Genomic DNA, 55,514 nt, shown 5'->3' on the forward strand with positions numbered 1-55,514 from the left:
CCCAGTGAGATGGCGGGGAGCTTCAGCCCGCTGCGGCCGACGCGGCGGTACGGCATGGAGTCATAACGGGTTTCTGCTGCAACATACGTCATCAGTTCTGTCCTGTCCTATTTCGAGATGATGGCGGCACTGTGTCCGGGCAGGTCGAGCTGGCCGTCTGAGAGGCACGCGGCGTCGTCGGTGGCCAGTGCGATCGAGGATCCGGCGACGGCGAGCCGCCGCGGTTCCACGAAGAAGTTCATGGCGACCTCCACGCTGCCGCGGCGCAGGCGAAGCCAGCCGTCGGTCTCGCTGAAGGCAACCGCGGTGTCCTCGAAGCCGAGGCCGGCGAGTTCCGGCGTCGAGCGCCGGAGCGCGATCAGGTTCCGGTACAACGTCAGCAGGCGGGCGTGGTCGCCGTCGGCGGCTTCAGCCCAGTTGAGCTTGGAGCGGGTGAACGTCTCCGGGTCCTGCGGGTCGGGCACGACGGCCGGGTCCCAGCCCATCCGCTCGAACTCCTTGATCCGGCCCTCCGCGGTGGCCTTGCCGAGTTCCGGTTCCGGGTGCGAGGTAAAGAACTGCCAGGGCGTGGTGGCACCGTATTCTTCCCCCATGAACAGCATGGGGGTGAAGGGTGAGCTCAGGGTCGCGACGGCGGCCAGCGCCAGCTGCCCGTAGCCCAGTGTCTGGGACAACCGGTCGCCGGTGGCCCGGTTGCCGATCTGGTCGTGGTTCTGGTTGCAGACCACCAGCGCTGCCGGGTGGACCACGCCGGTGTTGATGGGCCGGCCGTGGTGCCGGCCGCGGAAGCTGGAATAGCTGCCGTCGTGGAAGAACCCGTCCACCAGGACCTTGGCCAAAGCCTCCAGGGATTCGAAGTCGGCGTAGTAGCCCTCGGCCTCGCCGCTGACGTTGACGTGGACCGCGTGGTGGAAGTCATCGCTCCACTGCCCGGCCAGGCCGTAGCCGTTGACGTCCCGCGGGTACAGCAGCCGCGGATCGTTAAGATCCGACTCGGCGATCATGGTGGCGGGCCGTCCGGTTTCTGCCGCGACAGTGTCCGCGAGGGCACCGAATTCCTCCAGCAGGTGGACCGCCCGTTCGTCCTTGAAGGCGTGCACGGCGTCGAGCCGAAGCCCGTCCACGTGGTAGTCCCGCAGCCACATGGCGGCGTTCTCAAGGACGTAGGCACGCACGACGTCGGATCCGGCGCCGTCGAGGTTCACCGAGTCACCCCAGGTGTTGCCCTCCCCCGACTTCAGGTACGGACCGAAGCGCGGAAGATAGTTGCCGCTGGGCCCCAGGTGGTTGTAAACCACGTCCTGGATGACGCCCAGCCCGGCAGCATGGGCGGCATCCACGAAGCGCTGGTAGGCGGCCGGGCCGCCGTAGCCCTCGTGCACGGCGTACCAGAGGACACCGTCGTAGCCCCAGTTATGGGTGCCGTTGAAACCGTTGACCGGCAGCAGCTCCACGAAGTCGACGCCGAGGTCCACCAGGTAGTCGAGTTTCCCGGCCGCAGCATCCAGCGTGCCTTCAGGGGTGAAGGTGCCGATGTGCAGCTCGTAGATCACGGCGCCCTGCAGCGCCCGGCCCTGCCAGGCCCCGTCCGCCCACTCGTGGCTGCCGGCGTCGAAGGTCCGGGAGAGCGAATGGACGCCGTCGGGCTGCCGCCGTGACCGGGGATCCGGCAGCGGTGTGGTGTCCCCGTCCAGCAGGTAGCCATAATCCACCTCGCCCGCGGCCGGGGCATCCAACGCCGTCCACCAGCCGCTCCCCTCTGAGCCGCCGACGGCACCGCTGACTGCCCGCGGCGTCATCGGGTACTGCTGGCCGCCGGCGAGCAGTGTCACGGCGCCGGCCTCCGGCGCCCAGAGGTCGAAGCGTGCATTTGGATTGGCAGGCAAGGTCATTGACAACTTTCCGTTCGCGTTCGGTGGTTCAATCAGCGCTTTGCCGGGACGAGCAAGGCAACCGGGTAGCTGCCAAAAACCTCGGCGAGCAGCACGGGACCCGGCCCGAAGGTGGCGCCTGTCAGTTCATCGGTCATGGCATCGGCCAGGTCGATGGCGGCATCCCGCCAGCCGCCCTGCTGCTCCAGACCGCGGGGCAGCCGGGTAGCCAGCGTCACAGCGCCGGCCCCTGCTGCGCTGCCCCGGTCGAAGCCGACCAGGTGTCCGGCCGCCGCCCCGGTGGCCGTGAGGGCGCGGTAGCCCGTGAACAGCTCGGGCCGGTCCCGCCGCAGACGCAGGGCCCGCGAAGTGACGAGGAGTTTTGCCGTCTCATCCCGGTACGACGCCGGACGCTCACCGGCGTCGAGCGCTGCCAGGGCCGCGCGCCGCGCACCGTAGTCGAACGGGCGCCGGTTGTCCGGATCGGTCAGCGAGCGGTCCCAGAATTCGGTGCCCTGGTACACGTCCGGCACCCCGGGCATGGTGAGCTGCACCAGCTTGGCGCTGAGGGAGTTAACCGCCCCGTACGGGGATAAGAGCTCCGCCAGGGATTCCAGTTCCGCCCTGACCTCAGGGTTGTCGAAGGCCGCGTCAACTGCGGCCGCCACCTTCTCCTCAAAGGCGGCGTCCGGGTCCAGCCAGTCGGTGGAGTTGCCGGCCTCACGGGCAGCCTTCTGCGCGTACGACTGCAGCCGTTCCCGGCCGGCAGGCCAGGCGCCGGCGATGGCCTGCCACAGCAGGTTGGCCAGCGGCCCGTCGGGCAGCGGCGCGAGTTCCTGCAGCCGGGCCAGCGCGGCCTGCCATTCCGGCGCCAGCTCCGCGAGCACAGAAATCCGGGCCCGGGTGTCCTCGCTGCGTTTGGTGTCGTGCGTGCTCAGCGTGGTCATGGACAGCGGGATGGTTGCCTGGCGGCGCGTCATCCGGCGGTGGAATTCCTCCGTCGACACCGAGAACTCGGTCGGGTCGGCCCCGACCTCCGTCAGGGTGCCGAGCCGGGTGTAGCGGAAGAAGGCGGTGTCCTCGACGCCCTTGGCCATCACCATGCCGGAGGTCTGCTGGAAGCGGCGTCCCAGTTCGGCACCGGCGTCCAGGAGCAGGGGCTGCAGGAGCCCGACGGCGTCCGCCAATTCGGGACGCCGGCGGACTGCGAGTCCGCAGGCCTCCTGCAGAACCTCCGCGCCCTCGGGGAGGTAGCTGCGGTAAACCGGGAACGCGGCGATGATCTCCGAAAGGGCATCGGCGGCACGTTCTGCGCCGAGACCCGTCCCGGCGGGCACCAGGCGGGCCAGCCGCTGCATCTCCGAATGCAGGATGCCGTCAGTGATCCGGCGCTTGGTGCCGCGGATCATGTCATCGTAATCCGCGACGACTCCGCCGCGCAGCTCCGTGTCGAGCGCATCGAGCGGTTCCTGCCCGGCGGGATCGACGAAGAGCCGGTCCACGTCCGCGAGGGCGTCATAACCGGTGGTTCCCTCGCAGTCGAAGCTGGACGGAAGCTCCTCCCCCGGCTCGAGGATCTTCTCGATCAGCAGGTAGCTGCCGCCGGTGACCTCGCGGAGCCGGTGCAGGTAGCCTTCCGGGTCGGCAAGGCCGTCCGGGTGGTCGATGCGGAGTCCGTCGACGAGGCCCTCGCTGAACCAGCGCACGATTTCGGCGTGGGCTTCGTCGAAGACCTCCGGGAGTTCGACCCGGATGCCGGCCAGGCTGTTGACGGCGAAGAACCGGCGGTAGTTCAGGTCGTTGTCGGCCCGGCGCCAGCCGACCAGCTCGTAGTGCTGCCGGTCGTGGACCTCGCGCGGATCATCACCTGCGGTATAGGTGCCCGCGGCCAGCGGGAAACGGTGGTCGTAGTACCGCAGCTCCCCGTCCTTGATTTCCAGGGCGGCGACGTCGGAGTCCTCCCCCAGGACAGGGATCCGGACCCTGCCGGCACCGAAGTCCCAGTCGACGTCGAACGCGGCAGCGTAGCGGGACTGCTGTCCCTCTTCGAGCAGGGACCACCACCACGGGTTCTGTACCGGCGTCGCCACGCCGACGTGGTTGGGCACGATGTCAACGAGCACACCCATGCCGGCGTCGTGGGCCGCCTTCGCGGCGGCGGCGAGGCCCTCCGCGCCGCCCCGGTCGGGGTCGATCGCGGAGGGGTCGGTGACGTCATAGCCGTGGTCCGATCCCTTTTCCGCGGTAAGGATCGGCGAGAGGTAGATCCAGTCCACGCCGAGTGATTTCAAGTACGGCACCGTCTCGGCAGCGTCCTGGAGGGTGAAGCCGGGCCGGATCTGCAGCCGGTAGGTGGAGACAGGCGTCCTCATTCGGCGGCTTCTTTCGCGGCGACGGTTGCGGCGGCCTCCTCCTGGGATTCCGCCATCTCCTCAAAGGCTTCCTCGTGCTCGGCCATGGAGGCCAGCGAAGCGGCAGCGGAGTAGTCAACCTCGATCTCGGGGCCGGAGTGGGCCCGCAGTACCACCATCGACTTGGCGGCCAGCTTGACCACCGAACCCGCCTTCAGCGGATTCTCGGTGTCAGCCTGGTCCGCGGTGTCCACCAGCACGTCCCAGAACCGGGAGTACTCGTCGGCCGGCAGGGCAAAGTCCACGTCGTCGTCGTGGGCGTTGAAGCACAGCAGGAAGCTGTCGTCGGTGATCCGGCGTCCGCGGGAGTCCTGCTCCTGGATGCCGTCTCCGTTGTAGAACACGCCGATGGTCCGGCCGAAGCCGCTGTCCCAGTCCTCCGGGAGCATTTCGGCGCCGTCCGTCTTGAGCCAGACGATGTCCGGCAGCTTCTCGCCCTCACCACGGCGCACGGGGCGGCCGTCGAAGAAGCGGCTGCGCCGGAACGTCGGGTGGTCGTGGCGGATCTTGGTGACCACGGCGGTGAATTCAACCAGCGGCTGATCCATCGCTTCCCAGTGGATCCAGCTCAGTTCCGAATCCTGGCAGTAGGTGTTGTTGTTGCCCTGCTGGGTGCGGCCCAGCTCGTCGCCGTGCAGCAGCATCGGCACGCCCTGCGAGAGCAGCAAAGTGGCGATGAAGTTGCGCTGCTGGCGGGCGCGGAGGGTCAGGACCTCGTCGTTGTCCGTGTCCCCCTCTTCGCCGCAGTTCCAGGAGCGGTTGTGGGATTCGCCGTCGTTGTTGCCTTCGCCGTTGGCGTCGTTGTGCTTCTCGTTGTAGGAAACGAGGTCGCGCATGGTGAAGCCGTCGTGGGCGGTGACGAAGTTGATCGAGGCCACCGGGCGCCGGGCGGAGCTTTCGTACAGGTCAGCCGAGCCGGTCAGGCGGGACGCGAATTCGCCCAGGGTGGAGGCCTCGCCGCGCCAGAAATCACGGACGGTGTCGCGGTACTTGCCGTTCCATTCGGTCCACTGCGGCGGGAAGTTGCCCACCTGGTAGCCGCCCGGGCCGATGTCCCATGGCTCGGCGATGAGCTTGACCTGGGAAACAATCGGGTCCTGCTGGATGAGTTCGAAGAACGTGGACAACTTGTCGACGTCGTAAAACTCGCGGGCGAGGGTGGAGGCGAGGTCGAAGCGGAAACCGTCGACGTGCATTTCCGTCACCCAGTAGCGCAGGGAATCCATCAGCAGCTGGAGGGAGTGCGGGTGCCGGACGTTGAGCGAGTTTCCGGTTCCGGTGTAATCCATGTAGTGCTTCTGGTCGTCGTCCACCAGCCGGTAGTACGCCTGGTTGTCGATACCCTTGAAGGACAGCGTGGGGCCGAGGTGGTTGCCCTCCGCGGTGTGGTTGTAGACCACGTCCAGGATCACCTCGATGCCGGCCCGGTGCAGGTCGCGGACCATGGCCTTGAATTCCTGGACCTGGTGCCCGACGTCGCCGGAGGAGCTGTAGGTGTTCTGCGGCGCGAAGAAGCCAATGGTGTTGTAGCCCCAGTAGTTGTTGAGGCCCTTCTCCTCGAGCGTGCCGTCGTTGACGAACTGGTGCACCGGCATGAGTTCGATCGCGGTGACGCCGAGCTTCTTCAGGTGATCAATGACTGCCGGGTACGCGACGCCGGCGTAGGTGCCGCGCTGCTCCTCGGGGATCTCGGGGTGGAGCTCGGTCAGGCCCTTGACGTGCGCCTCGTAGATGACCGACTGGTGGTACGGGATGCGCAGCTGGCGGTCGCCGTCCCACTCGAAGAAGGGGTTGATGACCACGCCGTGCATGGTGTGCGGCGCCGAATCGGCGTCGTTACGGGAGTCGGGGTCGCCGAATTCGTAGGTGAAAAGCGCGGGATCCCAGTCAATCTGCCCCTGTACTGCCTTGGCGTAGGGGTCCATGAGGAGCTTGTTCGGGTTGAAGCGATTGCCGTTTTCGGGTTCGTACGGGCCATGGACACGGTAGCCGTACTTTTGCCCGGGCTGGACGTGCGGCAGGTAGCAGTGCCACACATAACCGTCCACTTCGGTCAGCTCGATCCGGGTTTCCGTCAGGTCGTCGGCGAGGATGCACAGCTCCACCCGCTCGGCGCGTTCGCTGAACAGCGCAAAATTGGTGCCGGTGCCGTCAAAGGTGGCTCCCAGCGGGTAAGCCGTTCCGGGCCAGACTTCCATGTGTACTCCTCGTGCGTGGCGATATTTCTCTAGACAGACTACTGGTAAGTAGGATTACTACTTACCTCGGCGCACTGGGGTGCGGCATTGTTACAGCGTTTTCATGACCTCCCCAACGGATGCGGCGACATCCGACGCCGTCACCGGGCCGCCGCCGGAAGCGTGGCTTCCAGCGCGGCCGTGGACGCTGGCGGCCAGGGCGGCGATGCCGGCCCACCGCTCGGCCGCAGGGATGCCCAGGGCGGCGAATGCGCCGGAGCTGCCGGCCAGTTGTGCCAGCAGGGACCCAAGCACACCCGCAAGGACGTCGCCGCTGCCCGCCGTGGCCAGCCAAGGGGTCGCCTCGGCCTGGCTGAAGACGGAGCCGGACGGCGCAGCGACCAGGGTGGCGGCACCTTTGAGCAGCACGGTCGCGCCGGTCAGGGCGCTGGCTTGCCGGGCGGCCGGGAGGGTGGCGTCCTCCACCTCGGCGCGGCCGGGTCCGGCGCCGTACCGGGCCAGCACGGCGGCAAGTTCGCCTGCGTGCGGGGTGAGTACGAAGTGCGGTGCCAGGTCCAGGGGCAGGGCCGGCAGCGCCCCGGCGTCGGCGACCACGGGCAGGCCGGTGGCGGCCGCCTCGCGGACCCGCTCCAGCTGGTCGCCGGCCTGGTCGTCCAGGCCCGGTCCCAGCAGCCAGGCCTGCACATGCGCATCAGCGACGCTGCCGGAACTGCACACCACTTCCGGGCAGGACTGCCGGACCAGGTCCGCCACCGCCGGCGGCCCGAAGTACCGGACCATGCCTGCCCCGGACGCCAGCGCACCACGGCAAGCCAGGACCGCGGCGCCGGGATAGCGCTGGGAACCGGCCACGACGCCCAGGACGCCGCGGGAGTACTTGTGCGCGCGCCTCTCGGGATGGGGCAGCAACGCCGCCAGGTCTCCGGCCTCCAGCCGGCGCACCGCCGGCACCGGCAACGCGGTCTCGATGCCGATGGGAACGACGTGGACACGGCCGGCGAAGTCGGCCCCGGGATCGGCCAGCAGGCCGGCCTTGGCGGCCCCGAACGTGACAGTCAGCTCTGCGCGGAGCACGGGGGCGTGGGCTGCTCCGGTATCGGCGTCCACGCCGCTGGGGACGTCGCAGGCTACCACCAGCCCGGACCGGGACTGCGCCAGCGCCTCGATCAGCGCCGCGGCAGGGCCCCGGAGTCCGCCCTGCGCGCCGGTGCCCAGCACGGCGTCCAGGACAACGCCGGACCTCGCGGCGTCAGCCGCCGCGGCAGCGGCGTTCTCCGCCCTCAGGCGTATCACCCGGCCTCCCGCCGCGGTGAAGGCTGCAAGTCCTTCCGGGTGGGCATCCCCGGCAGTGAGGACCGCCGTCGTCCGCATGCCGCGGCGGGCCAGCATCGCGGCGGCGAAAAGCCCGTCCCCGCCGTTGTTGCCTTTGCCTGCGAGCACGGTGACGCTGCCGCCGTTAAGGCGCCTGCCGCGGGCCCGGAGTTCGCGGACCACCGCGTTGGCCAGCCCGTAGGCGGCCCGCTGCATGAGAGCAGCGCCCAACCCGTCGTCCAGAAAGCGCTGCTCAGCCGCTCGTATCTGGGTTCCGGTGTAGGCGCTGATCATCGTTTCAATCCATTCGCGGTGCTGTCGCTGCGGAAAGTGAAGCTCTGGGCAGGGTCGCTGTCAGCCCTCGGCAATGACTGTCGCTGTAGCGATGCCGCCGTCGTGGCTCATCGACAGGTGCCAGCGTTTGACGCCTTTCGACGCCGCCACGGCCAGCACCGTGCCTTTGACCTGAACGGTGGGACCGTTTTGGTCCAGTCCGATCCAGCAGTCCTGCCAGTTCATGCCCGCCGGCGCGCCCAGGACTTTTGCCACGGCCTCCTTGGCCGCGAACCGGGCAGCCAGGGACCGGGTGTTCAATTCGCGCTCTGCGGGGACGAACAACCTGTCCCGCAGCCCGGGGGTGCGCTCCAGCTGCCGGCCGAACCGTTCAATGTCTACGACGTCTACTCCAATGCCAACAATCATGGCGCTATTCTACGGTCACGCTCTTGGCGAGGTTGCGCGGCTGGTCCACGTCATAACCCTTCGCGGAGGCCAGGGCCAGCGCGAAGATCTGCAGCGGAACCGTGCTGAGCAGCGGCGCAAGCAGGGTGGGGGTCTCCGGGATGTAGAAGACGTACTCGGCGTAGGCCTTGACCGCCTCGTCGCCTTCCTCCGCGATCACAATCGTCTTGGCGCCGCGCGCCCGGACTTCCTGGATGTTGGAGACGACCTTGGCGTGCAGCGAGTCGCGGCCGCGGGGCGAGGGAACCACCACAAACACCGGCTGGCCTTCCTCGATCAGCGCAATGGGGCCGTGCTTGAGTTCACCGGCAGCGAATCCCTCTGCGTGGATGTAGGCGAGCTCTTTGAGTTTGAGCGCCCCCTCCATGGCCACCGGGAAGCCGACGTGGCGGCCCAGGAACAACACGGACTTGGCCTGGGCCATGGACTGGCCGAGCTCCTTGATCTGCGCCTCGTTGTCCAGGATCTGCTGGATCTTGGCGGGGATCTTGTGCAGGTCCGCGAGGATGTCCTTAATCTCGCCCTGGAACTTGTTGCCGCGCAGCTGGGCCAGGTAGAGGCCCAGGAGGTAGGCGGCGGTGATCTGCGCCAGGAAAGCCTTGGTGGAGGCGACGGCGATTTCCGGCCCGGCGTGGGTGTACAGCACGGCGTCGGATTCGCGCGGGATGGTCGATCCGTTGGTGTTGCAGATGGACACTGTCTTGGCCCCCTGCTCCTTGGCGTAGCGGACTGCCATCAGGGTGTCCATGGTCTCGCCGGACTGGGAGATGGAAACGATGAGGGTGTTTTCGTCCACGATCGGGTCGCGGTAACGGAACTCATGGGAGAGCTCCACCTCGGTGGGAATCCGGCACCAGTGCTCAAGGGCGTACTTGGCCACCTGTCCGGCGTAAGCGGAGGTTCCGCAGGCCAGGACGATGATCTTATTGACGCTCTTCAGCAGCTCCGGATCAATCCTCAGCTCGTCCAGGGTCAGCTTGCCGTCAATGTCCGAGCGGCCCAGCAAGGTCTGCAGCACTGCGTCGGGCTGGTCATGGATTTCCTTCTCCATAAAGGAGGGGAAGCCGCCCTTTTCCGCGGCGGCCGGATCCCAGTTGACGTGGTATTCCTTGCCTTCGGCCGGGGCACCGTAGAAATCAGTGATTTCCACGGTGTCGGCGGTGATGGTGACGATCTGGTCCTGGCCGAGTTCGACGGCGCGGCGCGTGTAGTCGATGAAGCCGGAGACATCGGAGCCGAGGAAGTTCTCGCCGTCGCCGAGGCCCACAACGAGCGGGGAGTTGCGGCGGGCCGCCACGACAACGTCCGGCTGGTCTGCGTGCACGGCGAGGAGCGTGAAGGCGCCTTCGAGTCGCTGGCAGGCCAGCTGCATGGCTTTGGTGAGGCCGCCCTTGGCCGGGTCGCCTTGGAGCTGGTTCCGGTAGATGTCGCCCAGTAGCGCGGCGGCGACTTCGGTGTCAGTCTCGGAGAGGAATGTGACGCCCTTGCGCACCAGCTCCAGTTTGAGCTCGGCGAAGTTTTCAATGATGCCGTTGTGGATCAGAGCCAGCGCGCCTTCGTCGGCCAGGTGCGGGTGGGCGTTATGGTCCGTCGGTCCGCCGTGGGTGGCCCAGCGGGTGTGACCAATGCCGGTGAAGGACTCGGGCAGCGGGTTGGCTTCGAGTTCGGCAATCAGGTTGTTCAGTTTGCCCGACTTCTTACGGGACGAGATGGTGCCGTCGGCGACGACGGCGATACCGGCGGAGTCGTAGCCCCGGTACTCCAACCGCCGCAGCCCTTCAAGGACGACGTCCAAGGCATTGTGTCCAGCATTTACCCGGCCAGCGGAGTGGCCTACATATCCAACGATTCCACACATGGCCCCAAGCCTAGCGGGTTTCCTACACAGCCGACGGAGGATGAGCGTGCGCCACGCGCCTGCCCAGCCCGTGCCGGGCGGGTGTCGGGGCCCTCATTTCGCTCTCGGCCCGCCGGAGGGCAGAATCTCTATGGTGACTTTGCAACGCAATGAAGCGAACGGCGACGGTGCCTCCCCGTTCGTGGAGCTGGACCGGCAGACCTGGTCCCGGCTCGCTGCCCAGATGGAGCAGCCCCTTAACCAGGAGGATGTGCTGCGTCTCCGCGGCCTCGGCGATCCGTTGGACATGAAGGAAATCCGCGAGGTCTACCTTCCGCTGTCACGGCTGCTGCACCTGTACGTCGAGGCTGCCGGCCAGCTTCACGCGGCCACCACCACCTTCCTGGGCGAGCAGACCCAGCGCACGCCGTTCGTGATTGGCGTCGCCGGCTCGGTGGCTGTGGGCAAGTCCACCATCGCCCGCGTGCTCCGCGAGATGCTCCGCCGCTGGCCGGGCACCCCCAATGTTGAGCTCATCACCACAGACGGCTTCCTCTACCCGCTGGCGGAACTGAAGCGGCGTCAGTTGCTGGAACGCAAGGGATTCCCCGAATCCTATGACCGCCGGGCGCTGCTCCGCTTTGTGAGCGAGATCAAAGGCGGCGCCGAGGAAGTCCGGGCGCCATGGTACTCCCATGTGACGTACGACATTGTCCCCGGCAAGGAAGTGGTGGTGCGCCGCCCCGATGTGCTGATCGTCGAGGGACTGAACGTCCTGGCCCCGGCCCGGCCTCGGCAGGACGGACGGCAGGGCCTGGCTTTGAGTGACTTCTTCGATTTTTCGATCTATGTTGATGCCAAAACGTCTTACATAGAGGAGTGGTACGTGGACCGCTTCCGCAAGCTCCGGACCACCGCGTTTGCGCAGCCCGAGTCGTATTTCCACCGGTATGCCACGCTCTCGGACGCGGAGGCGGAGCAGACGGCCCGCGAGATTTGGAAACGCATCAACGAACCGAACCTGGAGGAGAACGTACTGCCAACCCGCGGCCGTGCGCAGCTGGTCTTGACCAAGGATGGCGACCATTCCATCCGCCGCATGCTGTTGCGCAAGGTGTAGCACGCGTGTGCCAGAACGACTCCGGGGGGCGTCGGCTTCCGCCGGAAAGCACCCCTGGCACACTGGGCAGGCGGGCCTTGACCCGCCTGCTGCTGGCTGGAACGTCCCTCGCAGCCGTGAGCGCCTGCACCCCGGAAGGCTCCAGGCCTGCGTTGTCCGCCCCGGCGCCGTTGCCAACGCCGGCCCAGGGAAGCACTACGGCTTCGTCGGCCGCCACCCCGTCCGCTGCGCCGGTGCCGGCCAGTCCTGCCGCATCGGCACCGGCAACGGGTCCGCCGTCGTCCGCCGCAACACCGCCTGCCCGGCACTCGCTCACCGATCCGGCGAGCCCATGGGTGGTGGTGAACAAGCACCGGCCGCTCACCCCGGCCACGTTTGTTCCGGCCGACCTGGTCCGGCCGAGCGTGCGTCTGGCCACCTCCGGGGAAGCCGCGCAGCTGAACAGCACGACGGCCGCGGCCGCGGAGGCGATGTTCGCCGCGGCCGCGGCCGCCGGCGTCGTTCTGACCCTCGCAAGCGGCTACCGTTCCTACACCACCCAGATCGCGACCTACAACAACTGGGTGGCCACGGAGGGCCGGGCCGCCGCGGACACGGCCTCAGCACGGCCCGGCTACTCGGAGCACCAGACGGGCTGGTCCTTCGACATCGGTGACGGCAGCGGCCGGGACAGTTTCACCCCGGCGTTCGCCAACCAGCCGGCAGCGGTCTGGGCGAAGGCCAACGCGCATCTGTTCGGCTTCATTGTGCGCTACCCGTGGATGTTCCACGAGATCACCGGCTATTACTACGAGCCCTGGCACTTGCGCTACGTGGGCGTGGAGGCCGCGGCGGAGATGCGCGGGCGCGGCGTGGCAACCCTTGAGGAGTACTTGGGCCTCGAAGCCGCGCCGGGCTACCCCTAGCGCCGCATCCCACGTTCCAGGTTGGTGCCAAGGGCGGCTCCTGTCCCCGGCGATTCGGGCAGTCCGCCCGGGTGGGTTAGTTTTGAGCATATGTTGACAGGATTTAAGAACTTCATTCTCAAAGGCAACGTGGTGGACCTTGCCGTCGCAGTCATCATTGGTGCCGCTTTCGGCGCCGTTGTCACGGCACTGGTCCAGAGCGTTTTCATGCCGTTCATCGCGGGCCTGACCGGCGCACCCAATTTCGACAGCTTTGCCGTCGTTACCCTGAACGGCAACGACATCAAGTTCGGCGTGCTGTTGACCGCGATCGTGAATTTCCTCCTGATCGCGGCCGCCATCTACTTCGTCGTCGTCGTGCCCATGAACCACATGATCGAGCGGCGCAACCGCCGGCTCGGCATAACTGCGGGCGTGAAGGAAGAGGCCGCGGAGGATCCGCAGATCGCCTTGCTCACCGAAATCAGGGACGCTCTCCGCTCGCAGCGAACTCTGTAGGCGTTCCGCGCACCGCCGGCGTCTTAGGGGCTGGAAGCCCGTCTTTCGCTCCCGGGGAGGCCATCCCGGTAAGCCGGGGAACTGCAGCCAGGAGGGTCAGTGGGATAAGGCCCACCAGTACCGGGGATGCCAGGACCATGGCGGGAGCCAGCAGCAGCGGCCACTGCTTGCGCGCACCAACCAGCACCAGAACCACCGCCAGCAGGCAACGCAACAGGAAGCTTACCCGGGTATCCGGAGTGCCATCCCTGTGATCGACCAGAAACTGCAGCCAGGCCTGCCATGCCGCCGGATCCAACGCGTAGAAGACGAGGACGGCCAGCGCGAAGCCGCCTACGCCCTGGCCGAGTAGGCGCCACTCGCCGCGCACCGCGAACCAGAGAAGGCCGACGCCCGCCGTGACTTTCGTCAGGATGGGAAAGGCCCACATGGCCGGCTTATGCAGACCCACAACAGCCGCCGCGGCCAGCAGTATGTAAATGTTTCCGACCACGATCTCAGGGAGGCAGAGCATAAAAGCGGGGACCGACCAGCGGCGCTGCAATGGCTTGAGAAGCCAGCAGAGGACCGCCGCTTCGAGGCAGATCCACAAGGCGAGAAAGAGGTGCCAAGGGAGCAAGGCCACGGGCCTCAACACCGTTACGAACGCGGGCGAGTACAGGTACGCGTCCCTTTCGCCAGGAGCCCTTCCGTAGACAAGTTCTCCCTGGGCTGCGAGCCAGTACGCGTGGGCGTCCTGTCCCAGTGCATCAGTGAGGACAGCCGCTTTGAGCGACATGTACGCCAATAGCAACCCCAGGGGCCAGATGAGGACAAGCGCCAGCTTCATAAACAGCGGGTACTTTGACGCGAAGTCAGGCCAGCTGCGTGGCAAACCGTCGATGACGTGTGCTCGCGTGCGTGAAAGTTTCCCCATCCCCAGATAGTGCCATGCTGCGGCCCCGCCGGCTTTGAAGCACCGCCTGCGGCCTCAGCGTGGCTTAGTCCGAGACGAGTGCGAGGGCCAGTTCCGTGCGGACTACCAGCGCAAGTTCCTCGGCGACAGCCTGGGCCGTTACTTGATCGGCTGCTTCCACCATGACCCGCACCACCTGTTCGGTTCCGGAGGGACGCAACAGGACCCGGCCGGTGTCGCCGAGTTGAGCTTCGGCGAGGGCCACCGCCGCCGCTACGACGTCGTCACCCTTCACCCGGGTGCGGTCCACGCCCCGGACGTTGATGAGGACCTGCGGAAGTTTTGTCATCACCGCGGCCAGGTCCTTCAGCGAACGGCCCGTGAGCGCCACCTGCGCTGCCAGTTGCAGGCCGGTAAGGACACCGTCGCCGGTGGTGGCGTGGTCGGCGAAGATGACATGCCCGGACTGTTCGCCGCCGAGGTTGAAACCGCCCTCGCGCATCCCTTCCAGGACGTACCGGTCCCCCACGCCCGTCTCGCGTAGGTTGATTCCGGCTTCGCGCAGGGCAATCTTGAGTCCGAGGTTGCTCATCACCGTCGCCACGAGGACATCGTCCTTGAGTTTGCCGGATGCTTTCAGCGCCACCGCGAGGATGGCCATGATTTCATCGCCGTCCACCTCGGAACCCTCGTGGTCCACGGCCAGGCAGCGGTCCGCGTCCCCGTCGTGCGCGATGCCGAGGTCTGCACCGTGTTCCAGGACCGCATGCTTCAAGGGACCCAGGTGGGTCGATCCGACGCCGTCGTTGATATTGAGGCCGTCCGGTTCGGCGCCGATGACGATGACCTCGGCGCCGGCGTCCTTGAATACCTGGGGCGAACAGCCGCTGGCGGCGCCGTGGGCGCAGTCCAGCACCACTTTGATCCCGTCCAGGCGGTGCGGGAGGGTGCCGAGCAGGTGGACGATGTAGCGGTCCTCCGCGTCGGAGAAGCGCTGGATCCGGCCCACCTCGCCACCGACCGGGCGGAAGGGCTCCTTGCTCATTTGTTGCTCGATCGCATCTTCGACGGCGTCGGGGAGTTTCTGGCCGCCGCGGGCGAAGAACTTGATGCCGTTGTCCGGCGCGGGGTTGTGCGAGGCGGAGATCATCACGCCGAAGTCCGCGTCCAGGTCGGCCACGAGATAGGCCGCAGCCGGAGTGGGCAGGACGCCGGCGTCATAGACGTCGATTCCGGAGCTGGACAGCCCTGCTTCCACGGCAGCCGCAATGAATTCGCCGCTGGCGCGGGGGTCGCGGGCCACCACGGCGCGCGGCCGGGTTCCGTTTATGTTGCGGGCATGGCCAAGAACGACTGCGGCGGCCTGGGCCAGCTGCATCGCCAACTCGGCCGTCAGCAGGCCGTTTGCCAAACCCCGGACACCATCTGTTCCAAATAATCTAGACATCGGCTCAAGTTTAGACGATGGGGCGGGCGACTCAGCCCCCGGGGCGCCCGACGGGCACCGTGGCGCCGCCGGAAAATGAATCTTTACTGGCTAAAACAACAAAAGCCCGCCCCGCCACAAGGGGCGGAACGGGCTTTCGAAAGCGGGATGAGCGCTTGGGGATCCGAGCGCTGAAAAGCGCTGCGGGTCCCAAGCTGTGGTCGACTCAGCGGCCACAGCTTGGGTAAGCGCTGTTTAGCGCTTGGAGTACTGCTGTGCCTTACGGGCCTTCTTGAGACCGGCCTTCTTGCGCTCGATGACGCGGGCGTCACGACGCAGGTAACCGGCCTTCTTGAGGGTGGCGCGGTTGTTCTCGGTGTCGATCTCGTTCAGTGAACGGGCGATGCCGAGGCGCAGGGCACCGGCCTGGCCGGAAATGCCGCCACCGTGGATGCGGGCAATGACGTCGTAGGCGCCGTCAAGATCGAGGATCTTGAAGGGCTCGTTGACGTCCTGCTGGTGCAGTTTGTTCGGGAAGTAGTTGGCCAGTTCGCGGCCGTTAATGGTCCACTTGCCGGTACCCGGCACAATGCGGACACGTGCAACGGCTTCCTTGCGACGGCCAACTGCTGCGCCGGCGACCGTGAGGGCCGGGCGTTCCTTCTTGGGCGCTTCTGCTTCCGCAGCACCGCTTTCCGAGGTGTAGCTGGTCAGGTTTTCCTCAGCCACAACGGCCTCGGTGGTCAGTTCTTCGTTCTGAGCCACGATTCTCCTTGATTAAAAGTTTGTTGGTGGCCAGGACTACTGGGCGACCTGGGTGATTTCGTACGTCTTGGGCTGCTGTGCGGCATGGGGGTGCTCGGCACCCTTGTACACCTTCAGCTTGCCCAGCTGCTGTGCAGCGAGGGAGTTCTTCGGGAGCATGCCCTTGATGGCCTTCTCCACGGCGCGGACCGGGTTGGATTCCAGCAGCTCCGCGTAGGTGACGGAGGTCAGGCCGCCCGGGTAGCCGGAGTGGCGGTATGCGCGCTTCTGCTCGAGCTTGGCGCCGGTGAGGGCGACCTTTTCAGCGTTGATGATGATGACGAAGTCGCCCATGTCCATGTGGGACGCAAAGGTGGCCTTGTGCTTGCCGCGCAGCAGGATTGCGGTCTGGCTGGCAAGACGACCAAGGACAACGTCGGTGGCGTCAATGACGTGCCACTGGCGGTTGATATCGCCGGGCTTCGGGGTGTACGTACGCACGGTGTTTGCCTCGTTCTTGTTCTGGCGTTCTTGTTTTAGGCGTCACTCGGGGGTGCACCTACTATCTATGCGCTACCGGAACAGAGGTGAGGGCTCTATGTAACCAGTCATCCCATGGTCTCGAATGTGCACGTTGGATAGTCATCCTGCAACCGGATTTCCAAGCGGGCACGCATCATCGAGAAGGACACGCACAACGACTACCAAGAATAGCCGATGACGTGTCGCTGGGTCAAAATGGGGTGTCCCCGTGCAGGGGGACGGTCCGGACGGGTACCTTCGGACCGTTTTCAGTCAAGGAGTTAATTTGTCGCCCTTAGGTATAGCAGCCGGCGCCGGGCCACTGCTTGCCCTGGCCGCGGGGTTGGCCGGCATCCTCGCCAGCAGACTTAGTGAGCGGATGATCGCCCGCTTGATCCCGCGCCTTGGGCCCTTACCGTCCAGAGGGACCAGAACGGCGACGGCGGCATTGTCGGGCCTCCTTTGTGCTGCTCTGGCGCTGCGGTTCGGCATGGACTGGGAGTTGCCGGCCTTCCTCGTGTTGGGCGTGCTCGCCGTTCAGTTGGCCCGCATTGACCTGGCCCTTCATCTCCTGCCGAACCCCCTGGTGGGTGCTCTGCTCTTTACCGGCTTGGGGCTCCTGGCGGTCAGCAGCGCCGGCTCCGCGGAATGGTCCCCTTTTCTCCGGGCAGCGGCCGGCGCCGCGATTCTCTTCGTCGTCTTCCTGCTCCTGGCCGTCATGTCACCGAACGGTATCGGCATGGGCGACGTGAAGCTCGCCGCTCCGGTGGGCTTGTACCTTGGGCACCTGGGCTGGGGCCAGCTCTTTTACGGCGGTGCCCTTGGGTTCGTGGTTGGCGGTATTTTTACCCTGATAATTGCCCAACGGGCCAAACCGGACAGACCTGCTGAAGTGGCTTTCGGCCCCGCGATGCTGGCGGCCGCCCTGGCTCTTGCCCTATTCGCGCCGTAGGGGCTGCCAAGGCCCTGCAACAACCCACTGCCAGTGCACCGCAGGCGCAGGAAACGGGCGGAAGGCAAGCCTTGGCGCAGGTTGTGCGCAGGCCGGGGCTAAAGCGCCGCAGCGAGCTCTACTGTGGCTTCAGAGCTGGCGCTGGGCCAGCCGATTTATTCTCCAGGGGTCCCAATGTTCGCTCGTCTGGCAGCAAGCCTGCACACACTCGGTTTCACTCTCCAGTCCCGCCTCCGCAACGACGAAAAGGGCGCCACCGCCGTCGAATACGGCCTCATGGTCGCGTTGATCGCCGTGGTGCTCGTTGTCGGCGTGGGCGCCTTCGGCGGCCAGTTGAACACCTTCTTCACCAACCTAAAGACCTCGCTAAAGTTCTAGTCGGATCTGACTAGCCAGCCGACCCTCACGGGAAAGTGCCGCGGGAGCCTTAGGCGACCGCGCCGCACCCGCAGCTCAAGAAAAGAAGCAATGGAACGATCAAAGTCCGAACGCGGCGCGGCCGCGGTCGAGTTTGCCTTGGTCGTTCCATTGCTTCTTTTGCTTCTTCTGGGGGTCATCGAGTTTGGCCGGGTCTTTAACGCCCAGCTTCAACTCAGCGCCGCCGCCCGGGAGTCGGTCCGCGTCATGGCCATCCAGAAAGACCCCGGTACCGCCATTGGCGCGGCAATTGCCGGGGCCCCGAACCTCAACCCCCTCCTCACTGCCGGAAACGTGCTGGTCACGCCAACCTCCTGCGGGTCCACCACGGATGTGACGGTCACCATCACCTACTCGGTGCAGCTGCTGTCGGGCCTCTTCGGTGCCACCGTTCCGCTCACCGGCCGGGCGGTCATGCGATGCGGCGGCTGAATACCGGCGAGGACGGTGCCGTGGCGGTCATTACTGCCTTGTTGATGGTGGTGCTGCTTGGCATCACCGCGATCGTGGTTGACGTTGGCATGATCTACGCCGAACGCTTCGAGTTGCAGAACGGGGCCGACGCCGCCGCGCTGGCCATCGCCCAGGACTGCGCCGTGGGCAACTGCGCCAACGCCGGCGCCACTGCCACGCGGTTGGCGGGTAAGAACTCCCACGACGGCGTTTCCGCGGCCACGGCAATCATCGCCGGAAATTCCGTCACAGTCCGGGCCAGCACCGCCACCCCGGACGGGGGCACCGCCATCCAACACTGGTTCGCCCCAATCCTGGGCATCAATTCCACCACCGTGGAAGCCGTCGCAAAAGCGTCCTGGGGCAGCCCGTCGAAGGCGTCGGTCTTTCCCTTCACGGCCCCCCGCTGCATGTTCAACTCGGCTCCCACAGATGTTGAGCTGTGGATCACCAGCACATCCACCTGCACCGGAGCAGGCGGAAAAACCCTGCCCGGAGCCTTCGGCTGGCTGGATGAAGACGAGAAAAAGAGTTGCAGGGCATCCGTTGACGTGGACCAGATCATCGGCGGGGAACCCGGCAAGAGCGGCCCGCAAAACTGCGATATCGATGGCAAGGTCATCTTGTTGCCGGTGTACGAAAGCGCATCGGGTCAGGGCAACAACGTCTCCTACGTCATCGACGGTTTTGCCGCCTTTAAAGTCTCTGCACACAGCTGGCCAAGCGAGCAGAGATCGGAGCCGGGTTGCGTCCACTGCACCGGCATCAAAGGAACCTTCATCACGCTGGTCTCCCTCGCGGATCTCCAGTCGTTCGGCGTTGAAGAGCTCGGCGGAGAGTCACTCAACGCCTTTTTCGTCGCACTAAGCCTTTAGGAGCAATCACCGTGAAGAGCCGAGTCCTGGCGTTGGTAGCCGCCGCCGTGCTGGCCATCGCTGGAAGCTTCTTGCTGATCGCCTACACGAACGGGGCAGAGCAGCGTGCCTTGGCGGGCGTCCAAACCGTCGACGTGCTGATCGTCAGCGCGGCAGTGCCCGCCGGCACTCCGGCCGACGTCGTGCTGCAAAGCGCCACCACGCAGGAAGTGCCGGCGAAAGCCCGGCCCGCGGACGCCGTTACTGATCCGGCTGCCCTCGGCGGACTGGTCACCACTGTTGATTTAGTCCCCGGCGAGCAGCTCCTGAGCACCCGGTTCCGGGACCCGGCAACAACGCAGGAGCCAGGGAGCATCACCGTTCCGGCCGGGATGCAGGAAGTATCGATTCTCCTGGAGCCGCAGCGCTCGGTCGGTGGGCTGCTGCAGGCCGGCGACACGGTAGGGGTGTTTATTTCCCTGGCAGCCCCGCCGGAAACCACCCACCTCACGCTGCACAAGGTCCTTGTCACGGCCGTGCAGGGAGCTGCCGCGGCGGCTACGAAAGACCCGGCCACCGGAGCCGGCACAGGCGCCGCATCCAAGTCAGTGATGGTCACCCTTGCCCTGACCGCCGCCAACGCCGAGAAACTGGTCTACGGGCAGGAATTCGGGACCATCTGGCTTTCCGACGAACCCGCAACCGCTGGGGAAGACGGCACGCGCGAGCTGACCCGTGAAGGGGTCTACAAGTGAGCCGGTATGTCGTAGTGACAGATGACGCTGCCCTGCCCGGCCGGCTCCGGCGTGCCGCCACCGGCCCGCTGGACGGCGTGGTCCACCAGTGGCAAGGTGCCAGATTGCCGGTCTGGCCGGCCGATATTCGCAACGAGCTGGCGGAACCCGGGGACCTCGACGTCGTGGTTTTGGGCCCGGGGATGCCGCTGGACCTGGCGTTGGCGCTGACAACAAAATTTGAAACCGAATCCCCGGACGTGGCGGTGCTGCTGGCAGCGCCGGCGGACCCCGGCGTCGTGCTCTCCGCGTTGCGTGCCGGAGCCCGCGACCTGCTGGAGCCGGACGCCGACGCACCCGCCATCACCGCCCTGCTTCACCGCGCTGTGGGCAGCGCCGGCCGCCGCCGAAGCGCACCGTCGGACCAAACCGCTACAGGGGGAAGGGCGGGACGGGTCATCGCCGTGGTCTCCCCCAAGGGTGGCGTCGGGAAAACGACAGTCGCGAGCAATCTGGCAATAGGCCTCGCCAAATCGGCGCCCCACGGCACCGTGTTGGTGGACCTGGACCTGCAGTTTGGCGATGTGGGCAGCGCGCTGGCAATCACGCCCGAGCATTCGGTGTACGACGCCGTACACGGGCCCGCGCGACGGGACACCATGGTGCTGAAAACGTTTCTGAGCGCCCATCCCAGCGGCCTTTACGCCCTTTGCTCGCCGGACTCCCCCGCCGCAGCAGCGGAATTGACCGGAGATGATGTCACCCATCTGCTGGAACAGCTGGCCAGCCAGTACCGCTACGTGGTGGTGGACACCGCACCGGGCCTCTCGGACCACACCCTTGCGGCCCTGGACAAGGCAACAGACTTCGTTTTTGTCAGCGGGCCGGATGTTCCGGGCGTCCGCGGGATGCGCAAGGAATTGGACGTACTCGCCGAGCTGGGGATGCACCCGCTCAAACGGCATATGGTGCTCAACAGCGCGGACTTCAAGGCAGGCATAACACTGCGCGATGTCGAATCAGCCCTCGGAACCAGCATCGATGTGGTGATACCGCACTCCCGTGCCGTTGCCCTCTCCACCAACCAGGGCTCTCCGCTGCTCTACGGGGCTGCCCGGGGACCGGCAACCAAGGCTTTTCAAAAACTACTCGCCCGCTTCGTTGCCCCGGTCGCCTCGCCGCGGCGGTACGGGCCACGCCACCGGATAGGTGCCTGATGAACCTCGCCGAACGACTGCAGGCTGCCCGCGGTGCGGCCGAGCCTGCCACCGCCGCGCCAGTCCGGCAGGCTCCTGCGACGCCGGCCAGCAGCGCCCCGGACGCCCGCTCCACCCGGGCGCCCGGGAAGCAGCAAGCGTCAGCCCCCCAGGCTGCCGGTAGTGCCCGCAAACCCGCCGTGGCGGAAGCGCCCCCGGCGCGGGACGCCCTGGCCAAGTTGAAGGACCGCGCCGGCTCCATCTTGTTCGAACGGCTGGGTACCCGGCTGATTGATACCTCCCTCACGGAGGACCAGCTCCATGCCCTGGTGCAGCAGGAACTGATCGAAGTGGTCGAGGCCGAGGAAGTGCCGCTGACCAAGGATGAGAGGCAACGGCTGATTAAGGGCGTGAGCGATGACGTCCTCGGCTACGGGCCGCTCCAGCGGCTGCTCGACGACGAGAGTATCACCGAGATTATGGTCAACGGCCCGGACATGATCTATGTCGAGCAGCACGGTAAGCTCGCCCGCAGCAGGGTCCGCTTCGCCTCCGAACCACACCTCCGCAAAGTCATCGAACGGATCGTGGCACGCGTGGGCCGCAGAATCGATGAGTCCTCACCGCTGGTCGATGCACGCTTGGCCGATGGATCCAGGGTCAACGCCGTCATACCGCCCCTGGCCGTCAACGGATCGTCACTGACAATCCGTAAATTTGCCACCGACCCCTTCCAGGTCCACGATCTCATCGGTTTCGGCACGCTCTCCCCGGAAATGGCGGAGTTGCTTAACGCCTGCGTCAAAGCCCGGCTCAACATCATCGTCTCAGGCGGCACGGGAACGGGTAAGACAACCCTGCTCAACGTGTTGTCCTCTTTCATCCCCGAGGGCGAACGCATCGTCACTATTGAAGATGCCGTGGAACTGCAGCTGCAGCAGGACCACGTGGTACGGCTCGAGAGCAGGCCCAGCAACATCGAAGGCAAAGGTGAGATCACCATCCGCGATCTGGTCCGCAATTCCCTCCGCATGCGGCCCGACCGGATCGTCGTCGGTGAAGTTCGCGGCGGCGAGACCCTGGACATGCTCCAAGCCATGAACACCGGCCACGACGGTTCACTTTCCACCGTGCACTCAAACTCCCCCCGTGACGCCATCGCACGCCTCGAAACCCTCGTCCTGATGGCCGGGATGGACCTTCCCTTGCGGGCAGTCCGGGAACAGATTGCCTCCGCCGTGGATGTCATCGTGCAACTGACCAGACTTCGGGACGGCACGCGCCGCGTCACCCACGTTACCGAGGTGCAAGGCATGGAAGGAGAAGTTGTGACCCTCCAGGACGCATTTGTGTTCGATTACAGCGCGGGACTGGATCTGCAGGGCCGCTTCCTGGGCAAGCCCATGCCCACCGGGGTCCGGCCCAAATTCACAGACCGGTTCAAGGACCTCGGTATCGAACTTTCGCCCGAGGTCTTCAACCCTGTTCCCGCAGCGGCCCGGGCACGATGAAGAGGGCATCCCCATGGCACTGATCCTGGGATTCCTGTTGTGTTACACCGCGCTGGGCATCATCGTCCTGTTCGTCGTAGCTCCGCGCAGGCCCGAAACCCTGCTGAACCGGCGGACGGCAGCCGCCGCCGGCCACAACACGCTGGGCGGGGGCATCGGTGCTCGGGCCACCGCCGCCGCCGAATCCCTGCTGAAGCGGCGCAACTACACCGCCGCGATGGCGGGAGCACTGGAACAAGCCGGCCTCGGCATCAGGGCGCCCGAGTTTGTCGTCCTCGCACTGGCGGCGGCGGCCGCGATCGGAGCAGGCGTCCTGGCCACGGTCGGACCGTTTCCGGCGCTGTTGTTCCTGCTTCTCTCACCCCTTGGCGCGCGCTTCCTCTTGCGGTTCCTCGCTTCGCGGCGGCGTGCCCAGTTCTCCGACCAGCTCGATGAGACCCTGCAGCTTTTGGCTGGAGGCCTTCGTGCCGGACACAGCCTGCTGCGGGCCATTGATGCGGTGGCAGGGGAAGCTGAGGCCCCGACCACGGAAGAGTTTTCCCGGATCATCAACGAAACAAGGCTTGGGCGTGATCTGGGTGAGGCGCTGGACGATGCCGCCTCGCGGATGCGGTCGGAAGATTTTTCCTGGGTGGCGCAGGCCATCGCCATCCACCGCGAGGTGGGCGGCAACCTCGCGGACGTTCTGGACCAGGTTGGCCAAACCATCCGGGAGCGGAGCCAGATCCGGGGTCAGGTGAAGGCGCTCAGCGCCGAAGGAAAAATTTCGGCGCTCGTGCTCATGCTGCTTCCTTTAGTGATAACCGTCGCGTTGATGCTCATGAGCCCGGGCTACATGGACCCGATGGTACGGACGCCCTTAGGGCTGATGATGATCGGTGTGGCCGCCCTCCTCTTCACCGCCGGCGGATTTTGGCTGCGTAAAGTCGTCCAATTCAAGTTCTAGGTTAGGCCCGAAAGGAGGAACGTTTGCATGTCAGCTATTCCCATCACAGCTATTGGCTTACTCCTGGCCGCTTTTGTCCTGGCGTTCTGGGCCGTCCTTCGAACCCGCGTTCCCGGGAAGGACTCCATCCGGGAGAACCTGTCCCGCGGCCTCATTGCCACGAAAAAGCCTGCCAAAACCAAGGGCTCCCTGTTGGAAGCCTATGCCGGCCGCTTCACACCGAGGCGTTTAGTGGCCAACCTGGACCGGCAACTGGCCCTGGCGGGCCGCCCTGCCGCCTGGCCACTCAAACGACTGATGGCAGCGAAGGTTGCCGGGGCCATCATTGCCATCGTCCTCGGACTCCTGCTGATCAAGAGTGATCCAAGCGCCAAGACAATGTGGCTCTCGTTTGCGGTGTCCGTCCTCGGCTATTTCATTCCCGACCTCCTGATTTACAGCAGGGGGGTCGAGCGCCAGGCAGCTATTGGACTGGAGCTGCCCGACACCCTTGACCAAATGACCATCGCGGTGGAAGCCGGCCTTGGTTTCGACGCAGCGATGTCCCGGACCGGTCAAAACGGAAAAGGACCGCTGGCCGCCGAGCTCGTCCGGACCCTTCAGGACATGCAGATCGGAATGTCGCGCCGCGAAGCCTACCTGGCCCTTGCCGACCGGACCGGCGCCCAGGATCTGCGTCGCTTCGTCAACGCCATCCTGCAGGCGGACCGGTACGGAATCTCCATTTCAGCCGTCCTCCGGACCCAGGCCAGCGAAATGCGGAGGAAGCGAAGGCAGCGGGCCGAGGAGCAGGCCATGAAAATTCCGGTTAAGGTCCTTTTTCCACTGATGCTGTGCATCCTGCCGGTCCTCTTCATTGCCTTGCTCGGCCCAGCGGCTATCAACGTCGTGGATACGTTGAGCGGGCAGTGAAGGCGGATCAAAACGGCGCCGGGGCTGCACCGTGTCCTGGTGGCTCTCCGGCCCGCCTGCGCGCTTCCCACGGAACTACCCCCTGGGCGTCCTTCCTCCGGTCGTCCTTGCCCTTCACCTGCACTCCGGGTTTTCCCAAGGTCCGAAAGTAGCCTTGAACTATGTCCATTCCGGCGTCGCGCGAGGGCGACTGCAGCACCAACGGCGTCTGCCTTTCCGCAGCCCCGGACTCCCGGCCCGGCGAACGGGTGACTCCGGGGGCCGGACTGCCGCTGCTGGACTTGCAGGTGCTCCGGCACCTGGAAGTCGAGATGGGCGATCCAGCCGTGGCCCGGTCCTTCGCGCAGGACTACCTCCGGATCTGGGAGAAGCGGATCCAATTACTTATCCGGTCCGTTGCAAACAAAGACCCCTATGCGGCCATGGACGCAGTCCTCAGCCTGAAGAACTCCGCCCTCATGGTGGGAGCCTCCAGGCTGTCCGCCCTGGCCTTGGAACTTGAAGAGATCATCCCGACGAAAGACTTCTCCTCAGCGCCAGCAAGGGTGGCCGTCATCGCCGAGGTCGGCCAGGCCACGAATCAAGCCCTGCAGCGGTGTTATCTAGCGCAGAAGAACTAACTTCCGGCGTGGTGTTGGATTACTCCGCGCGCTTCGGCGCACGCCGGTACCCTAATCCGCGGACAGTAATCAGCCAACGGGGGTCTTGCGGATCTTCGCCGAGCTTGCGGCGAAGATTTCCGATATGCACTTCGACAGCCCGTTCATCGGCGCCGCTGATGTAGGTGTCGTCCCGGAAGTGCTCGCCCCGCACCACACGTACCAGGTCGGAGCGGGTTCGAACCGCGCCGGTCCCCCGCAGCAACTCGTGCAGAAGGTCGAATTCGCTGCGCGTGAGCACCAAGTCCTTGCCGCGCGAAACCACTGTCCGGCTGGCTGTGTTCAGGGAGAGCCCGTTGTGGCGCAGCACCTCGCCGTATCCGGCCTGCCCGGCGTCGTCACCATCGGCATCAGGGTGGTGCACAGCGCCCATGGCTGATGCGACCGCCCCACCCGAGGCATCCCTGCCCGGGCCGATCCCGGTTCCGGCGCCGGCCGCCACCGCGGCCTGCCGGGGGCGGCGCATCATGGCTGTGATACGGGCCCGGAGCTCCCGGGGGCGGAAGGGTTTCACCAAGTAGTCATCTGCTCCGCCCTGCAAGGCAGAAATCGTGTCCAGCTCCTCATCCCGGCCGGAAATCATGACCACATAGGCGTCGCTGAACTGCCTGATCCGACGCAGCACTTCGAAGCCATCGATATCGGGGAGCCCGACATCCAGAGTAATGACGCTGGCCTGGCGATGTTTGGCCAACGCCACGCCGTCGCTGCCGGTCGCCGCTGAGTGCACCTCGAAGCCCGACTGCCGGAGGACAGCGTCGAGGAGGCCACGCACGTCGTCATCATCTTCAATTACTACGGCTATACCAAGATCACTCACTACTGTCCCTGTCCCTCTATCCGACAATGTTTCCCTACAGCCCGGCGCCAGTGCAGAAACACTTCCAGACAACCCACGCTACAACGTCGGCGGGCTGGACCCTTTCAATTCGCCGGATCAGTTTATGAGCCGCCACCCGCCGCGTCACTTGTCCCATTGCTGCTGCCGCCCCGTGCATAATGGTCTTCATGCCACGGTCAATGCACTTGCGGTCAAGGAAACCAACAGCGCCGGCCAGATAGGGACACAATATTGCGTGAGCAGTTACTGGTCAGCCACACGGACCGTTTCTTTCGACGACTAAGGCCCCGGCTTCAGGTCGCCCTGTGCCAGCTGCCGTTGACGGTCCTGCTGGCCGGGCTGGCCGCGGCGGCGCCCGCGGTCTGGCCCACCCTCCTGGACAGTTGGATCTTCCTTGCCTCCATTGTCCTCATGGCAGGACTCTTCGTGGCGTGTTTCCTGGTTCCGTGGGAGAGGCTGCCGGCCAATGCATACCTTGCTATTCCGATTGTTGATTTCCTCGTCATCGGGCTCGCCCGCAACGGCGCTCTTCCAGCAGTCGCCGGCCTCGGTATTCTGGCCATATTTCCCGTTCTTTGGCTTTCGATCTCCGCCGGTTTTGCCCGTACCACCGTTTTACTCAGCTTCGTTTGCACCCTGTTGATCACGCTGCCGTCAGCAGTGCAAGAGTTTCCCAACATTTCACCCGCCGACATGACAACTGCAATTCTGCTGCCTTTGATGATGCTCGCGGTTTCTTTGGCGATCCGGTTCGCCAGTGCCAACGTCCGGGTCCAACGCCAAAGGCTGGAACAAAAAGATAAGGAAATGCGTGAACTGCTGGTGGACAGCAGGAGGCGTGAACGGCTCCTGAAGACAGTTCTGGACACGATCGACGTCGGGATTGTTGCTCTCGACGCCGACGGCCGGACCACGCTGGTCAACGACCAGCAGGAAGTCTTCCACCGAGCCGCCAGCCCCGATGCCCCGGGCGCCCCGGCCGAGGAGTCCCGGCAGCTCATCTTCAGCCAGGATCGTGTGACGCCCCTTCCCGAGGACAAACGGCCGATTCACCGGGCCTTGGCGGGCGAGACGTTCGCGGACTATCTCGTCTGGATCGGCGAGGCCGCGGAACAGCGGGCCATCTCGACGGCGGCACGGATCATTCGGAACGAGGACGGCGGCTTTAGCGGGGCAGTCATCGTCTACAGCGATGTGACTGGTCTCGTGGAAGCCCTGGCGGCCCGGGAAGACCTCATCTCAAACGTCTCGCACGAATTCCGGAGTCCCCTGATGTCGGTCCTGGGAAACGTGGACCTGGTGCTCGGCGAGGTGGACGGCCACTCTCCCGTTGCCGTCCGGAGACTCGAAGTGGTCCAGCGCAACGCCGAGAGGCTGCTGTCCCTCGTCTCCGACTTGCTCGTGTCCGCGTCCGCGGTCCTGTCCGTCCATCCACGACGGACGGACCTCGCCGGGCTGGTCGAGACCACCCTGGGATCGGCCCAGGCGCAAGCCGACGCCACCAGCGTTTCGCTTTCCATGGATGTGCCGGAGCCGCTGTGGGTCCACGTGGATCCGCTGCGGATCAGCCAGGTCCTGGACAACCTCATCTCCAACGCCATCAAGTACTCACCGGGCGGCGGCACCGTACTTGTCACTGCCGGAGTCCGGGACGGCCAGGTGCTGCTGGAAGTGAAGGACAACGGCATGGGCATGACGGCGGCCGACGCGGACAAGGTTTTTACCCGCTTTTATCGGAGTCCCGCCGTCCGGGAGGGATCCATTCCCGGCGTCGGGCTGGGTCTTTCGATTACCAGGGCAATCATTGAGCGCCACGGCGGCACCATATCCTGCACTACCCTCCCCGGGTACGGCAGTACTTTTTCAGTCGCGCTCCCGGCGGATGCTGAGCAGCACTCTCTCGAGCAGGACCTTACTGGCGCAGCGCCCGGGTTAACTCGGCCCTAGCCAGCAGCCCGCTCGCTGAGGGGTAGGAGACTTCCTCCAGGACCAAGGGATGCGGAGCCGCCAGCACGGACTTGGCGTCCCGCTGGCGGGCCTGCAGCCGCTCATGCAGCCACCCGGGCTCCTCGACGCCGGCGCCGACGAACAGCGCGGACCCTACCAGCGAGCGGACCATGTTGTGGCAGAACGCATCCGCCTGGACGGTGGCCACCAGCACCCCGTCGGCGCCGCGGGAAAACTCGAAGCGCTGCAACTCCCGAATGGTGGTTGCCCCTTCCCGGGGCTTGCAGTACGACCGGAAATCCTGCAGTCCCAGCAGCTGGGAGGCCCCGTCATTCATCAGCCCCACGTCGAGCTCTTCCCGGTGCCACAGCGTGGAGGTCCTGCCCAGCGGGTCCCACAGGGCAGGGCCGTCGGCAATCCGGTAGCTGTACCGGCGCCAGAGCGCGGAAAAGCGGGCATCGAAACCCTCGGGAGCGGCCGTAACCTTGTGGACTTCGATAGCGCCGGTGAGATCGCCGAGGCCACGGCTGAGGGAACCCCGGATCCGGCGGAGAAGCGCGACGGCGGGGTCCAGTTCCGCGCCGCGGTTCAGGCCAATCCATTCCGCCTCGGTGAGGTCGACGTGGACAACCTGACCGCGGGCGTGCACGCCGGCATCGGTACGCCCGGCGACCGTGACCCTGACGGGCCGGCGGATGAGCATCGCGATGGCATCTTCGAGGGTCCCCTGGACGGTGCGCCGTCCAGGCTGCACGGCCCACCCGCTGAAGGGTCCGCCGTCATACGCAAGATCCAGCCGGATACGCAGAAACCCGTTGCCCCCTCTCAAGGGGGCAACGGGTTTCTGGTGGCTCATAGACTTAAGTCTATGCGAAGGAATCAGTGAATTACTTCGCGTCCTTTTCGGACTTGGTGGCTGCAGTCTCGACGACGTCAGCTTCCGGTGCTTCTTCTGTGGCTGCTGCTTCGGTCTCAACGACGTCAGCTTCCGGGGCCTCTTCGGTCTCGGCAGCTTCGGTCTCAACAACCGGGGCGGCTTCAGCCTTGTCGGCGTCCTTCTTGGCAGCGTCGCGCTGAGCAGCGGAGGTAGCCTCGGCTACCACTGCCTGCTTCGCGGAAACCGGCTCGAGAACCAGTTCGATGACAGCCATGGGAGCGTTATCGCCCTTGCGGTTGCCGATCTTGGTGATGCGGGTGTAGCCACCGTTGCGGTTCTCCACTGCCTGGGCAATGTCGGTGAACAGCTCGTGGACGATGCCCTTGTCGCTGATCAAGCCGAGTACTCGGCGGCGGGAAGCCAGGTCGCCACGCTTGGCGAAGGTCACCAGGCGCTCGGCGTACGGCTTCAGTCGCTTGGCCTTGGTCACCGTAGTGGTGATCCGCTTGTGCTCGAACAGTGCGGCGGACAGGTTCGCGAGCATAAGACGCTCGTGAGCCGCTCCGCCTCCGAGGCGCGGACCCTTAGCGGGGGTAGGCATAATAGTTTCTCCTCATATGGAAGCCGTTGGGCTGCGCACACCATGGTGCATCCAGCCGGCAGGCCAAGATCTGTTTGTTAGAGCTCGTCGTCGCTGAAAGCGGCGTCGTCCTCTTCAATTGCTGCGGCGCGTGCTGCGAGGTCAAAACCGGGAGGCGAGTCCTTGAGGGACAGGCCCAGTTCAACCAGCTTTGCCTTGACCTCATCGATGGACTTCGCACCGAAGTTACGGATGTCCATGAGGTCGGCCTCGGAGCGGGCCACAAGTTCACCCACGGTGTGGATGCCCTCACGCTTGAGGCAGTTGTAGGAACGGACGGTGAGGTCCAGATCCTCGATCGGCAGAGCCATGTCCGCTGCCAGGGCAGCGTCCGTCGGCGACGGGCCAATCTCGATACCTTCAGCTGCGGTGTTCAGCTCGCGGGCAAGACCGAACAGTTCCACCAGGGTGGTACCTGCGGAAGCCACAGCATCGCGCGGGGCGATGGCCTGCTTGGTCTCGACGTCGACAATGAGCTTGTCGAAGTCAGTGCGCTGCTCAACACGGGTAGCTTCCACGCGGAAAGTAACCTTCAGGACCGGCGAGTAGATCGAGTCGACCGGAATGCGGCCGATCTCGGAGTCACCGGACTTGTTCTGAGCTGCCGAAACGTAGCCGCGGCCGCGCTCGATGGTCAGTTCGAGTTCGAACTTGCCCTTCGAGTTCAGCGTGGCAATGTGCAGATCCGGGTTGTGGAATTCGACGCCGGCCGGCGGAGCGATGTCCGCGGCGGTGACGACTCCCGGGCCCTGCTTGCGCAGGTAGGCAACAACCGGCTCATCGTGCTCGGAGGAGACCGACAGGTTCTTGATGTTCAGGATGATCTCAGTGACATCTTCCTTGACACCCGGGACCGTGGTGAACTCGTGCAGCACGCCATCGATCCGGATGCTCGTGACAGAGGCACCGGGGATGGAGGAGAGCAGGGTACGGCGGAGGGAGTTTCCGAGGGTGTATCCGAAGCCGGGCTCCAACGGTTCAATGATGAAACGGGAGCGGTTGTCGGAGACGACCTCTTCGGAGAGGGTGGGGCGCTGTGCAATGAGCACTTAGGTTTCCTTTCGGCGAGCATCCGCTATATGACGCAACACAGGTGGTGGAAAGATCGGTCTGAGGACTTAACGCCGCCGGGCTTGCCCGGACCATCGGAGGTCCGGGCAAGCACCGGTGCGTTGGAAAGCCTTAGACGCGGCGGCGCTTCGGCGGACGGCAACCGTTGTGGGCGCTGGGGGTTACATCCTGGATGGATCCAACCTCAAGGCCAGCGGCCTGCAGTGAACGGATAGCCGTTTCGCGACCCGAACCCGGGCCCTTCACGAATACGTCAACCTTGCGCATGCCGTGCTCCTGCGCACGCTTTGCGGCGGCTTCGGCGGCCATCTGGGCTGCGAACGGGGTGGACTTACGTGAGCCCTTGAAGCCAACCTCACCGGATGAAGCCCAGGAGATGACAGCACCGTTCGGATCCGTGATGGAAACGATGGTGTTGTTAAAGGTGCTCTTGATGTGCGCCTGGCCCAGCGCGATATTCTTCTTGTCCTTCTTACGCGGCTTGCGAACCGCGCCACGAGTCTTCGGGGGCATTATTTCTCCTACAGAAAGTTATCGGGGGAAAGATCCGCTGTTCCCTCATTTGCCGGATCCCCTGAAACCGCGCCAGCGATTTTAGGGGGCAAATGGGATTTAGCGGGTCTTCTTCTTGCCTGCGACGGTGCGCTTCGGGCCCTTGCGGGTGCGTGCGTTCGTCTTCGTACGCTGACCGCGTACTGGCAGGCCCTTACGGTGGCGAATACCTTCGTAGCTGCCGATTTCAACCTTGCGGCGGATATCTGCTGCTACTTCGCGGCGAAGGTCACCCTCAACCTTGTAGTTGCCTTCAATGTAATCACGCAGCTGGACGAGCTCGGCGTCGGACAGGTCCTTGACCCGAACGTCCGCACTGATGCCCGTGGCAGCCAGGGTTTCGTGTGCACGGGTCTTGCCCACGCCGTAGATGTAAGTAAGCGCAATTTCCAACCGCTTTTCGCGGGGAATGTCTACGCCAGCGAGACGAGCCATAGAGGCAGTGCTCCTTGAATAAACCGGAGGTCGTAGGCAGTACACCCGCACGATCCGTGCGGCCCCAGCCTCCGACCGGGGGTTAGCTGTCCGGACTCGTTATAACTCAGTGTCCCAGATCAGCTTGTGCTGCCTTTTATTTACTTGCGTGGGTTAGCAACCCAGGATTTCCCGAAGGGGAAATTAGCCCTGGCGCTGCTTGTGGCGCGGGTTCTCGCAGATCACCATGACCCGGCCATTACGGCGGATCACTTTGCACTTTTCGCAGATCTGCTTGACGCTCGGCTTGACCTTCATGGCGTTCCTTTGCGTGTTGCAGTGGTCAGCTGGACCGGCCTTCGGCTATTGCCTCGGCCGCCCAGTGTTTACTTGTAGCGGTAGACGATACGACCACGTGTCAGGTCGTACGGGCTCAGCTCCACCACTACCCGGTCCTCAGGGAGAATCCTGATGTAGTGCTGGCGCATCTTTCCTGAGATGTGTGCCAGAACGATGTGCTTGTTGGTGAGCTCAACGCGAAACATCGCGTTAGGCAGCGCCTCAGTCACAACGCCCTCGATCTCAATGACCCCGTCCTTCTTGGCCATACCCTCCGCTAACTGTCGTTTGCCGCAGCCCTTCGGCTTGCACCGGAGATCACCGCGGACGTTTTTGATTGATTGGCTGATGCCTCCCGGCCACAAAAGGGCACAACAGGGCAGACAACCAACAGACAACATTACGGCATCCGGGCCTGAATGTTAAATCCAGCAATCGTAGCGCACTCAGGGCCGGTACGCACCAAAACGGCCAGCCGGCGTGCTCACAGCCTGGGCACAGGCGATGCCGTCCAGGATTGCCAGGCTCACGGCGTCGGCTGCCGCGCTCTGCAGCGTGATCAATCCCGACTGCCGCGCCGACTCGCTGCTGCGGTCCAGCGCGATTGCGCCCGTAGCGAGGCAGAAGACAGTGTCACCGTCGGCCAGGGTATGGCTGGGGTTCAACGCCCGGGCCAGGCCCGCGTGGGCTGCCGAGGCGGTGCGCTTGCACTCGGCTTTGTCAAGGATCGCGTTGGTGGCAACCACCACCAGTGTCGTGTTCAGCGGCAGGGGCGGCTGATCCGAAGCGCCGGCGCTGCCGTCCCCGACCTTGCCCCCAGCAGTAGGTAGCCCGAGTGAGTTAACTACCGCGAGGGCGCCGACCACCACGCCATTGTCCAAAGTGAGGGAGGCGGTTCCAACCCCGCCTTTGAACTGGCCCCGGCCAATTGCTGCGCCGGTGCCGGCGCCGGCGTTGCCGCGTTCGACGTCGTGGCCGTTCTCGCGGGCAGCGGCGTCCACAGCGGCCGTGTAACCCATGGCGTCGTCCGGGCGGGCAGTGAAGTCTCCGCCGCGGCCGAGGTCAAAGATCGCTGCCGCGGGCACGATGGGGACCACACCGCCCGGAACCGGAAAGCCCCTGCCGTTCTCCTCGCACCAGCGCTGGGTACCGTGGGCCGCGGCGAGACCGAAAGCGCTTCCCCCGGCAAGCACGACCGCGTCGACCGTGCGGGTCAGTGTCGTCGGGTCGAGGGCGTCGGTCTCATGGGTTCCGGGGCCGCCGCCCCGGACATCAACCGAACCCACCGTCCCACCCGGCGGCAGCACCACAGTTACCCCGCTGAGCCAGCCTGCGCCCGTCCTGCCGGCATGGCCCACCCGGATACCCGGCACATCCGTGATCGAAGTCATGAATCCATTCTCCGCCCCGGGTGCGCGCCCACTGCCCGCCGGCGGGATAAATTGCGCCGGAAGAATCGCACCGGGAAGTCTGCGGTCCGGCCAAACCTTGTGCAATACTGCAGGCAACACAGAGTTAACGGGCGACGAAGCCTTGGACAACAACGCTCTTCCGGGGTCTTGTACGGGGTTCAGCCCACCAACCATGTGGTGGAGTAATAGCTAGGTATCCCCGCCCACCCGTCTGCTACCGGCAGGCACGGACCCGTTAGAGACCTGAATGACCCGACAATTAACTGACCGCCCCCGCGCCGCCACCAAAGCCCCACCGGCGGCAGCACCGCGTCCCCGCTGGTCCTCAAGAACGCGCAAGGACTTCTTCGTCTTCCTGGCGCTGGCCTTGCCCAACCTCCTGCTCATCGCGGTATTCACCTATCTCCCGCTCTTCAACAACATTTACTACTCCACCCTGGACTGGACGCTGGGCTCCGCCTCGGCAACGGTGGTGGGCCTGGACAACTACGTCACCTTCTTCACCAGCTCGGACGCCACCAAGGTGCTGGGCACCACGGCAGTGTTCACGCTCATCACCGTGGGCGGCTCCATGGTCCTCGGCCTGTTGGTGGCACTCGCGCTGAATTCCAAGATCCGGGGCACCACTTTTGCCCGCTCAGCAGTGTTCGCCCCGTACGTGCTCAGCGGTGTCGGCGTCGGGCTCGTCTGGTTGTTCATCTTCGATCCCGGCTACGGGGTCCTGGCCTGGTTGCTGCGCGGGCTTGGCCAGCAGAGTCCCCAGTGGATCAACGACCCACAGCTCTCCTTGGTCATGGTCATCATCGTTTACATCTGGAAGAACCTGGGGTACTGCGCCGTCGTCTACCTGGCCGGGCTGCAGTCGCTCCCGCAGGACGTCATGGAGGCCGCGTCGCTCGACGGCGCCAACGGGTTCAGGCGCTTCATCAGCATGGCTCTGCCGCTGCTCTCCCCCACCACGTTCTTCCTGCTCATCACCACCATGCTGAGCTCACTGCAGGCCTTCGACCTCATCCGGATCATGACCCCGCTGGGCAACGGCACCAGCACCCTGATCTACGAAGCCTATTTGCAGGCCTTCGGCGCCTTTAACCGGGCCGGGTATTCGGCTTCCATCTCCGTGGTCCTGTTTGCCATCCTGCTCATCATCACCGTGCTGCAGCTGCGGTTCGTCGAACGGAAGGTGCACTACTCGTGAGCCTGAACTCCCCGGTCAATCCCGACCCCGCCGCCAACGCCGGACCGGCCATCGCCCCCGACGCCGGTGCCGGTGCCGGTGCCGGTGCCGAAATTCCACGGCAACGCCATGGTCCGTTTTCCCGGGCCAACTTGGCCCAGACGATTGTGGGCGGCTATCTTCCCTTGCTCCTCACCACCTTGGTGGTCTTCTTACCCCTGCTGTGGATGGTCCTCAGCTCGTTCAAACAGCCGGGCGAAATCATCACCATGGATTTGAAGCTCCTGCCGGAGAGCGTGAACCTGGAGAACTACAACGTCGCCATGACCACGGTGCCGTTCGCCCAGTTCTTCATGAACAGCCTGATCGTCACCAGCGTGGGCGCCACAGTCAAGGTTTTCCTGGCCATCATGACCGCTTACGCCCTGGTGTTCGTCCGCTTCCCGTACAAGAACGTCATCTTTGTGCTGATTCTCGTGGCCCTGATGGTTCCGCCGCAGGTATCCATCCTGCCCAACTACATCCTGATTGCCGGGATGGGCGGCAAGAACACCCTCTGGGGGATCATTCTCCCGGGCCTTGGCACCGCCTTCGGCACATTCCTGCTGCGCCAGCACTTCCTGACGCTGCCGGCCTCCATCCTGGAATCGGCGGAGATCGACGGCGCCGGACACTGGCGCCGGCTCTGGCAGATCGTCGCTCCGGTATCCGGTCCGTCGATCGCCACAGTGGCCCTGGTCGTCGTCGTGAGTGAATGGAACGATTACATCTGGCCGCTCATTATTACCGACCGCCCCGAAACGATGACCCTTCCGGTAGGCCTGACGCTGCTGCAGAACTCCGAGGGCAACGGCTCCGGCTGGGGCATTCTGATGGCCGGTGCGGTCCTGGTGATCGTGCCCATCCTGTTGGTCTTCGCCGCGCTGCAGCGCTACATCGTGGCAGGCCTGACCCAGGGCAGCGTCACCGGGTGACGCCGCCCCTGAATCTCACCCCCAGCACAGCCAGCTTCACCAACAAGTCAGCATCATCGAGAGGATCCACCATGGCGTTTAACTTGGACCGCAGGCATTTTTTGGGACTGGCCGGTGCCGGGGCAGGCGCAGCAGCGCTCTCTGCCTGCGGAGGCCCGTCCACCTCCGGGAGCGCCGCCGCAACCACGGCCGCGGACATCGACTTCAACGGCGTCAAGCCCGCTGCTTCCTTTGATTTCTGGTCCAACCACCCGGGCAAGTCCCAGGACGTGGAAAAGGCGATCATCGAGAAGTTCCAGGCCAAATTCCCCGAGATCAAGGTAAACCTGGTCACCGCCGGGGCCAACTATGAGGAAATCGCCCAGAAATTCCAGACCTCACAGGCCGCAAAGTCAGGCCTGCCGGGTCTGGTGGTCCTCTCCGACGTCTGGTGGTTCCGGTATTACTCCAACGGCAACATCATCGCTTTGGACAGCCTGGTAAAGCAGCTGGACATTAAGCTCGATGACTTCCAGACGTCCCTTGTCGCCGACTACCAGTACGAGGACAAGCAGTGGGCCCTCCCCTACGGCCGCTCCACGCCGCTGTTCTACTACAACAAGGACCATTTCAAAGCCGCCGGGCTCCCGGACCGCGCCCCCAAGACGTGGCAGGAGTTCGGCGAATGGGCGCCCAAGCTCATGGCCAGTTCAGGAGCCCAGTACGCCTACATCTACCCCGCGTTGGCCGGGTACGCGGGCTGGACGCTGCAGAACAATCTCTGGGGCTGGGGCGGCAGCTGGTCCAATGAGTGGACCATGAACTGCGATTCGGCGGAATCGGTGGCGGCCCTGCAGTGGGCACAGGACTCCATTTTCAAGGACAAGTGGGCCGGTGTGTCCTCCAAGGAAGCCGCCGACGACTTCGCCGCAGGCATCACGTCCTCGACGATCTCCTCGACCGGGTCCCTGCTGGGCGTGCTGAAGTCCGCCAAATTCAACGTGGGGGTCGGGTACTTGCCGGGCGGGCCCAAGAGCGAAAGCCCGGTCTGCCCCACCGGCGGCGCCGGCCTGGGCATTCCCAGCGGCGTCAGCAAGGAAGTGCAGCTCGCGGCGGCGACATTCCTGAAGTTCATGACCGAACCCGAAAACACGGCGGAATTCTCTGCGGCGACCGGCTACATGCCGGTCCGCAAGTCCTCGGATATGACGGCTGTCCTGGCCGCCACCCCGCAGATCAAGACCGCCATGGACCAGCTTGCGGTCACCAGGGTGCAGGACAACGCCCGTGTATTCCTGCCCGGCGCGGACCAGGAGATGGCCAAGTCGGCCGCGGCCATCCTCACCCAGCAAGGCGACGTCAAGGCCACTATGACAGCGCTTAAGTCGACGCTGGAGGGCATCTACACCAAGGACGTCAAGCCCAAGCTCAAGAACTGACGCTGCTCGAACTCCCTTCCGGGACGACGAATCCCTGGCGAGGCTGGTATTCCAGCTTCGCCAGGGATTCCTCGTATCTCAAGCGAAGACCCGTATCCTCTTCTGAGGTTCCCGCCGCAGGGTCCGGGTCCGGGTCAGGGGATCGGGACGGGCACGACGCCGAGGGGCGCCAGCTCTGCGGCTCCCCCGTCGGGCGCGGAGAGCACCCAGATGCCCTTCTCGTGGACAGCCACGGAGTGCTCCCACTGGCAGGACCGTTTGCCGTCCGTGGTGACGACTGTCCAGTCGTCCTCCAGAACGGCCGTATCGATGCTGCCGCGGACCAGCATCGGTTCAATGGCCAGGCACAGGCCCGGGCGGATCTTCGGCCCCCGGTGGTTGGTGCGATAGTTCGGTACGTCCGGGGCCATGTGCATCGCGGAGCCGATGCCGTGGCCCACGTAGTCCTCCAGGATGCCCAGCGATTTGCCGGGCACGGAGGTGACATAGTCATCCACGGCGTTCCCGATGTCGCCCACGAACTTGCCGGCGGCCAGGGCGGCAATCCCGTGCCACATGGCCGCCTCGGTGACGTCGGAGAGCCGCTGGTCTTCCGGGTCGGCGGTTCCGACGATTACGGTGCGGGCGGAGTCCGAGTGCCAGCCATCCAGGATGGCGCCGCCGTCGATGGAGAGGATGTCTCCGTCCTGCAGGACGCGTTCACCCGGGATGCCGTGCACCACCTCCTCGTTGACCGAGGTGCAGATGGTGGCAGGAAAGCCGTGGTAGCCCAGGAAATTGGACGTGGCGCCGGCAGCCTGGAGGACCGCCGCGAACACGGCGTCGAGGTCCTTGGTGGTCTTCCCCGGGACGGCGGCCGCGACCGCGGCATCGAGGGCCCGGCTCAGGACGAGTCCGGCAGCGTGCATGGACCGCATTTGGGCGTTGGTTTTGTATTCGATGCGTGGCTGGCCGAATGCCATCCGCGGTGTCCTTTCACTGGGGCTGTGCCGCCCGGGGAGACGGACGGCTAAATGGCTGAGGCCCCTCCCGGTCGTCCGGGAGGAGCCTCGAGTCCTACGGGCCGATCAGGCCGACTGGGCCTCTTTGATGGCCTGCATGACGCGGTCGGTGACCTCGTCCATGCCGCCAATGCCGTCCACACGGGTCAGGATGCCGCGGTCGGCGTACTTGGCCACCACAGCCTCCGTCTGGCCGTGGTACAGGTCCAGGCGGTGCCGGATGACGGCTTCGTTGTCGTCGGTGCGCCCGGTTTCCTTGGCACGGCCCAGCAGGCGGGTGACGAGTTCCTCATCGTCGGCCGTGAGCTGCAGGACGACGTCGAGCAACTGGCCCCCGTCGGCGAGGATCGAGTCGAGGTAATCAACCTGGGCGGTGGTGCGCGGGTAGCCGTCGAGGAGGAAGCCGTTATCGACGTCGTCCTCACCCAAACGGTCACGGACCATCTTGTTGGTCACACTGTCCGGAACGAAGTCACCCGCGTCCATGTACTTTTTGGCTTCGATGCCGAGCGGCGTCTCACCCTTGACGTTGGCGCGGAAGATGTCGCCCGTGGAGATCGCAATAACGCCGAGGCGCTCTGAAATGCGTTCCGCCTGCGTTCCCTTGCCGGACCCGGGAGGTCCGATAATCAACATTCTCGTCATCGCAAAAGCCCTTCGTAGTGACGCTGCTGTAGCTGCGCATCAATCTGCTTGACGGTCTCCAAACCTACGCCCACCATGATCAGGATCGAGGTGCCACCAAACGGGAAGTTCTGGTTGGCGTTGATCAGGACCAGGGCGACCAGCGGGATCAGTGCCACAAACGCCAGGTAAATGGCGCCGGGAAGCGTGATCCTTGACAGCACGTACTGCAGGTAGTCTGCGGTCGGCTTGCCGGCACGGATACCCGGAATGAAGCCGCCGTACTTCTTCATGTTCTCAGATACTTCTTCAGGGTTGAAAGTGATCGCAACATAGAAGTACGTGAAGAACACAATCATGACGAAGTAGAGCAGCATGTAGATCGGGTGGTCGCCCCGGACCAGGTTGTTGTTGATCCACTCCACCCAGGGCGCGACAGGCTCGCCGGGCTTAGGCTGGTTGAACTGCGAGATCAGACCCGGCAGGTACAGCATCGAGGACGCGAAGATGACGGGTACGACGCCGGCCATGTTCACCTTGATGGGGATGTACGTGCTGGTGCCGCCCACGGTGCGCCGGCCAATCATGCGCTTGGCGTACTGCACCGGGATGCGGCGCTGGGATTGTTCCACGAAGACCACTGCGGCCACGGTCAGCAGGCCGATCACCAGGACCAGGAAGAACGTGCCGGGGCCCTTGGAGGTCCAGATGGCACCGAGCGAGCCGGGGAAGCTGGAAACGATCGAGGTGAAGATGAGCAGCGACATGCCGTTGCCCACGCCCTTCTCGGTCACGAGCTCGCCCATCCACATGATGAGGCCGGTTCCTGCCGTCAGCGTGATGATAATCAGGATGGTCGTGATGATGGATGTATCAGGGATGATCGGGAGCTGGCAGTTCGGCAGCAACTGGCCGGAGCGGGCCAGGGACACCAGCGTCGTGGCGTTCAACAGGCCCAGGGCGATAGTGAGATACCGCGTGTACTGCGTCAGCTTCGACTGGCCCGAGGCACCTTCCTCGTAGAGCATCTGGAACCGGGGAATGACCACCCGGAGCAGCTGGACGATGATGCTGGCCGTGATGTACGGCATGATGCCCAGGGCGAAGACGGACACCTGAAGCAGTGCACCGCCGCTGAACAGGTTGACGAGCTGGTAAATACCGCCCGAGGTCTGACCGTTCTGCAAGCATTGCTGGACATTCTGGTAGCTCACACCAGGCGAGGGGATGAACGCACCCAAGCGGAAGATTGTGATGATTCCCAGCGTGAACAACAACTTGCGTCGCAGATCAGGCGTGCGAAAGGCCCGGCCAAATGCGCTAAGCAAGCGTCCTCCTGAGTAATAAGTAAAGTTGTGTGAGATAGGTCAAATAAACCCAACAACCGAGTCTAACGGGTGGACGCGCCCTGCGAACAATCGCCGGGCCCGGAAAACAGAAAAACTCCCGGTACCCGGGGCCGGAGCCCCGGGTGCCGGGAGTTTACGCAACGGGCAACTGCCCCGCCGCCCCGTTAGAGGGCAGTGGTGGTTCCGCCTGCTGCAGCAATCTTCTCTGCGGCGCTGGCCGAGAATGCGTGGACCGTGACGTCAACCTTGACGGTGATGTCGCCGGTGCCCAGCACCTTGACGGGCTGGTTCTTGCGAACGGCACCCTTCTCGACCAGGTTCTCCACGGTGACAGCGCCACCTTCCGGGAACAGCTCATTGAGCTTGTCCAGGTTTACAACCTGGAACTCAACCCGGAACGGGTTCTTGAAGCCGCGCAGCTTCGGCAGGCGCATGTGCAGCGGCAGCTGGCCGCCGGCAAAGCCAGCCTTGATCTGGTAGCGGGCCTTCGTACCCTTGGTACCGCGACCGGCAGTCTTACCCTTGGAACCTTCACCACGACCAACACGGGTCTTGGCGGTTTTGGCACCCGGGGCGGGACGCAGGTGGTGAACCTTCAGTGCGTTCTGCTTCTCAGCAGCGGCGCCCTGTGCCTTTTCGGCGGTTTTCTTCTCTGCCATTTACTTCGCCTCCTCTACCTTTACCAGGTGCGGAACCGTGTTGAGCATTCCAACGGTCACGGCGTCGGCGGTGCGGACAACGGTGTGCCCGATCCGCTTCAGGCCGAGGGACCGCAGGGTGTCGCGCTGGTTCTGCTTGCCGCCAATGGCGGACTTGATCTGAGTGATCTCCAACTGGGCGTCGGAGATGAGCACGTTCTTAGCCATGACTCAGACACCTGCCTTCTGGTTCAAAAGCGCCTTCACCATTGCCGGCGGAGCGATCTCGTCGAGCGGGAGGCCGCGGCGTGCTGCCACTGCTGCCGGCTCTTCGAGGCGCTTCAGCGCGTCAACAGTCGCGTGCACGATGTTGATGGCGTTGGAAGATCCGAGCGACTTGGAGAGGATGTCGTGGATGCCCACGCACTCCAGTACTGCGCGGACCGGACCACCGGCGATAACACCGGTACCGGCGGAAGCCGGACGCAGCATGACGACGCCTGCGGCGGCCTCACCCTGTACGCGGTGCGGGATGGTGCTGCCAATGCGGGGAACGCGGAAGAAGGACTTTTTGGCTTCCTCGACGCCCTTCGCGATGGCGGCAGGAACTTCCTTAGCCTTGCCGTAGCCAACGCCGACCATGCCGTTGCCGTCACCGACGACGACGAGGGCGGTGAAGCTGAAGCGACGACCACCCTTGACGACCTTGGAAACACGGTTGATGGTTACGACGCGCTCTACGAACTGGCTCTTTTCGGCTTCGCGGCCACCATCGCGGCCACCACGGCCACCACGGTCGCCACGGCCCTGGCCGCGGTCGCCACGCTCGCCACGACGAGCGCCACCACGGGCACTGTCAGTGGTAGCAGGCGCAGCGGTCTCAGTTGCCGGAGCAGCTACAGCTTCAGTCACCTGGTTGTCCTTTTCGTTATTTTCGGTCACAGTGACAGCCCACCTTCACGTGCGCCGTCAGCGACGGCGGCGATCCGGCCGTGGTACTTGTTACCACCGCGGTCGAAGACAACTGCTTCGATACCGGCAGCCTTGGCACGCTCGGCGACGAGCTCGCCAACGCGCTTGGCCTTGGCAGTCTTGTCACCGTCGAATGCACGAAGGTCGGCTTCCAGAGTGGAGGCGCTCGCTACGGTCAGGCCCTTGCTGTCATCGACAACCTGGACGAATACGTGGCGTGCGGAGCGGTTGACGACCAGACGAGGACGTACAGCCGTTCCGGAGATGCGCTTGCGGATACGAAGCTGGCGGCGGCTGCGCTGGGCAGACTTGCTCTTGTTCGTACGCTTCTTGTTAATTGCGATCGCCATGGTTACTTACCAGCCTTTCCGACCTTGCGGCGGATGACTTCGCCTGCGTAACGGATGCCCTTGCCCTTGTAGGGGTCCGGCTTCCGCAGCTTGCGAATGTTGGCAGCAACCTCGCCGACCTGCTGCTTGGAGATGCCTGAAACAGAGAGCTTGGTCGGGGTCTCTACTGCAAAGGTGATGCCGTTCGGTGCCGTGATGTTAACCGGGTGGCTGTAGCCCAGAGCGAACTCCAGGTCAGTACCCCGTGCCTGAACGCGGTAACCGGTACCGACAATTTCAAGCTTCTTCTCGTAGCCTGCGGTGACACCCTGGATCATGTTGGCGATCAGGGTGCGGGTCAGGCCGTGCAGCGAACGTGAGGCGCGCTCGTCGTTCGGGCGGGCGACAGTCAGGGTGCCATCTTCCAGGGAAACCTCGATCGGGCTGGGCACAGTGTGGCTCAGCTCGCCTTTGGAACCCTTGACGCTGACGACAGAGCCGTCAACCTTGACCTCAACGCCGGCAGGAACGGTGATGGGGAGACGTCCAATACGTGACATTATTCTCTTCCTTTCCCGTTACCAGACGTAAGCGAGGACTTCGCCGCCCACGCCCTTCTTGCCGGCCTGCTTGTCAGTCAAGAGGCCGGAAGAGGTGGACAGGATTGCGACACCCAGGCCACCGAGCACGTGCGGCAGGTTGGTGGACTTTGCGTAAACGCGCAGTCCCGGCTTGGAAATACGACGAACGCCAGCGATTGAACGCTCGCGGTTCGGACCGAACTTGAGCTCGAGGGTCAGCTTCTTGCCAACCTCAGCGTCTTCTTCTTTCCAGGAGGCAATGTAACCTTCAGCCTTCAGGATGTCGGCAACGCGTGCCTTGAGCTTGCTGTACGGCATAGACACTGATTCGTGGTATGCCGAGTTTGCATTGCGCAGACGCGTGAGCATGTCTGCGACGGGATCTGTCATTGTCATGGTGGGCTCGTGCCCTTCCTCATAACGGTTTCCGCCGTGCAGGGTCTCCGAACAAAGTTCGGTACCGGCGCGGGCGGACCTTTTACGTAGCTAGATTAATCTTCGGTCTTGAACGGGAAGCCAAGCGCCTTGAGCAGCGCGCGGCCTTCGTCGTCGGTCTTGGCAGTGGTCACGACGGTGATGTCCATGCCGCGGACGCGGTCGATGGAATCCTGGTCGATCTCGTGGAACATAACCTGCTCGGTCAGACCGAAGGTGTAGTTGCCGTTGCCGTCGAACTGCTTGCCGCTGAGGCCCCGGAAGTCACGGATACGCGGCAGAGCCAGCGTGACCAGACGGTCCAGGAATTCCCACATGCGGTCCCCACGCAGAGTTGCGTGTGCACCGATCGGCATGCCTTCGCGCAGCTTGAACTGTGCGATCGACTTGCGGGCCTTGGTTACCTGCGGCTTCTGGCCGGTGATCAGGGTCAGATCGCGGACAGCGCCGTCGATCAGCTTGGAGTCCTTGGCGGCATCTCCAACACCCATGTTCACAACGACCTTCACCAGGCGGGGAACCTGGTTGACGTTCTCGTACTTGAATTCCTCAACGAGCGTGCTCTTGATGGAATCCGCGTACTTGGTCTTCAGACGAGGAACGATCTTGCTTGCCGGAGTCTCGAGAGTCTCAGTCATTAGATGTCCTTCCCTGAGCTCTTGGCCACGCGGACACGCACTTCGCGCTTCACGCCATCGCGCTCAACGGTCTCGGTGCGGAAACCGACGCGGGTGGGCTTCTTGGTGGAGGGGTCAACCAGAGCCACGTTGGAGATGTGGACCGAAGCCTCGACGACTTCAATGCCACCGGTCTTGGTGCCGCGCTGCGACTGACCGACCTTGGTGTGCTTGGTTACGCGGTTGATGCCTTCGACCAGCACGCGGTTGGTCTCGGGAAAGACGCGCAGAACCTTGCCCTGCTTGCCCTTGTCGCCGCCGCGCTCAGCCTTGGCGCCAGTGATGACCTGAACCAGGTCGCCCTTTTTGATTTTCGCCATGGACTAAAGCACCTCCGGAGCCAGAGAAACGATCTTCATGAACTTCTTATCGCGAAGTTCACGACCAACCGGTCCGAAGATGCGGGTACCGCGGGGGTCACCGTCAGCTTTCAGGATCACAGCTGCGTTCTCGTCAAACTTGATGTAGGAACCATCCGCACGGCGGCGTTCCTTCTTGGTACGGACGATGACAGCCTTGACGACGTCGCCCTTCTTTACGTTGCCGCCCGGAATTGCGTCCTTGACGGTAGCGACGATTACGTCGCCAATGCCTGCGTAGCGACGGCCAGATCCACCGAGAACGCGAATGGTAAGGATTTCCTTAGCACCCGTGTTGTCGGCGACCTTGAGTCGCGACTCCTGCTGAATCACTATTTACTCCTTGCGTCGCGCGGGTTCTCAGACCGAAAGTCTTCCTACGGAATGAGCCTTGCGGAACGGTTGATCGGGGTGTCTCTTGACCTGCCTGGATTTTGCCAGACCAGGCCTAAACGCCCGTGCCAAAAACATTTGCTTCCCAGACGGATTCCGACGGATCGGGGCGCAAGGGGGCACTATGCCGTGGCACGCTTGTTTACGAGGTTAATGACGGCGCACAGAGGGCGCCATACAAACTCAAATCTTACCATGTATCGGCCGCCAGTCAGAATCGGCCAGCACCGCAGACGACGGCGTTCTGCACGGCAAGCTTTCGTCCCGCCGGCCGCCGCGCTCCCCCGCAAACCCGGCCCGCCGGCGTCGTCCGCCCGCCCGAAAGTTGCCGGGCGCGACGTGCCCTTCGAGACCGGCCCGCGCAAGCACAGGAAAACCCCCGTTCCCAAAGGGAACGGGGGTTTCGTGGCAGCGGGGCTGCAGATGTTACTTGGCCTTCTCGAGGATCTCCACCAGACGCCACCGCTTGGTGGCGGAGAGCGGGCGGGTCTCGGCGAGGAGAACGAGGTCGCCGATGCCGGCGCTGTTCTCTTCGTCGTGAGCCTTGATCTTCGTGTTGCGGCGAAGCACCTTGCCGTAGAGGGCGTGCTTTACGCGGTCCTCGACCTGGACAGTGATGGTCTTTTCCATCTTGTCCGAGACGACATAGCCGCGCTTCGTCTTACGGTAACCGCGCTCGTCAGCCTTGGCTGCAGCGGAAACAGTTTCCGTCACGTTCTCGTCCTTTTCACTCACTTGGCATCCTCCTCGGTCTCAACCTTTTCAGCCTTGTCGGCCTTCTTGGTTGCAGCCTTCTTGGACTTCTTCTCTTCCTTGGCTTCCACAACCGGTGCGGCAACCTCGGCACGAATGCCCAGCTCGCGCTCACGCAGAACGGTGTAGATGCGGGCGATGTCCTTCTTTACCGCGCGCAGCCGGCCGTGGTTCTCCAGCTGGCCGGTGGCGGACTGGAAACGCAGGTTGAACAGCTCTTCCTTGGCCTTACGGAGTTCCTCAACGAGTCGCTCGTTGTCGAAACCGTCCAGCTGTGCGGATGCAAGTTCCTTGGATCCTACTGACATTTCTATTCACCACCTTCGCGACGCAGAATGCGTGCTTTCAACGGGAGCTTGTGGATCGCCAGGCGCAGTGCCTCGCGAGCGACAGATTCCTCGACACCGGAGATCTCGAAGAGAACCCGGCCCGGCTTGACGTTTGAAACCCACCATTCCGGAGAACCCTTACCGGAACCCATGCGGGTTTCGGCCGGCTTCTTCGTCAGCGGACGGTCCGGGTAGATGTTGATCCAGACCTTGCCGCCACGCTTGATGTGGCGGGTCATCGCGATACGGGCAGACTCGATCTGACGGTTGGTGACGTATGCCGGGCTCAGAGCCTGGATACCCCACTCACCGAAGGAGACCTTGGTGCCGCCCGTAGCAGCGCCGGAACGACCCGGGTGGTGCTGCTTACGGTGCTTGACTCGACGTGGGATAAGCATTTAAGCCTGTCCTCCTTCTGCAGCAGCAGGTGCTGCCTCAGTTGCCGGAGCTTCAGCAGCAACAGGTGCAGCCTCGGCCGGGCGGTCGTTACGACGACGGCGGTCACCACGGTCAGCGCCACCCGGGCGGCCCGGGCGGTCGCTGGCACCACGGCCGCGGGACGGAGCAGCAGCTGCCTGCTGAGCCAGTTCCTTGGCGGTGACGTCACCCTTGTAGATCCAGACCTTCACGCCGATGCGGCCGAAGGTGGTCTTGGCTTCGTAGAAGCCGTAGTCGATGTTCGCACGGAGGGTGTGCAGGGGCACACGGCCTTCGCGGTAGAACTCCGAGCGGGACATTTCTGCGCCGCCCAGTCGACCCGAGCAAGCGATGCGGATGCCCTTGGCACCTGCACGCTGTGCGGACTGCATGGCCTTCTTCATCGCGCGGCGGAAAGCCACGCGGGAAGTCAGCTGCTCAGCAACACCCTGGGCAACAAGCTGAGCTTCCATCTCGGGGTTCTTGACCTCGAGGATGTTCAGCTGAACCTGCTTGCCCGTGAGCTTTTCGAGCTCGCCGCGGATGCGGTCTGCTTCTGCGCCGCGGCGGCCGATGACGATGCCCGGACGTGCGGTGTGGATATCCACTCGGACACGGTCGCGGGTGCGCTCGATTTCAACCTTGGCGATACCGGCGCGCTCCATGCCCGTGGACATGAGCTGGCGGATGCGGATGTCTTCGCGAACGAAGTCCTTGTACCGCTGGCCGGCCTTCGTGCTGTCAGCAAACCAGTGCGATACGTGATCGGTGGTGATGCCGAGTCGGAACCCGTGCGGGTTAACTTTCTGTCCCACTTAGCGAGCCTCCTCTTTCTCCGGGGTAGCGACTACCACGGTGATGTGGCTCGTGCGCTTCTTGATTTGAAATGCACGACCCTGGGCTCGCGGCTGGAACCGCTTCATGGTCGGGCCTTCATCAACAAACGCTTCGCTGATGATGAGGTCACCTTCGTCAAACGCCACGCCGTCGCGGTCCGCGAGGACCCGGGCGTTGGAGATTGCCGACTGAACTACCTTGAATACCGGCTCTGAAGCTGCCTGCGGGGCAAACTTCAGAATTGCCAGAGCCTCATTCGCTTGCTTACCACGAACAAGGTTGACGACGCGCCGGGCCTTCATAGGCGTTACGCGGATGTGACGCGCAATTGCCTTGGCTTCCATTGCTTTCCTTCTCTCGTCTTTGACGTAAGTGCAGGCGCCTAGCGGCGCTTGCCCTTACGGTCGTCCTTGACATGGCCGCGGAATGTCCGCGTGGGAGCGAATTCGCCGAGCTTGTGCCCGACCATCGACTCAGTGACAAACACCGGAATGTGCTTGCGTCCGTCGTGTACGGCGATCGTGTGGCCGAGCATGTCGGGGACGATCATCGAACGGCGGGACCAGGTCTTGATGACGTTCTTGGTGCCCTTTTCGTTTTCCCTGGCTACCTTTACAAAGAGGTGCTGGTCAACGAAAGGACCTTTTTTCAGGCTGCGTGGCATGTGTCCAGGCTCCTATCGCTTGTTCTTGCCAGTACGACGGCGACGAACAATAAGCTTGTCGCTCTCTTTGTTGGGACGGCGGGTGCGGCCTTCGCGCTTACCGTTCGGGTTGACGGGGTGACGTCCACCGGACGTCTTACCCTCGCCACCACCGTGGGGGTGGTCAACCGGGTTCATGGCGACACCGCGGACGGTCGGGCGAACGCCCTTCCAGCGCATACGGCCGGCCTTACCCCAGTTGATGTTCGACTGCTCGGCGTTGCCGACCTCGCCGACGGTTGCGCGGCAGCGCACGTCAACGTTGCGGATTTCGCCGGAAGGCAGCCGCAGCTGGGCGAAGCGGCCTTCCTTTGCCACGAGCTGGATCGATGCGCCGGCGGAGCGGCCCATCTTGGCGCCGCCACCCGGACGCAGTTCAACTGCGTGGATTACGGTACCGACCGGGATGTTACGCAGCGGAAGGTTGTTGCCGGGCTTGATGTCAGCCTCGGCACCTGCCTCTACGGTGTCACCCTGGGACAGCTTGTTCGGGGCGATGATGTAACGCTTGGTGCCATCAACGTAGTGGAGGAGAGCGATGCGAGCCGTGCGGTTCGGATCGTACTCGATTTCGGCAACGCGGGCGTTGACGCCGTCTTTGTCGTGGCGACGGAAGTCGATCAGACGGTACTGGCGCTTGTGGCCACCACCCTTGTGACGGGTCGTGATCTTACCGGTGTTGTTACGGCCGCCCTTTTTCGGGAGGGGACGTACCAACGACTTTTCCGGCGTCGACCGCGTGATTTCAGTGAAGTCCGCTACGCTCGAGCCGCGACGGCCCGGGGTAGTCGGCTTGTATTTACGGATTCCCATAATTTATTTCCTCGTTAAAGTGGTCTCCGCTACGAGAGCGGACCGCCGAAGATGTCGATTGTGCCTTCTTTGAGGCTCACAATTGCACGCTTGGTGTTCTTGCGGGTACCCCATCCGAATTTGGTCCGCTTGCGCTTACCGGCACGGTTGATGGTGTTGATCGAATCGACCTTGACCTTGAAGATTTTCTCCACGGCCAGCTTGATCTCGGTCTTGTTCGAGCGGGGGTCCACCAGGAAGGTGTACTTACCCTCATCGATCAAGCCGTAGCTCTTTTCCGAAACGACGGGTGCAAGCACGACGTCGCGCGGGTCCTTTAGGGTGGCTGCACTCACTTGGCATCCTCCTCGTTCTTTGCCACTGCCTTGGAAGCAACGAATGCTTCATAAGCAGCCTTGGTGAAGACAACGTCATCGGAAACGAGAACGTCGTAGGTATTCAGCTGGTCTGCGTACAGAACGTGAACATCCGTGAGGTTGCGCACGGAGAGTGCGGCAACATCGTTGGCGCGCTCGATGACAACGAGCAGGTTCTTGCGCTCGGAGACACCTCGCAGAGTTGCCTGTGCAGCGCTGGAGGACGGCTTGGTGCCGGGAACCAGTTCAGCAACGACGTGGATGCGGCCGTTACGGGCGCGGTCCGAGAGAGCGCCGCGCAGTGCAGCAGCAATCATCTTCTTGGGGGTGCGCTGGCTGTAGTCACGCGGCGTGGGGCCGTGGACAACGCCACCACCGGTCATGTGAGGAGCACGGATTGAACCCTGACGGGCGCGGCCGGTGCCCTTCTGCTTGAACGGCTTGCGACCTGCACCGGAAACCTCGGCGCGGGTCTTGGTCTTGTGGGTACCCTGGCGAGCAGCAGCGAGCTGGGCAACGACGACCTGGTGCAACAGCGGCACGTTGGTCTGTACGTCGAAGATCTCTGCGGGCAGGTCAACCTTGACAGTGCTAGTCATTGAACTAGGCTCCCTTCACGGCGGTGCGTACGAGTACGACCTGGCCGCGGGCGCCGGGAACGGCACCCTTGATCAGGAGCAGCGACTTCTCGACGTCAACCGCGTGGACCGTGAGGTTCAGCGTGGTGTGACGAACGGCGCCCATGCGGCCGGCCATTTTCATGCCCTTGAAGACGCGGCTCGGGGTGGATGCGCCACCGATGGAACCGGGCTTACGGTGGTTCTTGTGTGCACCGTGGGAAGCTCCAACGCCGTGGAAGCCGTGACGCTTCATAACACCGGCGAAGCCCTTACCCTTGGTGGTGCCAACGACGTCGATCTTCTGGCCGGCTTCGAAGAGCTCTACAGAGAGCTCCTGGCCCAGCTCGTAAGAGTCAGCATCTGCGGTGCGCAGTTCCACGACGTGGCGGCGAGGCGTGACGCCTGCCTTGTCAAAGTGACCAGCCAGCGGCTTGGTGACCTTGCGGGGATCGATCTGGCCGTAGCCGATCTGAACGGCGACATAGCCATCAGTGTCTGCATTGCGCAGCTGCGTGATGACGTTTGAGTCAGCCTGGACCACAGTGACGGGGATGAGCTTGTTGTTCTCGTCCCAGACCTGGGTCATGCCGAGCTTCGTGCCCAGCAGGCCCTTTACGTTACGGGTTGCGGTCATAGTCTCTCAGCACCTCCCTACAGCTTGATTTCGATGTTCACGTCGGCCGGCAGGTCGAGACGCATGAGCGAATCAACAGCCTTGGGCGTGGGATCGATGATGTCGATAAGACGCTTGTGCGTGCGCATTTCAAAGTGCTCGCGGCTGTCCTTGTACTTGTGCGGAGAGCGGATGACGCAGTAGATGTTCTTCTCCGTCGGCAGCGGCACAGGGCCAACTACCGTGGCGCCTGCGCGCGTGACCGTCTCAACGATCTTCCGGGCTGAAACGTCAATGACCTCGTGGTCATATGACTTCAGCCGGATGCGGATTTTTTGTCCCGCCATGTCGCCTGACTCTCTTTCAGTTAGTGCTGCTCCGGTTAGGGCTGCTCTGTTCACTTGCCTGTTGCATGTGGCTGCCGAAGCAATCAAAGTCGTAACTACCACCCGCCGCACAAGCTGAATCCGGAAGAATCCGGGTTCCTCAACCTGCCGGCGTAACCGACCCCCGCGGTCGGGCGTGTCGCGCTTTTCACGCGTACTCATCCGCAGTTCCATGGGGTGTGGGTTATGTTTGGTCTCCCACTTGGACCCTGACACCCGGCATTATCCGGATCGGGACGCGAAGGAGCGCTTGAACAACTCATCTAGTATGCCGGATTTACCGGGCATAAGCGAATCGACGCCGCGCACGGCGGGGGTGGAACCGGGGCGGATGCCGTGTCATTGCCTTAGCCCGGCACCGTAGGGATGATAGGGGGATGACTGTCCAGGATTCCGTCGCAGTCCAGGCCCTCGCCGCGCGCCTGAGCCCGGGTTTCCAACTGGGGGTGGCCTCGGCGGCCTTCCAGATCGAGGGATCCCTTGCTTCTGGCGGCCGCGGCCCTTCCGGCTGGGACGCGTTCGTCCAGAAACCCGGCAGTATCCAGGACGGCCACTCCCCCGCCGTAGCCTGCGACCACTACAACCGCGCCCCGGAGGACGTGGAGTTGATGCGCACGCTCGGCATCGACTCCTACCGCTTCTCCATCTCCTGGCCGCGGATCCAGCCGGAGGGCACGGGAGCGTTCAACAGCGAAGGTCTCGACTTCTACGACCGGCTCATCGACCAATTGCTCGAGGCCGGCATTTCGCCGATGGCCACCCTGTATCACTGGGACACCCCGCTGCCCCTGGAACACCGCGGAGGATGGCTGAACCGCACCACCGCCGAACGGTTCGCAGAGTACAGTGCGGCAGCCGGCCGGCGCTTCGGGGACCGCGTGGCCCAGTGGGTGACGCTCAACGAGCCAGTATCTGTCACCCTCAACGGTTACGCCCTGGGCGTCCACGCCCCGGGCCACGACCTGCTCTTCGACGCCCTTCCGGCGGTCCACCACCAACTCCTGGGACATGGCCTGGCGGTGCAGGCACTGCGTGCCGAGGGGGTTACGGGCGCGGTAGGCGTCACCAACCTGCATTCACCGGTGCGGCCTGCGGGCCGGTCAGTGACCGACCGGATGCTGGCCGACATCTTCGACCTGGTACTGAACCGGGTCTACGCGGATCCGATCCTCCTGGGCCGCTATCCGAAGGTCCCGTTGCTCGCCAAGCCCTGGTTCCGGTCACTGGGAAGAATTTCCGACGCAGACCTCCGCACTATCCACCAGCCCCTCGATTTCTACGGATTGAACTATTACTACCCCGTAAAGGTGGCGACAGGGCGCGGGCGCGGCGAGAGCCCGGCAGGCACCGCGGACGCCATGTTGAAGATGCCGTTCCATCTGGTGGAGTTCCCGGAGTATCCCACCACCGGATTCGGCTGGCCGGTGGCGCCGGACCATCTCGGTCTGTTGCTCAGGGAGCTGAAAGACAGGTACGGGGCGTCATTGCCCCCGCTTTACATCACCGAAAGCGGGGCCAGCTTTCCCGAACCGGACCACGTTTCCGGACCCCTCGCGGATACGGACCGGATCAGCTACATCGCATCCCACCTGGGGCATGCCCTGGACGCTACGGCGCCCGGCGGCATTGCCGAGGACGTGGAGTTGCTCGGCTATTACGTCTGGACCCTGATGGACAACTTCGAATGGGCGGCCGGCTATTCTCAGCGTTTCGGGCTGGTCCACGTGGACTTCGACACGCAGGAACGCACGCCGAAGGATTCGTATTACTGGTACCAGGCGCTCAGCAGGGCCCGCAAAACGTAGCCCACGGGCGTCCGGCGGCCGCTATCCCGCGGGCCCCTACTTGTCGCCGTTGGCCCGGTTGATGCGCTTGGCCCGCTCAATTTCAGCGCGGAAATGATTCTTCGCCCAGAAGACACCGGCGATGACGGCGGCCGCCAGTATGAGAAAAATGATCCAGCCCATGGTGTGTTCCCTTCGTAGGGAAATAAGAATATCAGCGTCTGATCGACGCTATCCGTGGTCCGCCGGTTCCGGCTGCGGTGCCGGCTCGGCCACGGCCGGTTTGCTGCGGTTCAGCCGCCAGACCGCGATTCCGATCAACGCCACGGCCACGAGAGCCAGCAAAGCGAACGTGTACTGGCGCAGCGCCCACAGAATGCACAGCGCCACCCCCGCCGCCCCCCACCAGACAAACAACCGCTCGCCGGCGGTCAGCCCCGCCACGAGCAGGACGGCCAGGACCGCCAGCACCCACAGTTGTTGCGAGGGGTCCCCGCCAAAAATAATGCCCAGTCCGGACAACGAGAGCAGGCCGGCACCGGCGGCCCACTCCGCCCGGGCAACCGGGCGGTTCCCGGCGGCGAGGCGCAGCGCACCAAGCACCGCGGCAAGGACCACGTACCACTGCAGGACCCAGAACCAGCCGGGCCAGCCGGGGCTTGCATCGGGTCCGCTGAACAGCACTGCGCGCTGCACGGCCGCGGTTGTGGCCAAGGCGCCCAGCTCCGCGGCTACCCGGCGGCCCCCGACGGGGGCTTCAATGCAGCACACCAGGGCCGCGAGGGCCGCCAGGACGGCACCGGTCCAGGCGGTCGCGTCCCACCTCAGCCCGGCGGCTGCCGTGAGGGCCAGGCCCAAAAACCCGCCGGAGGCCAGGGCCCAGCGTTGGAGAGGATCCGCGGCCAGCGGCCACCGGCGCAACCAGCGCACCGCGTACAGCCCTGCCCCGGCCGGGGCGCACCCTGCCAGCCACGGCAGGTAGCTGCTCCACACGCCCGATACCTGCCCGGTGAATTCCGCGGCTGCCAGCGTGGCGCCGACCAGCACGGCAGCAACGGCCGGCGGGTAGCAGACGGACCACCGTTCAACGTGGGAGGCTGTGAACAGGACCGCGGCGCAGGCCAGGACCGCGGCCGCGACCAACCAGCCGGAGGCACCCTGCGCCAGCGCCAGGCCGGCTCCGGCGAACCCGCCGGCGCCAACAAGCCAAAGCCAGCGCTCAACGTCATCCCGCCGCTTCCGGCGCAGCAGCGCACCAGCCCCGGCCGCAGCCGCGGCCAGCACGAGCAGTACCTCCACCACCCCGTCGTAATCCAACAAGGGCCGGTCCAGGACGCCGCCGGCGGATGCTCCGGCGGCAAACTGCAGGCCGGGCCCCAGCGCCACCGTGCCGAACACGGCCGCGTAGACCATAAGGTAGGCCGCTCCCCGCGCCAGAAACACGCGGCTTGCCACAGCTGCGGAAACCAGCAGGAGAACCACCAGCAGCAGGACCACCCAGCGGCCGCCGTCGTCCGGTGCTGCCACCAGGTACCCCGCGGGAAGCACCGCCTGGCCAGCGAGCGTAATCCATACCGCAGCCTGCTGGAAGGGCACCGCCTGCAGCAGGGACCGCATGAACCAACGGATCCCATGCTGGGCTGCGAGGGCCAGCCCGCCTACCAGGGACACGGCCGTGACGGAAGCGGCCGCGTCGTAGCTGAGCACTAGCGCCAAAGCCAGAGTCAGTACCCGGGCGGCAGCGAAGTAACTCCCCTTGGCCGTGCGCTGGGCGGCGGCCACCACCATCATGGCGCTGAATACTGAAAAGACACCCAAAACAAGCTCGACGTCGAGCGCAGAACCGGTCCGCGCCAGCAACAGCCCCGCCAGCGCCGCGGGGGCGAAGACCGCAGCCGGCGGCCGGGTGCGCAACACGAACCCGGCTGCCGCAGCACTGAGGGCGATAAGGACGACAACGCCGGTCACCTGCCAGGACCCCACGTCGTGCGGCCGGGCGGACCTCAGGACAGCAAGGCCTGCGCCCTGCAGCACCAGCACGACGGCGGTGTCAGCGAGCACGCCGCGCGGGGCCCGGCCCCGGGCAGCTGCAAGCAGCGGGAACGTCAGCTGCAAGCCAAGAACCACCACGGCGACGGCGGCGCTGGCGAGTTCCTCGCCGCCGACCAACACCGGGCCCGTAGCCCGCCGGAGCTGGTGGTATCCCGTCAGGACCAGGAGCGTGCCGACCCCCCGCGCCAGCCACCAGTAGCACCAGCGCTGGCGCAGCGATCCGCGCCGCAGCGCCGTCATGATCAGATAGAGGAGCGTCAGGGCCAGACTGATGTTGCCGGCCGTGACTGAGACACCGGTGAATGCCATGCCGGAAAGCACTGCCGCCATCCCGACGGGCAGCAGCTCTGGAACGCCGGGCCGCCACGGCGAACGAGCCGCTGCACCCGGCAGTGCCAGGCCGATGCCGAGGCCGACGAGGAGCTGAAGCACGATGGCTGCGCCGGTGTACGCCCTCCCCTGCGTCGTATCGGTGAGGGCCACCGCTGCGAGAGTGGGGACAGCCGCGAGCGTAAACGCTGCCAGCGTGATGTTGGGACCCGGCGCGGCCACGCCCGTCCGGACGAGGACGGCCGTGGTCAGCTGCTGCGCCAGGAGCCCGAGCAGGAAGGCGGACACTACCGGCAGCGCCGCGGGGGACGCACTGGTGACCGCCGCGGCGACTGCCGGAAAAGCAAGCGACACGGCAATGCGGGCCGCGAGAACGAAGTGCAGACGCAAGGGTTGGGCCGCCGGCCGCGATCTGACGGTCCAGAACACCGCGGCTGAGATCAGAAACCCGGCCGGGGCCCAGCCGCCCGCCGTGTCCATACCGGCCGCGGAGACGACGAGGGCGGCCGGCGGCCCCCATTCCGCCACTCCGCTCAGCCGGACAGCCAGGACCATGCCGGTCAGCAGAGCCAGCAGCGGCGGCACCCAGAGCGGAACGCCGGCACCGGCGGGGGCGCCGGCTGCGGCTTCGAACCAGGCCGCTGCACCCCACACCAGGGTTAACAGCAATTGCAGCCCGAACGTGCCGAGGGCATCCGTGCGCCGGCGGCCGGCCGGTCCCAGCAGCGCAGGGGCAACCACATCCCGTCCGGAAGCCACCAGCACTGCCTGGAACGCCGCCAGCAGCACAGCGGCCAGGATCATCCACTGCACCCCGCCCGTCGCCGCCCAGGCAGCGGCGGCCGCCGCCACGGTGAGGCTGACCCGTGCCCCGTAGTAGTGGGCGACGCGGAAACGGCTTTGCGGCAGTGCGGCGATCAAGGCGAAATACGCTCCGGACAGCAACATGACGAACGCATATTCACCGCTGCTCAGAAGTGCGGGCAGGAACGTTCCCGCCGCGGCAACCGCCTGGACCACGAAGGGGTGCAGGTCCTTGAGCGGTTTCAGATACACCGATGGAACCCATCCCGGACGGGTCAGCGCCAGCAGCGTCAGCAGCAGCGCGACGGCGATCAGCACCACGAAGTACCAAACGAGCGCACCGCCCAGGACGGCGATTCCGGACCAGGTCGTAGAAACCACGAACGTCAGGGACAGGTACGCGAGGACCTTGCTGTCCATCCGGACTGCGGCGCTGACATATGCCGCTGTGCCGACCACCGAGCTGATCAGCCAGGCCGCTGGTCCGTTGTGCAAGGTGAGGTTGAACATGGCCAGGCCGGCCAGCGGGATCAGCGCGAGGCCGGTGCCCGCGAAGGCGACGGCGGCGGGACGGAGCCGGGGAG

The 55,514-nt window shown here is 64.6% G+C and carries 63 protein-coding genes (2 of these 63 running past the window's edge); 18 read left to right on the top strand and 45 right to left on the bottom strand.

Translation table 11 applies throughout. The annotated features are described in order from the left end of the window. The 7 genes from mgrA to glmS form a co-directional block, all read right to left on the bottom strand. Positions 1 to 92: the beginning of an L-glyceraldehyde 3-phosphate reductase gene (gene mgrA / locus VUN84_13635; protein XAS63330.1), read on the bottom strand. The gene continues 946 nt to the left of window position 1, outside the view; the window shows 92 of its 1,038 coding nt (coding positions 1-92); the start codon lies at positions 90 to 92; its stop codon lies off the left edge, out of view. 15 nt (positions 93 to 107) lie between these two features. After that, positions 108 to 1,892: a malto-oligosyltrehalose trehalohydrolase gene (gene treZ / locus VUN84_13640; GenBank protein ID XAS63331.1), complete on the bottom strand. Its 1,785-nt coding sequence runs from the start codon at positions 1,890 to 1,892 to the stop codon at positions 108 to 110. Positions 1,893 to 1,924: 32 nt separating this feature from the next. Further along, positions 1,925 to 4,243, bottom strand: a complete 2,319-nt coding sequence (treY, locus tag VUN84_13645; protein ID XAS63332.1) for a malto-oligosyltrehalose synthase — start codon at positions 4,241 to 4,243, stop codon at positions 1,925 to 1,927. Then, positions 4,240 to 6,480 carry a glycogen debranching protein GlgX gene (gene glgX / locus VUN84_13650; GenBank protein ID XAS63333.1) on the bottom strand — a complete coding sequence of 747 codons (2,241 nt, stop codon included), beginning with the start codon at positions 6,478 to 6,480 and terminating at the stop codon, positions 4,240 to 4,242. Before glgX ends, treY begins: the two co-directional genes overlap by 4 nt. A gap of 90 nt (positions 6,481 to 6,570) precedes the next feature. Further along, entirely contained in the window at positions 6,571 to 8,085 is a 1,515-nt protein-coding gene (locus tag VUN84_13655; GenBank protein XAS63334.1) for an NAD(P)H-hydrate epimerase, read from the bottom strand. A 60-nt stretch (positions 8,086 to 8,145) separates the two neighbouring features. Continuing rightward, on the bottom strand, positions 8,146 to 8,493 hold the full coding sequence (locus tag VUN84_13660; protein XAS63335.1) for a holo-ACP synthase: 348 nt from the start codon (positions 8,491 to 8,493) through the stop codon (positions 8,146 to 8,148). A 4-nt stretch (positions 8,494 to 8,497) separates the two neighbouring features. Further along, complete coding sequence (gene glmS / locus VUN84_13665; GenBank protein ID XAS63336.1) at positions 8,498 to 10,390, bottom strand: glutamine--fructose-6-phosphate transaminase (isomerizing); 1,893 nt, start codon at positions 10,388 to 10,390, stop codon at positions 8,498 to 8,500. A gap of 130 nt (positions 10,391 to 10,520) precedes the next feature. Between glmS and coaA the strand changes: the two genes are divergently transcribed. The 3 genes from coaA to mscL all read left to right on the top strand — a co-directional run bounded on the left by coaA (position 10,521) and on the right by mscL (position 12,892). Next, positions 10,521 to 11,489 carry a type I pantothenate kinase gene (gene coaA / locus VUN84_13670; protein XAS63337.1) on the top strand — a complete coding sequence of 323 codons (969 nt, stop codon included), beginning with the start codon at positions 10,521 to 10,523 and terminating at the stop codon, positions 11,487 to 11,489. 77 nt (positions 11,490 to 11,566) lie between these two features. Then, positions 11,567 to 12,394, top strand: a complete 828-nt coding sequence (locus tag VUN84_13675; GenBank protein XAS63338.1) for a M15 family metallopeptidase — start codon at positions 11,567 to 11,569, stop codon at positions 12,392 to 12,394. A 90-nt stretch (positions 12,395 to 12,484) separates the two neighbouring features. Beyond that, positions 12,485 to 12,892, top strand: coding sequence for a large conductance mechanosensitive channel protein MscL (gene mscL, locus VUN84_13680; protein ID XAS63339.1), 408 nt, complete (start codon positions 12,485 to 12,487; stop codon positions 12,890 to 12,892). Here mscL and VUN84_13685 read toward each other — a convergent pair. The 4 genes from VUN84_13685 to rplM form a co-directional block, all read right to left on the bottom strand. Then, a complete protein-coding gene (locus VUN84_13685; protein ID XAS63340.1) occupies positions 12,858 to 13,808 on the bottom strand; it encodes a glycosyltransferase family 87 protein in 951 nt (316 codons plus the stop codon). The two genes, mscL and VUN84_13685, sit on opposite strands and share 35 nt — an antisense overlap. A 64-nt stretch (positions 13,809 to 13,872) precedes the next feature. Further along, positions 13,873 to 15,234 carry a phosphoglucosamine mutase gene (gene glmM / locus VUN84_13690; protein ID XAS63341.1) on the bottom strand — a complete coding sequence of 454 codons (1,362 nt, stop codon included), beginning with the start codon at positions 15,232 to 15,234 and terminating at the stop codon, positions 13,873 to 13,875. Positions 15,235 to 15,468: 234 nt separating this feature from the next. Further along, complete coding sequence (rpsI, locus tag VUN84_13695) at positions 15,469 to 15,978, bottom strand: 30S ribosomal protein S9 (GenBank protein ID XAS63342.1); 510 nt, start codon at positions 15,976 to 15,978, stop codon at positions 15,469 to 15,471. A 36-nt stretch (positions 15,979 to 16,014) separates the two neighbouring features. Then, positions 16,015 to 16,458: a 50S ribosomal protein L13 gene (gene rplM / locus VUN84_13700; GenBank protein XAS63343.1), complete on the bottom strand. Its 444-nt coding sequence runs from the start codon at positions 16,456 to 16,458 to the stop codon at positions 16,015 to 16,017. 511 nt (positions 16,459 to 16,969) lie between these two features. On the opposite strand from rplM, the gene VUN84_13705 reads away from it, so the two are divergent. From VUN84_13705 to VUN84_13750, 10 genes are all read left to right on the top strand, one after another. Beyond that, positions 16,970 to 17,431, top strand: a complete 462-nt coding sequence (locus VUN84_13705; protein ID XAS63344.1) for an A24 family peptidase — start codon at positions 16,970 to 16,972, stop codon at positions 17,429 to 17,431. Between the two features lie 174 nt (positions 17,432 to 17,605). Continuing rightward, complete coding sequence (locus VUN84_13710; protein ID XAS63345.1) at positions 17,606 to 17,809, top strand: Flp family type IVb pilin; 204 nt, start codon at positions 17,606 to 17,608, stop codon at positions 17,807 to 17,809. Between the two features lie 90 nt (positions 17,810 to 17,899). After that, entirely contained in the window at positions 17,900 to 18,280 is a 381-nt protein-coding gene (locus tag VUN84_13715; GenBank protein ID XAS63346.1) for a TadE family protein, read from the top strand. Between the two features lie 20 nt (positions 18,281 to 18,300). Beyond that, entirely contained in the window at positions 18,301 to 19,176 is an 876-nt protein-coding gene (locus VUN84_13720) for a pilus assembly protein TadG-related protein (GenBank protein ID XAS63347.1), read from the top strand. Positions 19,177 to 19,187: 11 nt separating this feature from the next. Next, positions 19,188 to 19,910 (top strand): RcpC/CpaB family pilus assembly protein, encoded by a 723-nt coding sequence (locus VUN84_13725; protein XAS63348.1) that lies wholly within the window; start codon positions 19,188 to 19,190, stop codon positions 19,908 to 19,910. Next, positions 19,907 to 21,106, top strand: coding sequence for an AAA family ATPase (locus VUN84_13730; protein ID XAS63349.1), 1,200 nt, complete (start codon positions 19,907 to 19,909; stop codon positions 21,104 to 21,106). The genes VUN84_13725 and VUN84_13730 overlap by 4 nt, the downstream gene beginning before the upstream one ends. After that, on the top strand, positions 21,106 to 22,596 hold the full coding sequence (locus VUN84_13735) for an ATPase, T2SS/T4P/T4SS family (GenBank protein XAS63350.1): 1,491 nt from the start codon (positions 21,106 to 21,108) through the stop codon (positions 22,594 to 22,596). The genes VUN84_13730 and VUN84_13735 overlap by 1 nt, the downstream gene beginning before the upstream one ends. 13 nt (positions 22,597 to 22,609) lie before the next feature. Beyond that, positions 22,610 to 23,542 carry a type II secretion system F family protein gene (locus VUN84_13740; GenBank protein XAS63351.1) on the top strand — a complete coding sequence of 311 codons (933 nt, stop codon included), beginning with the start codon at positions 22,610 to 22,612 and terminating at the stop codon, positions 23,540 to 23,542. A gap of 27 nt (positions 23,543 to 23,569) precedes the next feature. Next, entirely contained in the window at positions 23,570 to 24,454 is an 885-nt protein-coding gene (locus VUN84_13745; GenBank protein XAS63352.1) for a type II secretion system F family protein, read from the top strand. Between the two features lie 161 nt (positions 24,455 to 24,615). Next, a complete protein-coding gene (locus VUN84_13750) occupies positions 24,616 to 25,074 on the top strand; it encodes an Hpt domain-containing protein (GenBank protein ID XAS63353.1) in 459 nt (152 codons plus the stop codon). Positions 25,075 to 25,093: 19 nt separating this feature from the next. Here the strand turns inward: VUN84_13750 and VUN84_13755 are convergent, their stop codons facing one another. Next, a complete protein-coding gene (locus VUN84_13755; GenBank protein ID XAS63354.1) occupies positions 25,094 to 25,933 on the bottom strand; it encodes a response regulator transcription factor in 840 nt (279 codons plus the stop codon). Positions 25,934 to 26,185: 252 nt separating this feature from the next. Between VUN84_13755 and VUN84_13760 the strand changes: the two genes are divergently transcribed. Beyond that, positions 26,186 to 27,901 (top strand): ATP-binding protein, encoded by a 1,716-nt coding sequence (locus VUN84_13760; GenBank protein XAS63355.1) that lies wholly within the window; start codon positions 26,186 to 26,188, stop codon positions 27,899 to 27,901. On the opposite strand, the gene VUN84_13765 is transcribed toward VUN84_13760, so the two are convergent. The 8 genes from VUN84_13765 to VUN84_13800 form a co-directional block, all read right to left on the bottom strand. Next, positions 27,867 to 28,757 carry a tRNA pseudouridine synthase A gene (locus tag VUN84_13765; GenBank protein XAS63356.1) on the bottom strand — a complete coding sequence of 297 codons (891 nt, stop codon included), beginning with the start codon at positions 28,755 to 28,757 and terminating at the stop codon, positions 27,867 to 27,869. The two genes, VUN84_13760 and VUN84_13765, sit on opposite strands and share 35 nt — an antisense overlap. 31 nt (positions 28,758 to 28,788) lie before the next feature. After that, the gene (gene rplQ / locus VUN84_13770) at positions 28,789 to 29,379 is read right to left on the bottom strand and encodes a 50S ribosomal protein L17 (GenBank protein ID XAS63357.1); all 591 of its coding nucleotides are present in this window, start codon (positions 29,377 to 29,379) and stop codon (positions 28,789 to 28,791) included. A 77-nt stretch (positions 29,380 to 29,456) separates the two neighbouring features. Beyond that, complete coding sequence (locus VUN84_13775; GenBank protein XAS63358.1) at positions 29,457 to 30,467, bottom strand: DNA-directed RNA polymerase subunit alpha; 1,011 nt, start codon at positions 30,465 to 30,467, stop codon at positions 29,457 to 29,459. A gap of 133 nt (positions 30,468 to 30,600) precedes the next feature. Then, on the bottom strand, positions 30,601 to 31,002 hold the full coding sequence (gene rpsK / locus VUN84_13780; protein ID XAS63359.1) for a 30S ribosomal protein S11: 402 nt from the start codon (positions 31,000 to 31,002) through the stop codon (positions 30,601 to 30,603). A gap of 99 nt (positions 31,003 to 31,101) precedes the next feature. Beyond that, a complete protein-coding gene (gene rpsM / locus VUN84_13785; protein ID XAS63360.1) occupies positions 31,102 to 31,476 on the bottom strand; it encodes a 30S ribosomal protein S13 in 375 nt (124 codons plus the stop codon). A gap of 183 nt (positions 31,477 to 31,659) precedes the next feature. Then, positions 31,660 to 31,773, bottom strand: coding sequence for a 50S ribosomal protein L36 (gene rpmJ / locus VUN84_13790; GenBank protein ID XAS63361.1), 114 nt, complete (start codon positions 31,771 to 31,773; stop codon positions 31,660 to 31,662). A gap of 68 nt (positions 31,774 to 31,841) precedes the next feature. Beyond that, complete coding sequence (gene infA / locus VUN84_13795) at positions 31,842 to 32,063, bottom strand: translation initiation factor IF-1 (GenBank protein ID XAS63362.1); 222 nt, start codon at positions 32,061 to 32,063, stop codon at positions 31,842 to 31,844. Between the two features lie 177 nt (positions 32,064 to 32,240). Next, entirely contained in the window at positions 32,241 to 33,185 is a 945-nt protein-coding gene (locus VUN84_13800; protein ID XAS63363.1) for a P1 family peptidase, read from the bottom strand. Positions 33,186 to 33,453: 268 nt separating this feature from the next. Between VUN84_13800 and VUN84_13805 the strand changes: the two genes are divergently transcribed. The 3 genes from VUN84_13805 to VUN84_13815 all read left to right on the top strand — a co-directional run bounded on the left by VUN84_13805 (position 33,454) and on the right by VUN84_13815 (position 36,775). Next, complete coding sequence (locus VUN84_13805; protein ID XAS63364.1) at positions 33,454 to 34,404, top strand: sugar ABC transporter permease; 951 nt, start codon at positions 33,454 to 33,456, stop codon at positions 34,402 to 34,404. A 92-nt stretch (positions 34,405 to 34,496) separates the two neighbouring features. Continuing rightward, the gene (locus VUN84_13810; protein ID XAS65865.1) at positions 34,497 to 35,357 is read left to right on the top strand and encodes a carbohydrate ABC transporter permease; all 861 of its coding nucleotides are present in this window, start codon (positions 34,497 to 34,499) and stop codon (positions 35,355 to 35,357) included. A 71-nt stretch (positions 35,358 to 35,428) separates the two neighbouring features. After that, positions 35,429 to 36,775, top strand: coding sequence for an ABC transporter substrate-binding protein (locus VUN84_13815; protein ID XAS63365.1), 1,347 nt, complete (start codon positions 35,429 to 35,431; stop codon positions 36,773 to 36,775). Between the two features lie 134 nt (positions 36,776 to 36,909). On the opposite strand, the gene map is transcribed toward VUN84_13815, so the two are convergent. The 23 genes from map to rpsJ form a co-directional block, all read right to left on the bottom strand. Next, positions 36,910 to 37,737: a type I methionyl aminopeptidase gene (map, locus tag VUN84_13820; protein ID XAS63366.1), complete on the bottom strand. Its 828-nt coding sequence runs from the start codon at positions 37,735 to 37,737 to the stop codon at positions 36,910 to 36,912. 105 nt (positions 37,738 to 37,842) lie between these two features. Further along, positions 37,843 to 38,412 (bottom strand): adenylate kinase, encoded by a 570-nt coding sequence (locus VUN84_13825; protein XAS65866.1) that lies wholly within the window; start codon positions 38,410 to 38,412, stop codon positions 37,843 to 37,845. Positions 38,413 to 38,417: 5 nt separating this feature from the next. Further along, entirely contained in the window at positions 38,418 to 39,728 is a 1,311-nt protein-coding gene (secY, locus tag VUN84_13830) for a preprotein translocase subunit SecY (GenBank protein XAS63367.1), read from the bottom strand. 185 nt (positions 39,729 to 39,913) lie between these two features. Then, positions 39,914 to 40,408, bottom strand: a complete 495-nt coding sequence (gene rplO / locus VUN84_13835; protein ID XAS63368.1) for a 50S ribosomal protein L15 — start codon at positions 40,406 to 40,408, stop codon at positions 39,914 to 39,916. Then, positions 40,409 to 40,615 carry a 50S ribosomal protein L30 gene (rpmD, locus tag VUN84_13840; GenBank protein ID XAS63369.1) on the bottom strand — a complete coding sequence of 69 codons (207 nt, stop codon included), beginning with the start codon at positions 40,613 to 40,615 and terminating at the stop codon, positions 40,409 to 40,411. Between the two features lie 3 nt (positions 40,616 to 40,618). Continuing rightward, positions 40,619 to 41,299, bottom strand: a complete 681-nt coding sequence (gene rpsE / locus VUN84_13845) for a 30S ribosomal protein S5 (protein XAS63370.1) — start codon at positions 41,297 to 41,299, stop codon at positions 40,619 to 40,621. A gap of 26 nt (positions 41,300 to 41,325) precedes the next feature. Further along, the gene (rplR, locus tag VUN84_13850) at positions 41,326 to 41,709 is read right to left on the bottom strand and encodes a 50S ribosomal protein L18 (GenBank protein XAS63371.1); all 384 of its coding nucleotides are present in this window, start codon (positions 41,707 to 41,709) and stop codon (positions 41,326 to 41,328) included. Positions 41,710 to 41,711: 2 nt separating this feature from the next. Then, positions 41,712 to 42,248: a 50S ribosomal protein L6 gene (gene rplF, locus VUN84_13855; GenBank protein ID XAS63372.1), complete on the bottom strand. Its 537-nt coding sequence runs from the start codon at positions 42,246 to 42,248 to the stop codon at positions 41,712 to 41,714. Positions 42,249 to 42,266: 18 nt separating this feature from the next. After that, positions 42,267 to 42,665, bottom strand: a complete 399-nt coding sequence (rpsH, locus tag VUN84_13860) for a 30S ribosomal protein S8 (GenBank protein ID XAS63373.1) — start codon at positions 42,663 to 42,665, stop codon at positions 42,267 to 42,269. 95 nt (positions 42,666 to 42,760) lie between these two features. Next, on the bottom strand, positions 42,761 to 43,342 hold the full coding sequence (gene rplE, locus VUN84_13865; GenBank protein ID XAS63374.1) for a 50S ribosomal protein L5: 582 nt from the start codon (positions 43,340 to 43,342) through the stop codon (positions 42,761 to 42,763). Beyond that, a complete protein-coding gene (rplX, locus tag VUN84_13870; protein ID XAS63375.1) occupies positions 43,342 to 43,701 on the bottom strand; it encodes a 50S ribosomal protein L24 in 360 nt (119 codons plus the stop codon). Before rplX ends, rplE begins: the two co-directional genes overlap by 1 nt. A 3-nt stretch (positions 43,702 to 43,704) precedes the next feature. Next, positions 43,705 to 44,073: a 50S ribosomal protein L14 gene (gene rplN / locus VUN84_13875; GenBank protein XAS63376.1), complete on the bottom strand. Its 369-nt coding sequence runs from the start codon at positions 44,071 to 44,073 to the stop codon at positions 43,705 to 43,707. A 486-nt stretch (positions 44,074 to 44,559) separates the two neighbouring features. Next, positions 44,560 to 44,868, bottom strand: coding sequence for a 30S ribosomal protein S17 (gene rpsQ / locus VUN84_13880; protein ID XAS63377.1), 309 nt, complete (start codon positions 44,866 to 44,868; stop codon positions 44,560 to 44,562). Further along, entirely contained in the window at positions 44,865 to 45,194 is a 330-nt protein-coding gene (gene rpmC, locus VUN84_13885) for a 50S ribosomal protein L29 (protein XAS63378.1), read from the bottom strand. The genes rpsQ and rpmC overlap by 4 nt, the downstream gene beginning before the upstream one ends. Before the next feature lie 2 nt (positions 45,195 to 45,196). Continuing rightward, positions 45,197 to 45,613 (bottom strand): 50S ribosomal protein L16, encoded by a 417-nt coding sequence (gene rplP, locus VUN84_13890; protein ID XAS63379.1) that lies wholly within the window; start codon positions 45,611 to 45,613, stop codon positions 45,197 to 45,199. Next, positions 45,614 to 46,447, bottom strand: coding sequence for a 30S ribosomal protein S3 (gene rpsC, locus VUN84_13895; protein XAS63380.1), 834 nt, complete (start codon positions 46,445 to 46,447; stop codon positions 45,614 to 45,616). Continuing rightward, positions 46,448 to 46,813, bottom strand: a complete 366-nt coding sequence (gene rplV, locus VUN84_13900; protein ID XAS63381.1) for a 50S ribosomal protein L22 — start codon at positions 46,811 to 46,813, stop codon at positions 46,448 to 46,450. A gap of 38 nt (positions 46,814 to 46,851) precedes the next feature. Beyond that, the gene (gene rpsS / locus VUN84_13905) at positions 46,852 to 47,133 is read right to left on the bottom strand and encodes a 30S ribosomal protein S19 (protein XAS63382.1); all 282 of its coding nucleotides are present in this window, start codon (positions 47,131 to 47,133) and stop codon (positions 46,852 to 46,854) included. Between the two features lie 12 nt (positions 47,134 to 47,145). Beyond that, on the bottom strand, positions 47,146 to 47,985 hold the full coding sequence (gene rplB, locus VUN84_13910) for a 50S ribosomal protein L2 (protein XAS63383.1): 840 nt from the start codon (positions 47,983 to 47,985) through the stop codon (positions 47,146 to 47,148). Positions 47,986 to 48,014: 29 nt separating this feature from the next. Beyond that, positions 48,015 to 48,320 (bottom strand): 50S ribosomal protein L23, encoded by a 306-nt coding sequence (gene rplW, locus VUN84_13915; GenBank protein XAS63384.1) that lies wholly within the window; start codon positions 48,318 to 48,320, stop codon positions 48,015 to 48,017. Continuing rightward, positions 48,317 to 48,940 (bottom strand): 50S ribosomal protein L4, encoded by a 624-nt coding sequence (gene rplD / locus VUN84_13920; GenBank protein XAS63385.1) that lies wholly within the window; start codon positions 48,938 to 48,940, stop codon positions 48,317 to 48,319. Before rplD ends, rplW begins: the two co-directional genes overlap by 4 nt. A 4-nt stretch (positions 48,941 to 48,944) precedes the next feature. Continuing rightward, positions 48,945 to 49,595, bottom strand: a complete 651-nt coding sequence (gene rplC, locus VUN84_13925) for a 50S ribosomal protein L3 (GenBank protein ID XAS63386.1) — start codon at positions 49,593 to 49,595, stop codon at positions 48,945 to 48,947. A 17-nt stretch (positions 49,596 to 49,612) separates the two neighbouring features. Beyond that, positions 49,613 to 49,921: a 30S ribosomal protein S10 gene (rpsJ, locus tag VUN84_13930; GenBank protein ID XAS63387.1), complete on the bottom strand. Its 309-nt coding sequence runs from the start codon at positions 49,919 to 49,921 to the stop codon at positions 49,613 to 49,615. Between the two features lie 416 nt (positions 49,922 to 50,337). On the opposite strand from rpsJ, the gene VUN84_13935 reads away from it, so the two are divergent. Further along, positions 50,338 to 51,765, top strand: coding sequence for a GH1 family beta-glucosidase (locus VUN84_13935; GenBank protein ID XAS63388.1), 1,428 nt, complete (start codon positions 50,338 to 50,340; stop codon positions 51,763 to 51,765). A gap of 36 nt (positions 51,766 to 51,801) precedes the next feature. On the opposite strand, the gene VUN84_13940 is transcribed toward VUN84_13935, so the two are convergent. Both VUN84_13940 and VUN84_13945 read right to left on the bottom strand, forming a co-directional pair. After that, positions 51,802 to 51,927 carry a hypothetical protein gene (locus VUN84_13940; GenBank protein XAS63389.1) on the bottom strand — a complete coding sequence of 42 codons (126 nt, stop codon included), beginning with the start codon at positions 51,925 to 51,927 and terminating at the stop codon, positions 51,802 to 51,804. Positions 51,928 to 51,975: 48 nt separating this feature from the next. Next, positions 51,976 to 55,514, bottom strand: the 3' portion of a protein-coding gene (locus VUN84_13945) for a hypothetical protein (GenBank protein ID XAS63390.1). The gene runs 613 nt beyond the window's last position; the window shows 3,539 of its 4,152 coding nt (coding positions 614-4,152); its start codon lies beyond the right edge, outside the window; the stop codon is at positions 51,976 to 51,978.

The organism is Micrococcaceae bacterium Sec5.8, from assembly GCA_039636775.1.
Lineage (GTDB): Bacteria > Actinomycetota > Actinomycetes > Actinomycetales > Micrococcaceae > Arthrobacter.

Excerpts from the sequence above, each read along its gene's own strand:
- rpsS (XAS63382.1), bottom strand. The coding sequence starts at position 47,133 with ATGCCACGCAGCCTGAAAAAAGGTCCTTTCGTTGACCAGCACCTCTTT.
- treY (XAS63332.1), bottom strand. The coding sequence starts at position 4,243 with ATGAGGACGCCTGTCTCCACCTACCGGCTGCAGATCCGGCCCGGCTTC.
- VUN84_13740 (XAS63351.1), top strand. The coding sequence starts at position 22,610 with ATGGCACTGATCCTGGGATTCCTGTTGTGTTACACCGCGCTGGGCATC.
- rpsM (XAS63360.1), bottom strand. The coding sequence starts at position 31,476 with ATGGCTCGTCTCGCTGGCGTAGACATTCCCCGCGAAAAGCGGTTGGAA.
- VUN84_13765 (XAS63356.1), bottom strand. The coding sequence starts at position 28,757 with ATGAGCCACCAGAAACCCGTTGCCCCCTTGAGAGGGGGCAACGGGTTT.
- VUN84_13935 (XAS63388.1), top strand. The coding sequence starts at position 50,338 with ATGACTGTCCAGGATTCCGTCGCAGTCCAGGCCCTCGCCGCGCGCCTG.
- rpsH (XAS63373.1), bottom strand. The coding sequence starts at position 42,665 with ATGACAATGACAGATCCCGTCGCAGACATGCTCACGCGTCTGCGCAAT.
- rplV (XAS63381.1), bottom strand. The coding sequence starts at position 46,813 with ATGGAAGCCAAGGCAATTGCGCGTCACATCCGCGTAACGCCTATGAAG.
- VUN84_13800 (XAS63363.1), bottom strand. The coding sequence starts at position 33,185 with ATGACTTCGATCACGGATGTGCCGGGTATCCGGGTGGGCCATGCCGGC.
- glmM (XAS63341.1), bottom strand. The coding sequence starts at position 15,234 with ATGTCTAGATTATTTGGAACAGATGGTGTCCGGGGTTTGGCAAACGGC.
- VUN84_13815 (XAS63365.1), top strand. The coding sequence starts at position 35,429 with ATGGCGTTTAACTTGGACCGCAGGCATTTTTTGGGACTGGCCGGTGCC.
- rplQ (XAS63357.1), bottom strand. The coding sequence starts at position 29,379 with ATGCCTACCCCCGCTAAGGGTCCGCGCCTCGGAGGCGGAGCGGCTCAC.
- VUN84_13940 (XAS63389.1), bottom strand. The coding sequence starts at position 51,927 with ATGGGCTGGATCATTTTTCTCATACTGGCGGCCGCCGTCATCGCCGGT.
- treZ (XAS63331.1), bottom strand. The coding sequence starts at position 1,892 with ATGACCTTGCCTGCCAATCCAAATGCACGCTTCGACCTCTGGGCGCCG.
- rpmC (XAS63378.1), bottom strand. The coding sequence starts at position 45,194 with ATGTCAGTAGGATCCAAGGAACTTGCATCCGCACAGCTGGACGGTTTC.
- rplB (XAS63383.1), bottom strand. The coding sequence starts at position 47,985 with ATGGGAATCCGTAAATACAAGCCGACTACCCCGGGCCGTCGCGGCTCG.
- glmS (XAS63336.1), bottom strand. The coding sequence starts at position 10,390 with ATGTGTGGAATCGTTGGATATGTAGGCCACTCCGCTGGCCGGGTAAAT.
- VUN84_13705 (XAS63344.1), top strand. The coding sequence starts at position 16,970 with ATGGACTGGGAGTTGCCGGCCTTCCTCGTGTTGGGCGTGCTCGCCGTT.
- glgX (XAS63333.1), bottom strand. The coding sequence starts at position 6,480 with ATGGAAGTCTGGCCCGGAACGGCTTACCCGCTGGGAGCCACCTTTGAC.
- map (XAS63366.1), bottom strand. The coding sequence starts at position 37,737 with ATGGCATTCGGCCAGCCACGCATCGAATACAAAACCAACGCCCAAATG.
- rpmJ (XAS63361.1), bottom strand. The coding sequence starts at position 31,773 with ATGAAGGTCAAGCCGAGCGTCAAGCAGATCTGCGAAAAGTGCAAAGTG.
- rplX (XAS63375.1), bottom strand. The coding sequence starts at position 43,701 with ATGGCGAAAATCAAAAAGGGCGACCTGGTTCAGGTCATCACTGGCGCC.
- VUN84_13655 (XAS63334.1), bottom strand. The coding sequence starts at position 8,085 with ATGATCAGCGCCTACACCGGAACCCAGATACGAGCGGCTGAGCAGCGC.
- rplF (XAS63372.1), bottom strand. The coding sequence starts at position 42,248 with ATGTCACGTATTGGACGTCTCCCCATCACCGTTCCTGCCGGCGTTGAG.
- rpsJ (XAS63387.1), bottom strand. The coding sequence starts at position 49,921 with ATGGCGGGACAAAAAATCCGCATCCGGCTGAAGTCATATGACCACGAG.
- infA (XAS63362.1), bottom strand. The coding sequence starts at position 32,063 with ATGGCCAAGAAGGACGGGGTCATTGAGATCGAGGGCGTTGTGACTGAG.
- rplD (XAS63385.1), bottom strand. The coding sequence starts at position 48,940 with ATGACTAGCACTGTCAAGGTTGACCTGCCCGCAGAGATCTTCGACGTA.
- VUN84_13805 (XAS63364.1), top strand. The coding sequence starts at position 33,454 with ATGACCCGACAATTAACTGACCGCCCCCGCGCCGCCACCAAAGCCCCA.
- rplR (XAS63371.1), bottom strand. The coding sequence starts at position 41,709 with ATGGCGATCGCAATTAACAAGAAGCGTACGAACAAGAGCAAGTCTGCC.
- rplO (XAS63368.1), bottom strand. The coding sequence starts at position 40,408 with ATGGCAGAGAAGAAAACCGCCGAAAAGGCACAGGGCGCCGCTGCTGAG.
- VUN84_13735 (XAS63350.1), top strand. The coding sequence starts at position 21,106 with ATGAACCTCGCCGAACGACTGCAGGCTGCCCGCGGTGCGGCCGAGCCT.
- VUN84_13825 (XAS65866.1), bottom strand. The coding sequence starts at position 38,412 with ATGTTGATTATCGGACCTCCCGGGTCCGGCAAGGGAACGCAGGCGGAA.
- mscL (XAS63339.1), top strand. The coding sequence starts at position 12,485 with ATGTTGACAGGATTTAAGAACTTCATTCTCAAAGGCAACGTGGTGGAC.
- VUN84_13715 (XAS63346.1), top strand. The coding sequence starts at position 17,900 with ATGGAACGATCAAAGTCCGAACGCGGCGCGGCCGCGGTCGAGTTTGCC.
- VUN84_13750 (XAS63353.1), top strand. The coding sequence starts at position 24,616 with ATGTCCATTCCGGCGTCGCGCGAGGGCGACTGCAGCACCAACGGCGTC.
- rplE (XAS63374.1), bottom strand. The coding sequence starts at position 43,342 with ATGACTGAGACTCTCGAGACTCCGGCAAGCAAGATCGTTCCTCGTCTG.
- rplP (XAS63379.1), bottom strand. The coding sequence starts at position 45,613 with ATGCTTATCCCACGTCGAGTCAAGCACCGTAAGCAGCACCACCCGGGT.
- VUN84_13660 (XAS63335.1), bottom strand. The coding sequence starts at position 8,493 with ATGATTGTTGGCATTGGAGTAGACGTCGTAGACATTGAACGGTTCGGC.
- VUN84_13745 (XAS63352.1), top strand. The coding sequence starts at position 23,570 with ATGTCAGCTATTCCCATCACAGCTATTGGCTTACTCCTGGCCGCTTTT.
- rpmD (XAS63369.1), bottom strand. The coding sequence starts at position 40,615 with ATGGCTAAGAACGTGCTCATCTCCGACGCCCAGTTGGAGATCACTCAG.
- coaA (XAS63337.1), top strand. The coding sequence starts at position 10,521 with ATGGTGACTTTGCAACGCAATGAAGCGAACGGCGACGGTGCCTCCCCG.
- VUN84_13685 (XAS63340.1), bottom strand. The coding sequence starts at position 13,808 with ATGGGGAAACTTTCACGCACGCGAGCACACGTCATCGACGGTTTGCCA.
- rplC (XAS63386.1), bottom strand. The coding sequence starts at position 49,595 with ATGACCGCAACCCGTAACGTAAAGGGCCTGCTGGGCACGAAGCTCGGC.
- rpsK (XAS63359.1), bottom strand. The coding sequence starts at position 31,002 with ATGCCCCCGAAGACTCGTGGCGCGGTTCGCAAGCCGCGTAAGAAGGAC.
- VUN84_13710 (XAS63345.1), top strand. The coding sequence starts at position 17,606 with ATGTTCGCTCGTCTGGCAGCAAGCCTGCACACACTCGGTTTCACTCTC.